The organism is Rhodococcus sp. 15-649-2-2, from assembly GCF_002258645.1.
In the GTDB taxonomy this organism is placed as follows: domain Bacteria; phylum Actinomycetota; class Actinomycetes; order Mycobacteriales; family Mycobacteriaceae; genus Rhodococcoides.
This window is the reverse complement of the sequence record NZ_NPFM01000007.1, coordinates 1-47,752: the sequence shown is the minus strand read 5'-3', so window position 1 is coordinate 47,752 and position 47,752 is coordinate 1. Positions and strand designations below refer to the sequence as shown.

At 64.8% G+C, this 47,752-nt stretch carries 46 protein-coding genes and 1 pseudogene; 31 read left to right on the top strand and 16 right to left on the bottom strand.

Annotation, left to right across the window (positions count from 1 at the left end):
• Positions 1-16 precede the first annotated feature (16 nt).
• The 3 genes from CH305_RS03395 to CH305_RS03385 all read left to right on the top strand — a co-directional run bounded on the left by CH305_RS03395 (position 17) and on the right by CH305_RS03385 (position 1,888).
• Positions 17-163 carry an integrase core domain-containing protein gene (locus CH305_RS03395; protein WP_256983502.1) on the top strand — a complete coding sequence of 49 codons (147 nt, stop codon included), beginning with the start codon at positions 17-19 and terminating at the stop codon, positions 161-163.
• Between the two features lie 92 nt (positions 164-255).
• Positions 256-1,059, top strand: a complete 804-nt coding sequence (gene thiM / locus CH305_RS03390; protein WP_179278170.1) for a hydroxyethylthiazole kinase — start codon at positions 256-258, stop codon at positions 1,057-1,059.
• 181 nt (positions 1,060-1,240) lie between these two features.
• On the top strand, positions 1,241-1,888 hold the full coding sequence (locus tag CH305_RS03385) for an LppP/LprE family lipoprotein (protein WP_094702663.1): 648 nt from the start codon (positions 1,241-1,243) through the stop codon (positions 1,886-1,888).
• On the opposite strand, the gene CH305_RS03380 is transcribed toward CH305_RS03385, so the two are convergent.
• Positions 1,885-2,523 carry an MBL fold metallo-hydrolase gene (locus tag CH305_RS03380; protein WP_094702661.1) on the bottom strand — a complete coding sequence of 213 codons (639 nt, stop codon included), beginning with the start codon at positions 2,521-2,523 and terminating at the stop codon, positions 1,885-1,887. The genes CH305_RS03385 and CH305_RS03380 overlap by 4 nt on opposite strands.
• Before the next feature lie 100 nt (positions 2,524-2,623).
• Between CH305_RS03380 and purS the strand changes: the two genes are divergently transcribed.
• From purS to CH305_RS28915, 4 genes are all read left to right on the top strand, one after another.
• Positions 2,624-2,875 carry a phosphoribosylformylglycinamidine synthase subunit PurS gene (purS, locus tag CH305_RS03375; RefSeq protein ID WP_032376367.1) on the top strand — a complete coding sequence of 84 codons (252 nt, stop codon included), beginning with the start codon at positions 2,624-2,626 and terminating at the stop codon, positions 2,873-2,875.
• Positions 2,872-3,549: a phosphoribosylformylglycinamidine synthase subunit PurQ gene (gene purQ, locus CH305_RS03370; protein ID WP_032376368.1), complete on the top strand. Its 678-nt coding sequence runs from the start codon at positions 2,872-2,874 to the stop codon at positions 3,547-3,549. Before purS ends, purQ begins: the two co-directional genes overlap by 4 nt.
• Positions 3,550-3,585: 36 nt before the next feature.
• Positions 3,586-3,936: a VOC family protein gene (locus tag CH305_RS03365; RefSeq protein ID WP_032405765.1), complete on the top strand. Its 351-nt coding sequence runs from the start codon at positions 3,586-3,588 to the stop codon at positions 3,934-3,936.
• Positions 3,937-4,056: 120 nt separating this feature from the next.
• The gene (locus tag CH305_RS28915; protein WP_155292588.1) at positions 4,057-4,218 is read left to right on the top strand and encodes a hypothetical protein; all 162 of its coding nucleotides are present in this window, start codon (positions 4,057-4,059) and stop codon (positions 4,216-4,218) included.
• A 91-nt stretch (positions 4,219-4,309) separates the two neighbouring features.
• On the opposite strand, the gene CH305_RS03360 is transcribed toward CH305_RS28915, so the two are convergent.
• Complete coding sequence (locus CH305_RS03360) at positions 4,310-5,200, bottom strand: hypothetical protein (RefSeq protein ID WP_032405766.1); 891 nt, start codon at positions 5,198-5,200, stop codon at positions 4,310-4,312.
• 65 nt (positions 5,201-5,265) lie between these two features.
• On the opposite strand from CH305_RS03360, the gene CH305_RS03355 reads away from it, so the two are divergent.
• Positions 5,266-6,567 (top strand): M18 family aminopeptidase, encoded by a 1,302-nt coding sequence (locus CH305_RS03355; protein ID WP_179278169.1) that lies wholly within the window; start codon positions 5,266-5,268, stop codon positions 6,565-6,567.
• 146 nt (positions 6,568-6,713) lie between these two features.
• Here CH305_RS03355 and CH305_RS03350 read toward each other — a convergent pair whose 3' ends face one another.
• A complete protein-coding gene (locus CH305_RS03350) occupies positions 6,714-7,478 on the bottom strand; it encodes a nucleoside phosphorylase (protein ID WP_256983500.1) in 765 nt (254 codons plus the stop codon).
• Positions 7,479-7,581: 103 nt separating this feature from the next.
• Between CH305_RS03350 and purL the strand changes: the two genes are divergently transcribed.
• The 10 genes from purL (at position 7,582) to purM (ending at position 21,064) form a co-directional block, all read left to right on the top strand.
• Positions 7,582-9,873 carry a phosphoribosylformylglycinamidine synthase subunit PurL gene (gene purL, locus CH305_RS03345; protein ID WP_094702657.1) on the top strand — a complete coding sequence of 764 codons (2,292 nt, stop codon included), beginning with the start codon at positions 7,582-7,584 and terminating at the stop codon, positions 9,871-9,873.
• Between the two features lie 110 nt (positions 9,874-9,983).
• A complete protein-coding gene (locus tag CH305_RS03340) occupies positions 9,984-11,702 on the top strand; it encodes an alpha/beta-hydrolase family protein (RefSeq protein WP_230592740.1) in 1,719 nt (572 codons plus the stop codon).
• A complete protein-coding gene (locus CH305_RS03335; RefSeq protein ID WP_094702655.1) occupies positions 11,699-12,307 on the top strand; it encodes a CPBP family intramembrane glutamic endopeptidase in 609 nt (202 codons plus the stop codon). The genes CH305_RS03340 and CH305_RS03335 overlap by 4 nt, the downstream gene beginning before the upstream one ends.
• A gap of 2 nt (positions 12,308-12,309) precedes the next feature.
• Positions 12,310-12,696, top strand: coding sequence for a sterol carrier family protein (locus CH305_RS03330; RefSeq protein ID WP_032376375.1), 387 nt, complete (start codon positions 12,310-12,312; stop codon positions 12,694-12,696).
• 138 nt (positions 12,697-12,834) lie between these two features.
• Positions 12,835-14,397 carry an amidophosphoribosyltransferase gene (gene purF, locus CH305_RS03325; RefSeq protein ID WP_032406013.1) on the top strand — a complete coding sequence of 521 codons (1,563 nt, stop codon included), beginning with the start codon at positions 12,835-12,837 and terminating at the stop codon, positions 14,395-14,397.
• 141 nt (positions 14,398-14,538) lie between these two features.
• Entirely contained in the window at positions 14,539-16,179 is a 1,641-nt protein-coding gene (locus CH305_RS03320; RefSeq protein ID WP_094702669.1) for an ABC transporter substrate-binding protein, read from the top strand.
• Between the two features lie 109 nt (positions 16,180-16,288).
• Entirely contained in the window at positions 16,289-17,275 is a 987-nt protein-coding gene (locus CH305_RS03315; protein ID WP_165712949.1) for an ABC transporter permease, read from the top strand.
• The gene (locus CH305_RS03310) at positions 17,275-18,243 is read left to right on the top strand and encodes an ABC transporter permease (RefSeq protein WP_032376376.1); all 969 of its coding nucleotides are present in this window, start codon (positions 17,275-17,277) and stop codon (positions 18,241-18,243) included. The genes CH305_RS03315 and CH305_RS03310 overlap by 1 nt, the downstream gene beginning before the upstream one ends.
• On the top strand, positions 18,240-19,877 hold the full coding sequence (locus CH305_RS29680; RefSeq protein WP_094702653.1) for an ABC transporter ATP-binding protein: 1,638 nt from the start codon (positions 18,240-18,242) through the stop codon (positions 19,875-19,877). Before CH305_RS03310 ends, CH305_RS29680 begins: the two co-directional genes overlap by 4 nt.
• 86 nt (positions 19,878-19,963) lie before the next feature.
• Entirely contained in the window at positions 19,964-21,064 is a 1,101-nt protein-coding gene (gene purM / locus CH305_RS03300) for a phosphoribosylformylglycinamidine cyclo-ligase (RefSeq protein ID WP_032376541.1), read from the top strand.
• A gap of 73 nt (positions 21,065-21,137) precedes the next feature.
• On the opposite strand, the gene CH305_RS03295 is transcribed toward purM, so the two are convergent.
• The 3 genes from CH305_RS03295 to CH305_RS03285 all read right to left on the bottom strand — a co-directional run bounded on the left by CH305_RS03295 (position 21,138) and on the right by CH305_RS03285 (position 23,336).
• Positions 21,138-21,332, bottom strand: coding sequence for a DUF3073 domain-containing protein (locus CH305_RS03295; RefSeq protein WP_008719426.1), 195 nt, complete (start codon positions 21,330-21,332; stop codon positions 21,138-21,140).
• A gap of 247 nt (positions 21,333-21,579) precedes the next feature.
• Entirely contained in the window at positions 21,580-22,218 is a 639-nt protein-coding gene (locus CH305_RS03290; protein WP_094702651.1) for an MOSC domain-containing protein, read from the bottom strand.
• Positions 22,215-23,336, bottom strand: a complete 1,122-nt coding sequence (locus tag CH305_RS03285) for a folate-binding protein YgfZ (RefSeq protein WP_094702667.1) — start codon at positions 23,334-23,336, stop codon at positions 22,215-22,217. The genes CH305_RS03290 and CH305_RS03285 overlap by 4 nt, the downstream gene beginning before the upstream one ends.
• Positions 23,337-23,430: 94 nt before the next feature.
• Here CH305_RS03285 and CH305_RS03280 point away from each other — a divergent pair, with 94 nt between their 5' ends.
• The 6 genes from CH305_RS03280 to CH305_RS03255 all read left to right on the top strand — a co-directional run bounded on the left by CH305_RS03280 (position 23,431) and on the right by CH305_RS03255 (position 31,613).
• On the top strand, positions 23,431-24,729 hold the full coding sequence (locus tag CH305_RS03280) for a dicarboxylate/amino acid:cation symporter (RefSeq protein WP_094702649.1): 1,299 nt from the start codon (positions 23,431-23,433) through the stop codon (positions 24,727-24,729).
• Between the two features lie 24 nt (positions 24,730-24,753).
• On the top strand, positions 24,754-25,620 hold the full coding sequence (locus CH305_RS03275; RefSeq protein ID WP_032405773.1) for an aminodeoxychorismate lyase: 867 nt from the start codon (positions 24,754-24,756) through the stop codon (positions 25,618-25,620).
• A 131-nt stretch (positions 25,621-25,751) separates the two neighbouring features.
• Positions 25,752-27,287, top strand: a complete 1,536-nt coding sequence (locus CH305_RS03270; RefSeq protein WP_094702665.1) for a cytochrome ubiquinol oxidase subunit I — start codon at positions 25,752-25,754, stop codon at positions 27,285-27,287.
• Positions 27,288-27,296: 9 nt separating this feature from the next.
• Positions 27,297-28,334, top strand: a complete 1,038-nt coding sequence (gene cydB / locus CH305_RS03265; protein ID WP_032405774.1) for a cytochrome d ubiquinol oxidase subunit II — start codon at positions 27,297-27,299, stop codon at positions 28,332-28,334.
• Positions 28,331-30,019 carry a thiol reductant ABC exporter subunit CydD gene (gene cydD, locus CH305_RS03260; RefSeq protein WP_094702647.1) on the top strand — a complete coding sequence of 563 codons (1,689 nt, stop codon included), beginning with the start codon at positions 28,331-28,333 and terminating at the stop codon, positions 30,017-30,019. The genes cydB and cydD overlap by 4 nt, the downstream gene beginning before the upstream one ends.
• Positions 30,012-31,613 carry an ATP-binding cassette domain-containing protein gene (locus CH305_RS03255; RefSeq protein WP_094702645.1) on the top strand — a complete coding sequence of 534 codons (1,602 nt, stop codon included), beginning with the start codon at positions 30,012-30,014 and terminating at the stop codon, positions 31,611-31,613. The genes cydD and CH305_RS03255 overlap by 8 nt, the downstream gene beginning before the upstream one ends.
• A gap of 179 nt (positions 31,614-31,792) precedes the next feature.
• On the opposite strand, the gene CH305_RS03250 is transcribed toward CH305_RS03255, so the two are convergent.
• On the bottom strand, positions 31,793-32,434 hold the full coding sequence (locus CH305_RS03250; protein ID WP_052064779.1) for an FABP family protein: 642 nt from the start codon (positions 32,432-32,434) through the stop codon (positions 31,793-31,795).
• A gap of 384 nt (positions 32,435-32,818) precedes the next feature.
• Here CH305_RS03250 and CH305_RS03245 point away from each other — a divergent pair, with 384 nt between their 5' ends.
• Complete coding sequence (locus CH305_RS03245) at positions 32,819-34,381, top strand: cutinase family protein (protein ID WP_094702643.1); 1,563 nt, start codon at positions 32,819-32,821, stop codon at positions 34,379-34,381.
• A 79-nt stretch (positions 34,382-34,460) separates the two neighbouring features.
• On the opposite strand, the gene CH305_RS03240 is transcribed toward CH305_RS03245, so the two are convergent.
• From CH305_RS03240 to CH305_RS03220, 5 genes are all read right to left on the bottom strand, one after another.
• Positions 34,461-34,766: a DUF1416 domain-containing protein gene (locus CH305_RS03240; protein ID WP_032376387.1), complete on the bottom strand. Its 306-nt coding sequence runs from the start codon at positions 34,764-34,766 to the stop codon at positions 34,461-34,463.
• A gap of 1 nt (position 34,767) precedes the next feature.
• A complete protein-coding gene (locus tag CH305_RS03235) occupies positions 34,768-35,604 on the bottom strand; it encodes a sulfurtransferase (RefSeq protein WP_032405779.1) in 837 nt (278 codons plus the stop codon).
• Between the two features lie 49 nt (positions 35,605-35,653).
• The gene (locus tag CH305_RS03230) at positions 35,654-36,121 is read right to left on the bottom strand and encodes a DUF4395 domain-containing protein (protein WP_032405780.1); all 468 of its coding nucleotides are present in this window, start codon (positions 36,119-36,121) and stop codon (positions 35,654-35,656) included.
• A 251-nt stretch (positions 36,122-36,372) separates the two neighbouring features.
• Entirely contained in the window at positions 36,373-36,792 is a 420-nt protein-coding gene (locus CH305_RS03225) for a thioredoxin family protein (protein WP_094702641.1), read from the bottom strand.
• Positions 36,789-37,568, bottom strand: coding sequence for an LmeA family phospholipid-binding protein (locus CH305_RS03220; RefSeq protein WP_032376391.1), 780 nt, complete (start codon positions 37,566-37,568; stop codon positions 36,789-36,791). The genes CH305_RS03225 and CH305_RS03220 overlap by 4 nt, the downstream gene beginning before the upstream one ends.
• A gap of 130 nt (positions 37,569-37,698) precedes the next feature.
• Between CH305_RS03220 and CH305_RS03215 the strand changes: the two genes are divergently transcribed.
• The 6 genes from CH305_RS03215 to pstB all read left to right on the top strand — a co-directional run bounded on the left by CH305_RS03215 (position 37,699) and on the right by pstB (position 43,518).
• Positions 37,699-38,460, top strand: a complete 762-nt coding sequence (locus CH305_RS03215) for a response regulator transcription factor (protein WP_094702639.1) — start codon at positions 37,699-37,701, stop codon at positions 38,458-38,460.
• Positions 38,461-39,366 (top strand): mycothiol synthase, encoded by a 906-nt coding sequence (gene mshD, locus CH305_RS03210; protein ID WP_094702637.1) that lies wholly within the window; start codon positions 38,461-38,463, stop codon positions 39,364-39,366.
• Positions 39,367-39,566: 200 nt separating this feature from the next.
• The gene (gene pstS / locus CH305_RS03205; RefSeq protein ID WP_032376394.1) at positions 39,567-40,667 is read left to right on the top strand and encodes a phosphate ABC transporter substrate-binding protein PstS; all 1,101 of its coding nucleotides are present in this window, start codon (positions 39,567-39,569) and stop codon (positions 40,665-40,667) included.
• An 87-nt stretch (positions 40,668-40,754) separates the two neighbouring features.
• A complete protein-coding gene (gene pstC, locus CH305_RS03200) occupies positions 40,755-41,792 on the top strand; it encodes a phosphate ABC transporter permease subunit PstC (RefSeq protein ID WP_032376395.1) in 1,038 nt (345 codons plus the stop codon).
• Between the two features lie 3 nt (positions 41,793-41,795).
• Positions 41,796-42,704, top strand: coding sequence for a phosphate ABC transporter permease PstA (gene pstA / locus CH305_RS03195; RefSeq protein ID WP_032376396.1), 909 nt, complete (start codon positions 41,796-41,798; stop codon positions 42,702-42,704).
• A gap of 37 nt (positions 42,705-42,741) precedes the next feature.
• Positions 42,742-43,518, top strand: coding sequence for a phosphate ABC transporter ATP-binding protein PstB (gene pstB / locus CH305_RS03190; RefSeq protein ID WP_032376397.1), 777 nt, complete (start codon positions 42,742-42,744; stop codon positions 43,516-43,518).
• Between the two features lie 123 nt (positions 43,519-43,641).
• On the opposite strand, the gene phoU is transcribed toward pstB, so the two are convergent.
• The 4 genes and pseudogenes from phoU to CH305_RS29375 form a co-directional block, all read right to left on the bottom strand.
• Complete coding sequence (phoU, locus tag CH305_RS03185; RefSeq protein ID WP_032376398.1) at positions 43,642-44,316, bottom strand: phosphate signaling complex protein PhoU; 675 nt, start codon at positions 44,314-44,316, stop codon at positions 43,642-43,644.
• A 66-nt stretch (positions 44,317-44,382) separates the two neighbouring features.
• The gene (locus CH305_RS03180; protein ID WP_032405788.1) at positions 44,383-46,302 is read right to left on the bottom strand and encodes an LCP family protein; all 1,920 of its coding nucleotides are present in this window, start codon (positions 46,300-46,302) and stop codon (positions 44,383-44,385) included.
• A gap of 118 nt (positions 46,303-46,420) precedes the next feature.
• Entirely contained in the window at positions 46,421-47,560 is a 1,140-nt protein-coding gene (gene dusB, locus CH305_RS03175; protein ID WP_032405789.1) for a tRNA dihydrouridine synthase DusB, read from the bottom strand.
• A 92-nt stretch (positions 47,561-47,652) separates the two neighbouring features.
• Positions 47,653-47,752: pseudogene (locus CH305_RS29375) on the bottom strand (acyl-ACP desaturase); the annotation flags it as partial.

The window sequence follows — 47,752 nt, the reverse complement described above, 5'->3', positions numbered from 1 at the left end:
ATACCTCAAAGAAGAGATGTTTCATCACATCCGATATCTCGACCTGGGCACCTTGCAGACCGCGATCGAGGACTACATCGACTGGTTCAACAACGACCGCATCTCGCTACGCCTCGACGGCCTGAGCCCGGTGCGATACCGAGCTCAGGCCCTCGCCGCCTAGGCTTTGCATTGAGCAGTCCAACCCACGGGGTCCAGTGCAATGCAGTGGTCCATTGACGCGAACGGGGTGGGTGCGGTCGTAGACTCGCAACAATGAGTGCCTCGACCGTGAACCTCGACGACATCGTTGCCGCACATCGCCACATGCGTGAACGCAATCCGCTGGTGCAGTGCCTGACCAACACCGTCTCGGTTCAGTTCGTGGCGAATGCACTGTTGGCCGCCGGCGCCGCTCCGGCGATGGTCGACAACCCAGAGGAAGCGGCCGGTTTCGCGGAGATCGCCGACGCGGTCCTGGTCAATCTCGGAACTCCGACGGCGGCGCAGGTGGAGAGTTCTCGGCTGGCGTCGGCTGCTGCGAGGGACGCGGGTAAGCCATGGGTACTCGATCCGGTGGGGGCGGGCGGTCTGCCGTGGCGTACCCAGGTGGCTGTCGAGCTACTTGCCAACCACCCCAGTGTCATTCGCGCGAATGCGTCCGAGGTCATGGGTCTGGCGGGCGCTGACGGCGGATCGAGAGGGGTGGATTCGTCTGCGCGCGTTGCGGATTCCGTCGATGCGGCGCGATCGCTGTTGGACAGGGCCGAGATTGTGGCGGCCTCGGGGGAAGTCGACCACATCGTCGGGCAAGGATCCTTGGTGAAGCTCGGCGGCGGAAGTGTACTGCTGCAACGGGTTACGGCTACCGGGTGTGCGTTGGGTGCGCTGACGGCGGCGTACTGCTCCGTGTTACCGAATTCGCTGATCGGTGCTGTCGCCGCGCATGCGCATGTTGCGGTGGCGTCGGAGATAGCGGCGCAGTCGACCTCGCGTCCGGGATCCTTCGCTGCCGCGTTCCTCGATGGCCTGGATACGGTGGACGAGTCGGCACTGCGGGAACTGGTTCGGCTCGACTGACGGGTGCAACGGTTGCTCCACTGTGCGCCGACATCCGCGGACACACTGCGGAGCGTACGACGAGTGGAGCAAAAATCGCCTGCGCCGTGAAGGTAACGGCCCCTTGATCGAAATGTGATGTAACACAACACGTTTACGCGCGGACATACCTGGCGTCCCGCAAATCGAACCAGGTGGTCTTATGAAACGACTTCTTCTCGTCACCATCACTGCGCTCAGCCTCGTCGCGTGCGGCAACTCGGACGAACCGGTCGCAGCGACGGCCACCGGTGCGCCCACCTCGAACGCCCAGCCCCAGCCCGTACAGCCACAGGACCAGCCCGATGCGACCCAGCCGGTAGCCGTGGGCGAGGATGGGGATCCCAACGGTCCGGTCGACTCGAACACCGAAGAGCTTCCCGAGAACAACTCCATTCCCGACGCCACCGCACCTGTGACCTGCCTCGACGTGTCGTCCAGCTCGGTGACCGAAGCCGTGAACTCGCTGCCGCTGGTCTTCGCCGATTCACCGTGGGTCGCGACGCGGATGGGCGACCCGTGTGCGTCGTTCACCTGGGTCGAAGCCCTGCCGTACGGCGCGACGGTCAGCTCGCCGACACATCTGCTCTTCTTTCACGACGCCGAGTACCTCGGCACCGCGACGCTCGAGCCGTACGGGTTCACGTCGGTGGCGGCCCAGTCCGCCGACACGATCACAGTGAACTACCGCTGGCCACTCGCCGGTGACGCGAATGCGAACCCTACCGGCGGCCCGGTGACGATCGAGTACCAGTGGGACGGGACGCAGGTGACGATGATCGGCACCCTTCCGCCCGAGGTCATCGGCTAGATCGAGACGGACGATTCCTTGGGAAGCTCGCGGAATTCGGCGTCGGACATGTCCTTGAAGCGGCCGTAGTACGCGCCGGTCGCCTGGTCGGCGATCACTGCCTGATGAATGGGGAACGCCATCTTCGGAGCCACCGCACGCAGGAATTCGACCGTCTCGGACAGCTTCGACCACGGTGCGGCCGCGGGGAGCGCGAGTACGTCGACCTGCTGCTCGGGGACGAAGAGCGAGTCGCCGGGATGGAACAGCTGGCCCGGGTTCTCCGGAGTGCCGAGCAGGTAGCCGGTGTTGTCGATCTCCGGCAGTTCGGGATGGATGACGGCGTGGGTTCCGCCGACGCCGGTGACCGTGATGCCTCCGACCGCGAAGGCCTTGCCTGCGGGAGCCGCCGCCCACTGGCCGCCCAATTGGCCCGCAGTCATCGGATCGGCATGCAGTGCCGCTCGCGGATTTGCCTCGACCAGAGTCGGAAGTCGTTGCAGATCGACGTGATCCGGGTGCTGATGGGTGACGAGGATGGCATCGAGTCCGGTGATGCCCTCGAACCCGTGGGAGAACGTGCCGGGATCGAACAGCACGGTGGTGCCGTTGAGTTCGACGAGAACGCAGGAATGTCCGAAGTGTGTCAGCCGCATGGACTCCACAGTAAGCGCGGTTTCGCGCCTCCCGCCAGGGCTGCGTAGACTCCCACCTGCCGGTAACAGTCTTGCTGTACGTATTTCAAGGAGCGCTTTCGTGGCCCGAGTCGTTGTCGATGTCATGCCCAAGGCCGAGATTCTCGATCCGCAGGGTCAAGCGATCGCGGGCGCGCTGGGTCGTCTGGGTATCTCCGGTGTATCCGACGTGCGACAGGGCAAGCGTTTCGAGCTCGAGGTCGACGACTCCGTCGACGACGCCGAGCTGGAGAAGATCGCAGAGTCGCTGCTGGCCAATACGGTCATCGAAGACTGGACGGTCACTCGCGTGTCGGTAGAGCCCGCCGCATGAGCGCCCGTATCGGAGTCATCACCTTCCCCGGGACCCTCGACGACGTCGACGCCTCCCGCGCAGTCACCCTGGCCGGCGGAGAAGCCGTCAGCCTGTGGCATGCCGACGCCGATCTGAAGAACGTCGACGCCATCGTCGTCCCCGGCGGATTCTCCTACGGCGACTACCTGCGGGCCGGCGCAATTGCCAGATTCGCCCCCGTGATGGAGTCCGTCGTGAAAGCAGCCGAGGGCGGTATGCCGGTTCTCGGTATCTGCAACGGCTTTCAGGTGCTCTGCGAGGTGGGACTGCTTCCCGGTGCGTTGACCCGCAACGAAGGGCTGCACTTCGTGTGCCGCGATCAGTGGCTGGCAGTGGAGAACACCGACACCGCGTGGTCGTCGCGCTACGAGCCCGGTGCCGAGATTCTGATCCCGGTCAAGAACGCCGAGGGTCGATTCCAAGCACCGCAGAACGTGCTCGACGAGCTCGAAGGTGAGGGTCGCGTCGTGTTCCGCTACAGCGGTACCAATCCGAACGGATCGCAGCGGGGGATCGCCGGCATTTCCTCCGCCAACGGTCGAGTCGTCGGTCTGATGCCGCATCCCGAACACGCAACCGAGCCACTGACGGGTCCGAGCGACGACGGCTTGGGCATCTTCTATTCGGCTCTGGACACGATCGTCAACGCCTGACCCCAACCTGTCGGTGCTCGCGGTTATTGTGCTGCCATGACGCTGACGTTGGGCATGATCACGTTCGACACCACCGATCCTGGGCCGCTCGCGCGTTGGTGGGCGACGCAGGTCGACGGCACGATCGTGGAGGAGAACGACGGCTGGTTCTACGTCGTCGAACTCGCCGCCGCGCCGTACCGAATGGCCTTTCAGAAGATCGACGATCCGACGCCCGGCAAGAATCGTGTCCACCTCGACATGACCACCGAGAATCTCGACGGTGAGGTTGCGCGTCTGGTCGAGGCGGGTGCACGTGAAGTTGCGCAACACACCATGGGCGACTTTCGCTGGGTGACGCTGAGCGACCCCGACGGCAACGTGTTCTGCGTGTCCGGTTCGCATTGAGAATCGAATGCCGGCCCAGGCATGGGCGACCCTCGTTGCGGGCCGATCTGAACGTCGCGCACTGGCGCAACCGCACAAAACCGAGGACACTGACGGCGAGAGCGAGCAGGAGGACATGCGATGACCACCACGGACGAACGCAAGATGAAGGTCGGACGACCGGAGGTCGCCGCGGCGGCTGCTCGCGCATCGATCGCAATCCGTGAACGCAGCGGACGTGATGTGCCGCAGTGGATCCGCGACGCCGCAGCGGGTCGACCTACCACCCCGCCGCCCGAATAGCGCGTCCTATCAGGACACGAGCGCCCACCATTCCGTCTCTGGAATGCGGGCGTTCGTCATGAATGCCAGGCGTGCGGACCGTCGAACGAAGTCATGCCGCACGCGCTCGCAACTCCGTCAAGGTAGAAGCGAAAACGCCCGTTGGGCCGTGCGATACGTCGCAATACTCACCGTCTCGCCAGAAGAACACCGAGCGCGACAGCGGGCTCGGTGTGTCACGACTGAACATGTCGGCCAGCTCGGCGAGTGCTGCTACTGCCCCGAGTGCACTATCGGCATCGCTCGGCCTGTGAACGGCCAGTTCGTAGGCGCTGGGGACGGCGAACAAAAGGCCGTACAGGCACTCGCCGAGGTGCGTCGATATCAACGTGGGCATGTCTGCGACCTTCGACGCGAGGTAGATCGAATCGCCGCTCAGCACATGGACGTCGATGCCGTCCCTGCTGAGGATCTGGGCGTCCTCGAACTGCATCGCAGCCGTGTTGTGTCGGCCGGCAGCCCAGGCGGCCTGCAGGTCCCGGCCGACGAGATGCCGATCGGCCAGTGTCAGCGCTCGATTGGGAGACGACAGATTCAGCACACGCACCGGGGATCCGGGTGCGTCGACCAGGGGAACCGCGTAATCGTATTCGGCCAGTGTCTCGAGGGCGGTCGGTGCGACGACGCGCTCGCGCAACCTCGCATGGAACTCGTTGTCCGACAACGAGGTGATGAAGGTCGGGTCGGCTTCGCGCATCATCTCGATCATGACGTCGACATGGCTGTCGATGATGCTGTCCCACGCCGATCTGCCTGCCTTCGAGCAGCGGGCGAAAAGGTTCTCCAGCGGAAGGTGCGCGCCTGACCCCGTCGCCAGTGTTGTCGAATCCACGCGGTGAACCACTACCCCGCGCCTGCGGAACACCTCGATGGTCTTCATCCGCACGATTGCGAATGTGGTTGCGTGAACTGCACCGTAGTTCGGCAAAGACTGAAATTTCATGAAGATCCCCCCGGGTCTGGTGTGCTCTTGATGCGTTCGACGCGGCGGCTGCCACAATGGTTCCCATGCCGTCCAACGCTTCTGCAATCGGTCTCTGCAACTTCGTCGACGTCTCGCCGTCGCCGTTCCACGTCTGCAACACGGTGTCGGTGCAGCTCGAGGAGGCCGGTTTCGTTCGGCTCGACGAGATCGACGCCTGGCCGACCGAACCCGGTCGCTACTACTTGATCCGCGGCGGTTCTCTCGTCGCCTGGAGTACCGAGCGCGGTAATTCGAGTCGTTCCGCAGGCTCCACTCCTGATGGCCCGTTCCGCATCGTCGGCGGACACACCGACAGCCCCAACCTTCGCGTGAAGCAGCATCCCGATCTCGAATCGGCAGGCTGGCAGATGGTGGGCCTCGAACCGTACGGCGGTGCCTGGCTCAACTCCTGGCTCGATCGCGATCTGGGTATCTCCGGCCGATTGAGTGTGCGTGACGGCAACGCTGCGCGCGAAGTGCTCGTCAAGGTGGACGAGCCGATCCTGCGAGTTCCGCAGCTGGCGATCCACCTGTCCGAGGACCGAAAGGGCGTCACCCTGGACCCGCAGCGACATGTCAATGCCATTTGGGGCGTGGGAAATTCACCGAAATCCTTCATCGCCTACGTCGCCGAGAGAGAAGGCGTCGACCCGCGTTCGGTACTGGGCTGGGAGCTGATGACACACGACCTCGCGCCCAGTGCCGTCGTGGGCGTGGAGTCGGAACTGGTCAGCGCGCCGCGTCTGGACAATCAGGGCACCTGCTACGCCGGAACTCAGGCTTTGCTTGCTGCAGTGGAGAATCCGACCGATGTGACGCCGGTGCTGGCCCTGTTCGATCACGAGGAAGTCGGCAGCATGTCCGATCGCGGTGCGTTCTCGGATCTGCTGAACACCGTGCTCGAGCGCATCGTGCTCGGACGCGGCGGTGGGCGTGAGGAATTCCTCCGCACGATGGCCGGATCCATCTGTGCCTCAGGCGATATGGCGCACGCGACGCACCCGAACTACCCGGATCGGCACGAGCCCGCGCATCGCATCGAGCTCGGCGGGGGACCGGTGCTGAAGGTCAACCAGAACCTGCGCTACGCAACGGACTCCGCCGGAGCAGGTGCCTTCGCGCTCGCCTGCGATCAGGCCGGAGTTCCCTTGCAGCGCTACGTGCATCGCGCCGATCTACCCTGTGGATCGACTATCGGACCCATCACCGCGTCGCGCACCGGGCTGTCGACAGTGGACGTCGGCGCAGCACAGCTGGCCATGCACTCTTCGCGAGAGTTGATGGGTGCCAACGACGTGAAGGCATACGCCGACGCGTTGGCGGCATTCCTCGCCCCTGCGCAGTAGCCGGCCAGTCGCAAACGCGCGCGCATTCGTCAGGTGCGCGTGGATTCGTGCCCGATTCGGTGGCTGTTCCGCTCGCGTCTGGCAAACGCGCGCGCGTTTGCGAGATCGGGGGGGGTGAGCGAGCGACCCGAACCCCGACGACTCGGCTAGAGCGGATCGAGTTGGAGGCACGCATCCGCCGCGAGCCAGAACAACTGTTCGCGCACTGTTGTCGCCTTGGTCCAGCCGCGGTGATCCCAGTCGGCGGCGAGGGAGTCTCCCGCGTACAGCAGTTGCGCGAATCGCACTCCGCGGAATCGGGCCACCGCGCAGAAGGCCGATGCCTCCATGTCGACGGTTCGGCAGCCCTCCTCGACGCGACGCGACACTCGGCCACGCGTCTCGCGGTAGAGCGCGTCCGTCGTCCAGGAACGCCCGGTGACGAAGTCGATTCCGGCATCGGTGAGCACCGACTGGAGTACGGCCACACCTGCCGGGTCGGCCTCGACCACCCGTCCGGGCGGTAGGTAGTGAAACGAGGTTCCCTCGTCACGCAGGGCGCTGTCGACCACCATCACGTGTCCCATGCCCAGGTCGTCGGACAGGGCTCCGGCACCGCCGACGGCTACGAACTGAGTGCAGCCCATGGCGATGGCCACTTCGAGGAACAGCGCAGCCAGTGGCGCGCCGACTCCGGGATGGAAGACGGCGAGCTTCTGTCCACCTCGTTCGATTTCGTAGACGGGGTGTTCGCCGTGCTCGGAGCGCATGACCGATACCACTCGGGCATCGCCTTTCGCGCAGATGCTCTCGATCACCTCGGCGAAGAAACAGACGACGGCCTTCGGCGGTACGTCGACTCCCTTGGCCACCATCGACGGGTCGATGACGCCCGTTTCGTCCAGATCGTCCTCGGTCAGTGCGATGTCCATCAGGTGATGTTCGCACGAGGCCGATACGTCCGATGCCGTAGATGTCGGTGGCACCTTATAGACTCGCCCTGGCATTTCGCTCCATCGAAGGGACCTATTCCTCGTGTCCGCTAGCTCTGTACCCACAGACACTGTCTCCAACGCCGTCGCCACCCCCGACGTTGCGCAGCCGTACAAGGAACTCGGACTCAAGGACGACGAATACGTCCGCATCAAGGAAATTCTCGGCCGTCGGCCCACCGATGCCGAACTGGCGATGTACTCCGTCATGTGGAGCGAGCACTGCTCGTACAAGTCCTCCAAGGTGCACCTGAAGTACTTCGGCGAGACCACCACCGACGAGATGCGCAAGCCGATGCTCGCCGGCATCGGTGAGAACGCGGGCGTCGTCGACGTCGGCGACGGCTGGGCCGTCACGTTCAAGGTCGAGAGCCACAATCACCCGTCGTACGTCGAGCCCTACCAGGGTGCGGCGACCGGCGTCGGCGGCATCGTCCGCGACATCATGGCCATGGGTGCGCGCCCGATCGCCGTCATGGACCAGCTGCGATTCGGTGCTGCCGATGCACCCGATACGCGCCGCGTTCTGAGTGGCATCGTCGCAGGCGTCGGCGGTTACGGAAACTCCCTCGGCCTGCCGAACATCGGCGGCGAGACGGTGTTCGACGCCTCGTACGCCGGTAACCCTCTGCTCAACGCCCTGTGTGCCGGCGTCATGCGCGTCGAGGACATGCACCTGGCGTTCGCGTCGGGCCTGGGCAACAAGATCATTCTGTTCGGTGCTCGAACGGGTCTCGACGGGATCGGCGGCGTGTCCGTGCTGGCGTCGGAGACGTTCGACGGTGACGAGACCGGTGGGGGCCGCAAGAAGCTCCCCGCGGTGCAGGTGGGCGACCCGTTCACCGAGAAGGTGCTCATCGAAGCCTGCCTCGAGCTGTACTCGAACAAGCTGGTCGTCGGCATCCAGGACCTCGGCGGTGCCGGATTGTCTTGTGCCACTTCGGAACTCGCCTCGGCGGGTAGTGGTGGTATGCACATCGAGCTGGAGAAGGTGCCGATGCGCGCCACCGGCATGACGCCCGCCGAGGTGCTGTCGAGCGAATCCCAGGAGCGCATGTGCGCCGTGGTGACGCCCGACAACGTCGATGCGTTCATGGCCGTCTGCAAGAAGTGGGACGTGCTGGCGACCGTCATCGGTGAGGTCACCGACGGTGAGCATCTGCAGATCACCTGGCACGGCGAGACCGTCGTCGACGTTCCGCCGAAGACCGTTGCGCACGAAGGACCGGTGTACAACCGCCCGGTCCAGCGCCCGGACACCCAGGACGATCTGGTCGCGAACACCACGGTGTCGCTGCAGCGCCCGGAAACCGGGGACGAACTGAGGGCGACGCTGCTGAAAATGATCGGCTCGCCGCAGTTGTGCAGCCGTCGATTCATCACCGAGCAGTACGACCGCTATGTGCGCGGCAACACCGTTCTCGCCGAGAACGCCGATGCCGGCGTGATCCGAATCGACGAGAAGACCGGGCGCGGAATCGCTTTGGCCACCGACGCGTCTGGCCGTTACACCGCACTCGATCCCTACCAGGGTGCCCAGCTCGCACTCGCCGAGGCGTTCCGCAACGTCGCGGTCACCGGCGCGACACCCAAGGCCGTCACCAACTGCCTGAACTTCGGCTCGCCCGAGGATCCCGGTGTCATGTGGCAGTTCCAGCAGGCCGTGCGCGGACTGGCGGACGGCTGTGTGACCCTTGGCATCCCGGTCACCGGCGGCAACGTCAGCTTCTACAACCAGACCGGTGCCGAGCCGATCCTGCCGACGCCCGTCGTCGGTGTGCTCGGCGTGATCGACGACGTGCATCGCCGCATCCCCACCGGCCTCGGACTCGAGCCCGGCGAGACGCTGATCCTGCTGGGCGAGACCTACGACGAGTTCGACGGATCCATCTGGTCGCAGGTCGAGCACGATCACCTCGGCGGCGTTCCACCCAAGGTCGATCTGGCCCGCGAACAGTTGCTGGCCGACATTCTGCTGTCGTCCTCGCGCGACGGCCTGGTCTCGGCGGCACACGACCTGTCCGAGGGTGGTCTTGCGCAGGCAGTGGTGGAAGCGGCCCTGGCCGGTGAAACCGGTTGCCGCATCATCGTTCCCGAGGGTGCCGATCCGTTCGTCACGCTGTTCTCGGAGTCCTCGGGTCGCGTACTGGTCGCGGTGCCGCGCACGGAAGAGACGCGTTTCACCGGTATGTGCACCGCCCGCGGTCTGCCGTGGACGCGCATCGGCGTCGTCGACGAGGGTTCGGATTCCATCGAGGTGCAGGGGCAGTTCTCCGTCCCGATGGCGGAGCTGCGTGAGACGTTCGAGAGCACTCTCCCCAGACTTTTCGGCTGACCGAGGTGGGGGGACAGGCATCGGTCGGGAAACAGGCATCGGAGCGGCACGACAGAGAACTCGATGCCGCACTCGAACCGGATCAGCATCATCGGTACCACCTGCCGACCATGGAATTCTCGGTCCCCTCGCCCGACAAGCATCCGTTCGTCATGTGGGCGTGGGGTCTGCTGCGCCTCGACTTCACCGGGATCGCGTTCAGCGCGTTGTTCTTCTGCTGGTCGCTGACTCCGTCGCTGCTTCCTCGCGGGTGGCTGTTCCAGGGCATCATCGGCGGTATCAACGCGGCCATCGGCTACGCCTTCGGTGTGGCGATCGGGTGGGCGGTGACGCGGTGGTGGTTGTCGTCCCGATCGTGGTGGCCGTTGCCGCGCGCGGTCGATCGCGCCGTCAAGATCGCTGTGCCTGTCGTGGCTGTCGCGGTGTCGATGATCATGCTGGCCATCTCTGCGGAATGGCAGCGTGAGCTCGCCGCACTGATGGACGCGGAGGGCACCACCACAACGGGTTACCTACGAACCGGGGCACTCAGCATCGCCATTGCGGCACTGCTGATTTCGCTGTGGCGGGTGTTGCGCGACGTCGTTCGGCTGCTGGCCCGCCAGATCAACCGCGTGGTGAAGATGCCACGGGAAGTGGCCAATGCGCTCGGGGTCGTCCTCCTCGTCGTGCTCTCCGTCGCACTGGTTCAGGGCGTGCTGCTCCGTGCGGTCTCGGCGGTCACCAACTCGGCATTCAGTCTGCAGAACGACGAAACTCGTGATGGGGCAGAACAACCCGTCGCCGACGAGCGATCCGGCAGCCCGAACTCGTTGGCTCCCTGGGACACCCTGGGGTTCGAGGGTCGTAACTTCGTCTCCAGCGGTCTGCGCGCCGACGAGATGGAGCGGGCCACGGGCCGCCCGAGTCTCGAGCCGATCAGGGCATACGCAGGATTGGAAACCGCGGAGACCCAGGACGAACGACTCGACATCGTGGTCGCCGAACTCGAACGCACCGGGGCCTTCCAGCGGCAGGCCCTGATCGTCGTTCCGACGACGGGCACCGGGTGGGTGAATCCCACCGCCATCGAAGCGGAAGAGCTCATGTTCGACGGCGATGTCGCCACCGTCGCATCTCAGTATTCGTATCTGCCCAGCTGGATCTCGTTCATCGCCGAGGGCGACAAGGCGGCTCAGGCCGGCAAAGCGCTCATCGACAAGGTTCACGATCGCTGGCTGCAGGAGCCGGAGGCCACCCGCCCCAAGTTCTACGTGTACGGCGAGAGCCTCGGTACCCAGGCCGGGGAGGGTGCCTTCGACGGTCTGGCGGACATCAGGGCCGTCACCGACGGAGTCCTGTGGGTGGGACCGCCGAACAACAACCGCATCTGGAGTCAGTTCGTCAGCCGACGCGACCCGGGAAGTCCCGAGGTTCGGCCGGTCTACTCCGAGGGGCTGACGGTTCGCTTCGCCGACAACTCGTCGGGCATCCCGCCGGAGGACCAACCGTGGTACGCACCGCGGATCCTGTACGTCCAGCACGCCTCGGATCCGGTGGTCTGGTGGTCGCCCGATCTGCTGTTCGAGCGTCCCGACTGGTTGTCCGAACCACCGGGGCCGGATCGGCTGCCGAGTATGCGATGGTTCCCGGTCGTCACGTTCTGGCAGGTGGCCGCCGACCTGACCAACGCCGCGGGCGTCCCCGACGGACACGGCCACAACTACGGAACCCTGGTGCTCGACGGTTGGGTTGCCGTCGCCGCACCCGAGGGCTGGACCGACCGCGACACCGAACGAGTCCGCGGAGTCATGGAGCAGTTCGCCGGCCGAGACGGTCCCGAGAAGTGAGCCGGTCCCGTGAGGCGAAGACCGCGTTACTGATCGGCACCGCGACGACGGCGTGGAGCACGGTCGCGCTGCCGTCGACTGGTCTCGATGCCCGTGGACGGGCGGTGGCCAATGCCTCGTTCGCCGTGGCCGTCGCGTCGGTAACGGGCCGCAGCGCCGCGCAACTGGGATTGCGCAACACTGCTGCCGGCGTGAAGTGGGGCGCTGCGGCGTCGGCGATTCCTGTCCTCGGATCTGCCGTCGTCGCCGCAATTCCAGCGCTGCGACGTCGGGTCCGGCCGTCCGAGGACGAGCTGGCCGAGTGGGTGCTGTTTCGCATTCCCGTGGGAACGGTGCTCACCGAGGAGTTGCTGTTCCGTGGTGTGCTCGACGCCGCGTCGCCGGCCCTGTCGCCGATCTTCTTCGGCCTGTGGCACATTCACCCGGCCCGCGCTGCCGGAGACACCGTGATCGGAACGGTGCTGGCGACGACTGTGGCCGGTGTTGTCTTCTCATGGCTCAGGGCCCGCAGTGGGAGCGTGCTCGCCCCGGCGCTGTTGCACTACTTTCTCAACACGAGTGGCGCTGTGCTGGCGCATCTCGCAGCGAACGACAGGAGTCGGTAGCAGTGCCACCGCACAAGGAAGTCAGCCCCGCCGAGGTGCGCGACGCAGTACTGGCGGTGGGGGACTGGATCAAGGGTGAGGCGGACAAGCCGGCTCGCGCACAGATTGCCGCGGCAGTGCGCACCACCGCCAGAACTCTCGGCCAGAATGCGCCCGGATCCTCGGTGGAGGTACGCGTACCGCCGTTCGTTGCGGTGCAGTGCATCGTCGGGCCTCGTCATACTCGTGGAACTCCGCCGAACGTCGTCGAAACCGATGCTCTGACGTGGCTGCAGGTGGTGACCGGAACCCGGGATTTCGCCGAGGCCCTCGCCGACGGTTCCATCGATGCGTCCGGTAGCCGGGCGGCCGAAGTGGGCCGCTGGTTGCCGCTGCTATCCATCAAGTGAGCCTGTCTGATCCGAGGGCGAATCGGACACTCGTTCACCTGTTGGGAATCTCCCGTCCACACGATGCGTTGACTCCGGCCGTGTGCCCGTAGACTTGGGCACGGCCCCCCGCCCCGTACCCCCAAGGGAGCAATGCCCGTGACCAACGCCGATTTGTCGGTCGACAGTCCGAATCTTCTGCTAGGCAAACCCCTCGACGAACCGGAGAACGAGCCGCGCGAAGAGTGCGGAGTGTTCGGAGTGTGGGCACCGGGCGAGGATGTGGCCAAGCTCTCTTATTACGGCCTCTATGCGCTGCAGCACCGTGGTCAAGAGGCTGCCGGCATCGCGGTGTCCGACGGTTCCCAGGTGCTGGTGTTCAAGGATCTCGGCCTCGTCAGCCAGGTGTTCGACGAGCAGACCCTGGGAGCTATGCCCGGGCATGTCGCCATCGGCCACTGCCGCTACTCCACCAGCGGGTCGGTCACGTGGGAGAACGCTCAGCCGATCTTCCGCACCACCACTGCGGGCACCGGGATTGCGCTCGGCCACAACGGAAATCTCGTGAATTTCGCCGAGCTCGCCACCAAGGCTCGTGACGCCGGCCTGATCAGCGATCGGCTGCAAGGAAACGGCACCTCGGATTCCGACGTGGTGACGGCGCTGATGGCCCACAAGGCCGCCGATTGCACCGTCGAGCAGGCGGCAATGGAGCTGTTGCCGCAGCTCAAAGGTGCCTTCTGCTTGACGTTCATGGACGAGCACACGCTCTACGCCGCCCGCGACCCGCACGGTGTTCGTCCGCTGTGCCTCGGCCGCCTCGATCGCGGCTGGGTGGTTGCCAGTGAGACGGCCGCGCTCGACATCGTCGGTGCCGCGTTCGTTCGAGACATCGAGCCCGGCGAGCTGCTCGCGATCGATGCCGACGGCGTTCGGTCGTCGCGTTTTGCCGCTCCCGAGCCCAAGGGATGCGTGTTCGAGTACGTCTACCTCGCACGACCCGACAGCGTGATCGGCGGCCGTTCGGTGCACTCGACCCGCGTCGAGATCGGACGACGGCTCGCCAAGGAGCATCCGGCCGAGGGCGATCTGGTGATTCCGGTGCCCGAGAGCGGAACTCCCGCTGCGGTCGGTTTCGCTCAGGGCTCCGGCATTCCCTACGGCCAGGGGCTGATGAAGAACGCCTACGTGGGCCGCACGTTCATTCAGCCGTCGCAGACCATTCGTCAGCTCGGAATCCGGCTCAAACTCAATCCACTCAAAGAGGTCATTCGGGGCAAAAGGCTGGTGGTGGTGGACGATTCGATCGTCCGCGGCAATACCCAGCGTGCGCTGATCAGGATGCTACGAGAAGCCGGTGCGCTCGAGATTCACGTCCGCATCGCGTCCCCACCGGTGCGTTGGCCCTGCTTCTACGGCATCGACTTCGCTTCTCCCGCAGAGCTGATCGCCAACGGCGTCGACTCCGAGGACGGGATTCTCGAAGGCGTGCGTCAGGCCATCGGTGCCGATTCGCTGGGTTACATCTCCATCGACGGCATGATCGCGGCGTCGGAGCAGCCCGAATCGCGGTTGTGTGCAGCATGTTTCACCGGTAAGTACCCGATCGATCTGCCCGCCGACAATGCGCTCGGCAAGCACGTTCTCGAGGGTCTACTGGCGTCGGCGGCCGGGCAGCCGGTGGCCAACGACGCAAATGTGAGCGCTCTCAGTCGCCCTTGACCTGCTCGTTTCCTCCAGGGAACAGCAGGGTTTTCTCAATGCCACATATTGGAAACAGTCCATCGGTACTGTCCCGAGTTACATAGGACACACCGATTTGGATAGAGGCATCAGATGACCCTGTCGCCCGACGACGGACGCATGCTGCGCTACAGCGCAGCATCCAAGACCGCTGTGCGTAAGCACGGCAAGAAGACCGCTGCAGTGGCAGCACTGTCGGTGCTTGCACTGACGGCCGCTGCGTGCGGCTCGGGACGCACCGACGCAGGCGGATCCGGTGACGGCGGCGGAGACACCATCACCGTCGGCACCACCGACCAGGTGACCTCGCTCGACCCGGCCGGCTCGTACGACAACGGCTCGTTCATGGTGATGAACCAGACGTACCCCTTCCTGATGAACTTCGCGCCCGGCAGCTCCGAGCTCGAGCCCGATGTCGCCGAAAGCTGCGATTTCGCCGAGCCGACCGTCTACAAGTGCACGCTCAAGGACGACCTGACGTTCGCGAACGGCAACCCGCTGACGAGCGAGAGCGTGAAGTTCTCGTTCGACCGGATCGTCGCGATCAACGATCCCAACGGGCCTGCGTCGCTGTTGACCAACCTCGACAGCATCGCGACGCCGGACGAGAAGACCGTCGAGTTCACGCTGAAGGCAGCGAACGATCAGACGTTCCCGCAGATCTTGGCGACACCGGCAGGTCCGATCGTCGACCAGACGGTGTTCCCGGCCGACAAGATCCTCGACGACGACGCCATCGTGGCGGCTACCCCGTTCGCCGGTCCGTACTCGATCTCGAGCTACGCCAAGAACTCCCTCGTCAGCTTTACCTCGAACGGTGATTACAAGGGCATCCTCGGCACGCCGAAGACGTCGTCGATCAACACGAAGTACTACACCAGCTCCGACAACCTCAAGCTCGACGTGCAGAACAAGGCCATCGATGTCGCGTGGCGCTCGTTGACGCCGACGGACGTCGAATCTCTCGGCGGGGTGGACGGTCTCACCGTGCACGAGGGACCCGGCGGCGAATCGCGCTACATGGTCTTCAACATGAACACGATGCCCGGCGACACCCCCGACCAGAAGCTGGCCGTACGCAAGGCAATTGCGGCCTCGGTCGATCGTCAGGCGCTGTCCGACGGCGTCTACAAGGGCACCTACACCCCGCTGTACTCCGTCGTCCCCACCGGTTTGGCCGGTGCGAACACCGCGTACGGCGATGTCTACGGCACCACGCCCAACCGCGACGAGGCAGCCGGATTCCTTTCTGCCGCAGGCGTTGCCACCCCGGTGCAGCTCAACCTGCAGTACAACCCGGACCACTACGGTTCGTCCTCGAGCGAGGAATACGCCGCGATCAAGAGTCAGCTCGACGCGACCGGCCTGTTCAACGTGAACCTGCAGTCCACCGAGTGGAGCACGTACACCAAGGAACGCGTCGCCGACGCGTACCCGGTGTATCAGCTGGGTTGGTTCCCGGACTACCCCGACGCAGACAACTATCTGACGCCGTTCTTCGCGCCGGACAACTTCCTGCAGTCGCACTTCGAGAGCCCGGCCATCACGTCACTGCTCGATCTCGAGCGCACGACGGCCGACGAGAATGCTCGGATGCAGATCATCGGCCAGATCCAGACCGAGCTCGCGACGAACTACCTGCCGACGCTTCCGCTGTTGGAGGGCAAGCAGATTGCCGTCGCAACCAACGAGATCAGCGGCGTGGACGAGACGCTCGACGCCTCGTTCAAGTTCCGGTTCGTCACGCTCGCCAAGAGCTGACGGCGTGCCCACTACCGACAGCACGACGGTAGAGGGCGAGAAGCAAGCACAGCAGGCGAGCGCGCCGTCACGGTACGGCGCGCTCGCCCGTTATCTCGGGGTCAGATTTCTGCTGATCATTCCGACTGCCTGGATTCTCGTCACCGTTGTCTTCTTTCTGATGCGGGTGATCGGTGATCCGATCACGGCGGCCCTCGGTGGCCGCCTTCCTGCCGAACAGATCGCCCAGCGCAAGGCCGAGGCCGGCTACGACCGGCCGATTCTGACGCAGTACTGGGAGTACCTGACCGGCTTGCTGCGTGGCGATTTCGGCCGTTCCGCGACCGACAACCGCGCGATCAGCGATGTTCTGCTCGTCAACGGCGCGGCCACTCTGGAGCTGGCCTTCTGGGCTCTGCTGGTGGCCTTCGCCGTCGGTATCCCGCTCGGGTTCTTCGCCGCTACCCATCGCGACCGGTTCGGCGACGCCTCGTTGCGGATCTTCGCCATCCTCGCGTACGCGGCACCGGTGTTCTTCGTCGGAATGCTGCTCAAGCTGCTGTTCGCAGTCAAGCTCGGTTGGCTCCCGGTGGCCGGACGAGCCAGCACCAATGTGGAACTGGCACTGCAGAACGTCTCGCCCAAGACCAACATCCTGATCGTCGATTCGTTCCTGTACGGCGAGTCGAGCTACACCATCGACGTGCTCGAGCACGCTGTGCTGCCTGCTCTCGCTCTCGGCCTGTTGACGGCCGGCGTATTCCTGCGGCTGGTGCGCGTCAACCTGATTCAGACGCTGCAGGCACCGTTCGTCGATGCCGCTCGCGCTCGCGGGTTGAGCGAGGGGACGGTGACGAGAAGACACGCGTTTCGCAACGCGATGATCCCCATCGTCACCGTCATCGGCCTGCAGATCGCCGTGCTGCTCGGCGGCGCTGTGCTCACCGAAACCACCTTCGAGTGGCAGGGCCTGGGATACGAACTCGCCCGGTACCTGCAGGCGCGCGATTTTGTTGCGGTGCAAGGCATCGTGACGTTCCTGGCCGTGGTGGTCGCCGTCGTCAGCTTCGTCACCGACGCGATCGTTGCACTCATCGACCCGAGAGTGAGGTTCTGATGAGCACCGAAGTCGTGCTGTCCGACGTACCTCCCACCCGTCCACACCGTCGAGGATTTCCCGGCGTCGCGTTCGTCAAGTCCACCTCGGGATTGCAACGCGTCACGTTGATCGTCGGCTTGGCCCTGATGGTGGGGTTCGTCATCGCGGCGGTGTTCGCGCCGCTTCTCGCGCCGTACGGGTTCTCGCAGACCAGCGATGCCGGGCAGGATTTTGCTCGCCAAGCGGCTCCGTCCGCCGAGCACTGGTTCGGTACCTCGGTCCGCGGCGAGGATGTGTTCTCGCGGGTGATCTACGGTGCCAGAACAGCATTGATGGTGATTGCCTCGTCGTTGATTCTCTCGCTGATCATCGGCGTTCCTCTCGGGCTCGCCTCGGGATACATCGGACGCTGGTTCGACCGCGTGCTCGTTCTGTTCATGGACGCGATGTACGCATTCCCGTCTCTGCTTCTCGCGGTGGTCATCTCGATCGTCGTGGCAGGTGGTCAGTCGTCGAGCTTCGGAGGCATCGCGTCCGCGGCCATCGCCATCACGGCCATCTTCGTCCCGCAGTATTTCCGTGTGGTCCGCAACGCCACGGTAGCGGTCAAGACCGAACCGTACGTCGATGCCGCACGGGTCACCGGCGCAGGCACACCGCGAATCCTGTTCCGCCACATCCTCGCCAACGTGGTGCAGACGCTGCCGGTCATCATCACCCTCAACGGGGCCGAGGCCATCCTGACCCTGGCCGGACTCGGGTTCCTCGGATTCGGCATCGAACCCACCTCCGCCTCGGAATGGGGATACGACATCAACAAGGCCCTGCCCGATATCTCCAACGGCATCTGGTGGACGTCGGTGTTCCCGGGCCTCGGCATCGTGCTGGTGGTTCTCGGTCTGACCATGGTGGGCGAAAGTGCAAGCGAGACACTCAATCCGCTGCTACGCACCCGCAAGAAATTCAAGAAGGCGGTGAAGGTATGACATCGAGCGTTGCGACTCCACGCGAGTCCGCACTGTCGGTGAAGTCGTTGTCCGTCACGTTCCTCACCGATGCCGGCGAGGTCGATGCCGTCACCGAGGTCTCCTTCGAGGTGTATCCCGGTGAGGTATTGGCCGTGGTGGGGGAGTCCGGCTCGGGCAAGTCCGTCAGCGTCCGTTCCGCCATCGGACTGTTGCCCGACACCGCACGCGTCGAGGGACACGTGGTGCTCGGTGGCCAGGACGTGACGAGGCTGAGCAACAAGGCGTGGGCGCAGTTGCGCGGCAACAAGATTTCGATGGTGTTCCAGGAACCGGGCAGTGCTCTGGATCCGCTGTTCACCATCGGATATCAGATCGTCGAGGCACTGCGTGCGCACACCCGCGCGGACGGTAAGCGGATGTCGGCGAAGGATGCCAAGACACGGGCCATCGAATTGTTGACGATGGTGGGCTTGCCCAACCCCGAGCAGCGCTTCTCGTACTACCCGCACGAGCTCTCCGGTGGGCAGAAGCAACGCGTGATGATCGCGATTGCCATCTCGTGTGAGGCGAAGGTCATCATCGCCGACGAGCCGACCACCGCCCTCGACGTCACGGTGCAGGCCGAAATCCTCGAACTGCTACGTGATCTCAAGGATCGGCTCGGCTGCGCCATCGTGCTCATCACCCACAGCATGGGCGTCGTGTCCGATCTGGCGGACCGCGTCGTCGTCATGCAGAACGGTCGCGTCGTCGAGGAAGCGCCGGTGGCGCAGTTGTTCGCCGCCCCTGCGGACGATTACACCAAGAAGCTGCTGGCCGCGGTGCCGACTCTCGCTGCGGTGGAGTCGGACAAGACCGTCGACACCTCGGGTGAACCGGTACTGGAGGTGTCGCGGCTGGTGGTGCAGTTCTCCGGTGGTGTCGGCTCCCCGGCGTTCCGGGCGGTCGACGACGTCTCACTCACCATTCACCGCGGCGAGACCCTCGGCTTGGTGGGTGAATCCGGCTCGGGTAAATCGACCATAGGCAGATGTGTTGCGGCACTGCAGAAGCCGACAAGCGGCAGCGTGACGGTGATGGGTCGAAACATTGCCGGCGTCAGTGAACGCAAGCTCAAGCCCCTTCGCAAACGCTTCGGCTTCGTCTTCCAGGACCCGTCGGCGTCACTGAATCCGCGACTGACCGTCGGACAATGTATCGCCGAGCCGATGATCGTGCACAAGTACGGCTCCAAGGATGCGATCGCGGCGAGGACGACCGAACTGCTCGACGCCGTGCAATTGCCGTCGGGCACCGACAAGCGGTACCCGCACGAGCTGTCCGGTGGGCAGCGGCAGCGCGTCAGCCTGGCGCGCGCACTGGTGCTGGGTCCGGATCTGGTGGTGGCGGACGAGCCGACCAGTGCACTCGACGTCTCGGTGCAGGCAGCAGTGCTGGACTTGTTCGAGGCGCTACAGCAGGAATTCGGTTTCGCGTGCCTGTTCATCAGCCACGACCTCGCCGTGGTGGACCGCGTCGCGCATCGTGTGGTGGTGCTGCGCAACGGGGGAATCGTCGAAGAGGGAACGCCGTGGAAGATTCTGCGATCCCCGGAGGCGGACTACACCAAGAAGCTGTTGGCCGCGATTCCCGGCAAGCGCCTGCACACGTGAGTTCTTCTCCTGACCGGGCACTCCGGTACCGTTGGGGCCGCGCCGCACCGGGCGCTGACATGAACTAGTACACAGGCTGGAGCCGAATGACCGAGGAATCCCAACCCACGAGCGCAACTCACTCGGGCGGTGCCTCCTACGCGGCGGCCGGGGTCGACATCGCCGCAGGAGACCGAGCAGTGCAGCTGTTCGCGCCGCTCGCCAAGAAGGCCAGCAGGCCCGAGGTCATGGGCGGTCTCGGCGGTTTCGCCGGTCTCTTCGCACTCAAGGGCGACTACCGTGAGCCGGTCCTGGCGGCCTCGACCGACGGCGTCGGCACCAAGGTCGCCGTGGCGCAGGCCCTCGGAAAGCACGACACACTGGGCCTCGACCTGGTGGCCATGGTCGTCGACGATCTTGTCGTCTGCGGAGCCGAGCCGCTCTTCCTGCAGGACTACATCGCCGTGGGCCGTGTCGTTCCCGAGCAGGTCGCAGAGCTGGTCAAGGGCATCGCCGAGGGCTGCATCATCGCCGGCTGCGCACTGCTCGGCGGCGAGACGGCCGAACACCCGGGGCTGATGGCCGACGGTGATTACGACCTCTCGGCCACGGGCATCGGCGTCGTCGAGGCGGATTCGATCCTCGGCCCCGAGCGGGTGCGTCCCGGTGACGTCGTCATCGGCATGGGATCGTCCGGCCTGCACTCCAACGGATATTCTTTGGCTCGCAAGGTGCTGCTCGAGATCAACCACATGGACCTCGGCGGACACGTCGAGGAGTTCGGCCGCACTCTCGGTGAGGAGCTGCTCGAACCCACCAAGATCTACGCCAAGGACTGCCTCGCGCTCGCAGCCGAGACCGACGTGCGTACGTTCTGCCACGTCACCGGCGGCGGACTGGCCAACAACCTCTCCCGCGTGATGCCCGAGGGCCTGGTGGCCGAACTGGACCGCACCACGTGGAGCCCGGCTCCGATCTTCTCGCTGATCGCGCAGCGCGGACGCGTCGAGCGGGCCGAGATGGAGCAGACGTTCAACATGGGTGTCGGCATGGTCGCGATCGTCGCTCCCGAGGACGTCGACCGCGCACTGGCCGTGCTCACCGCACGTCACATCGATTGCTGGACACTGGGCACGGTGAAGAAGGCAACCGGCAAGGACGTTGCCGACGAGCGCGCGCTGTTGCTTGGTAACCACCCGAGGTTCTGATCGGGGCGTTACCGCACGAACAAATGAGGGGGAGCCGCTAAGCGGCTCCCCCTCAGTCGTTCAGTGCACAGTACTAGCGTCGCCAGTCCTCGTACTCGTCTTCCTCGACTCGGGAATGCACATCCGAGTCAGAGTGGATGCCACGATGGGAGTTGGACGAACCACCGGAGAGTTCTTTCTGCAGACTCTCCAAGTCCGTTGTCGGCGAGCTGTACTTGAGCTCACGAGCGACCTTTGTCTGCTTTGCCTTAGCCCTGCCTCGGCCCATGGCGGTGCCCCCTCGCGGACTTGCGGGGCGGCCTGGGGAAATTTGGCGGCCCCGTTAGAGTTGGTATTTCTTCCTGGCACACACTCTAGCGCGCGAATCGCCGCGATGCGCATACGGCACCACGTGTCGGCGGCGGGCGCACCGGCGCGACACGCCCGGGGCAGGGGCCCGCGCTGCCTGTACCTGCGCATATCCGTGCACAGGCAAACTATCTTCGTGATGCGACACGAGAACTACGTGCTGCGCGTCATGGTTTGCGCGAGGATTTCAGTGCAGCTGCTGCATCGCGATACACCCTCGGTGCCAGTCCCGGCTCATCGAGCAGTGTCTGCAGTGCGGCTGCATCCTTCCCCTCGAAGAGCATTCGTACCGTCACCCCGTGGTCGGGGATCGACTCCACGGTCACCGCGTCGCCGGCGGCGAAGACACCCGGTTCGAGAACTCGGAAGTACGCACCCACATCGCCGCGTGCAGTGAACCGGCGAACCCATCCCGACTCGCCCATCCACCGCGCGAACGTGCCGCAGGGCCTGCGAGCGATGGTCGCCTCCAGCGTCACCGTGCCGACTCGCCACCGTGAACCGATCACCACGTCGGTCACCGGCACCCCGCTGGTGCGCAGGTTCTCCCCGAATCGACCCGGCGGAACCGGTGCCCCCAGCTCGTCGGCCCAGTAGCGCGCCTCGTCCTCGTCGTAGACGTACACGGCCTGATCGAGACCGCCGTGGAACTTCGTGTCTCGGCAGTGATCGCCGCCGATGCCCAGCTCGTGGACGTCCACCGGTCCGTCGACGGGTCTCTTGTCGATGCCGCTGTCGACCACCGCTCGGCGTCCCAACGGAACGTCGGCGTGCACGACGCAGACCGCGAGAACGGTCCCGGTCACCGGCCGCGCAGGCGGTCGACGGCAGCGCGACCAGCTTGGACGTCGTCGTAGGACGGGATGGAATCAGGATCGATCGACGCGGCACACGGGCCCGCTTCGAGGGCGGTGTCCACCGGAATCGTTCTCTTGAGAAGAGCGAGAGCGATCGGGCCGAGCTCGAAGTGATCGATGACGGTACCCAGATGCCCCACCGACCGTCCGCCTGCGGTGACCGCATCGCCCGTGCTGGGCCGACCGTCGGCGGAGCCGTCGAGATGCAGCAACACCAGGTGCCGCGGCGGTCGACCGAGGTTGTGGACGCGCGAGACGGTCTCCTGGCCGCGGTAGCAGCCCTTCTCCAGGTGCACGGCACCGAACTCGGCGGCACTGCCGATCCAGCGAACCTCGTGCGGAATGGTCTTCTCGTCGGTGTCCACGCCCACGCGCGGACGCAACGATTCCACCCGCAACGCGTCGAACGCCCAGGTTCCGGCCGGGGCGGCACCGGCATCGCGCAGGCGGAGGAACCACTCGGTGAGGTGTGCGCGGGGGATCACCACGTCGTACGAGTTCTGGCCGGGCCACGGCATCCGCCGAACGAATCCGCCGCCGTCGATCGCCGACGCACCGTAGATCTCGTTCGAAGCCGGCACACCGGCTTTGTCGAGGACCGACGCCGCGTCGGATCCCAGGACGGTGAGAACGGCCACATCGTCGGCCTCGCGGGGTTCGGCTTTCGCCCAGAACACCATCTTCTTCAGAAACGACAGCAGATCGGGGCCCGCGGCTCGCTCGGTATCGATGTACGTGACGCCGTCCAGGTCGGTCTGGACGAAGTGGTGCTCGATGCGGCCGTTGACGTCCAGGCTCAGGTTCTCGGCCGAGCTACCGTCGGGCAGGTTCGAGACGAGTTGGCTCGAGATCGTGTTCAACCAGCTCAGGCGTTCGTCTCCGCTGATGGCGAGGACGAAGCGATGGGATCGATCGATGACGGCGGCTCCACTGACGGCGTCGCGCTGTTCGCCGAACGGATTGCCGTAGTGCCAGGCCACCCCGGCGTCGACGCTGTCGTCCGGGGATGGAACGGCACCGGGAAGAGTGAGAAGAGGACTTGGACTGATCGTCACGGAATCGGACACCACTCCATAGTAGGAGCCTGGGGAGTCCGACGTTTTACCTACGTGCAACGCGTGCGATATCCGTGGGCGATTTCCCCTGTCTAGGTTTCGAGCCGTGAAAGCTCTGAGACACCCGGCAGCACAAATAGGTCTGGCAGCGATCGGCGGAATCGTGTTCGGTCTGATCGTCGGTGACCGGGCCGCGAACCTGAAGTTCGTCGGCGATCTGTTCATCCGCCTGATCCAGATGTCGATCGTGCCGCTGGTCATGGCATCGGTGATCGTGGCGACGGGATCCATGTCCGGAACAGGTACCGGCAAGATCGCGGTGCGAACGTTCAAGTGGATGATCGGCTTCTCGTTCGTGGCAGCTGTGCTGGCATGGCTACTGAGCGTTCTCATCCGGCCGGGTGCAGGCATGGAGTTCACTGCGCAACTCGACCCGAGCCTGGAAGAGAGCGCGAGCGAGGCGCTCGGCTGGCAGGACACTTTGCTCAACTTCGTCTCGACCAATGTCTTCAGCGCGATGTCCACCGCGACGATGGTTCCGATCATCGTGTTCTCGTTGCTCTTCGGAATTGCGCTGCGCAGCCACATCACCAAGACGGGCGACACCGGCGTACTGACGTTCATGGATCAGATTCAGCAGATCGTCCTGACGATGATTCGCCTGGTCATGACCATCGCTCCGGTCGGTGTCTTCTGTCTCCTCGCCGCTCTCGCAGGAGATGTCGGATTCTCCGTCGTCTCGACTGCGTTGAGCTACCTGGGGACCACCCTGCTCGGAGTACTGATTCTCTTCGCACTGTTCGTGATCGTGGTGACTGTACGAACCCGGTTGGATCCGAGAAGCTTGCCGAGCAAGCTCACCGAGCAGACGGCCATTGCTGTTACCACCACGAGTTCTGCAGTCACCTTCCCGACCGTTCTGAAGAACACCGTGGAGAAGGTGGGCGTCAGTCAGAAGGTCGCGAACTTCACGCTGTCGATCGGACTCACCATGGGTTCGTACGGCGCGGTCCTCAACTACATGATCGTCGTGATGTTTCTCGCGCAGGCAGGCGACGTCGATCTCAGTGTCGGCCAGATTGCCCTCGGTATGGGTCTGGCGATCCTGCTGAACATGGGCACGATCACGGTGCCGGGTGGATTCCCGGTGATCGCGATGTTCCTGGCAACGTCGTTGGACCTGCCGTTCGAAGCGGTCGGCCTGTTGATCGCCGTGGACTGGTTCGCCGGAATCTTCCGCACCTTCCTCAACGTCAACGGCGACACGTTCGTCGCGATGTTGGTGGCCAACGCCGACGACGAGATCGACCGCGACGTCTACAACGGAACCAAGACGGTCGTCGCCGAGGACATCGACCTCGACGAGTACCGCGACGTGATGGCGCAGGCAGATCGAGCCGACTGACCGTCTAGCTCTACAGTGACGGCCATGGCCGATTCGGTAGTGGTGACGTTGGACGGCCGAGTGCACGACGCCGGACAGCCGTTGTTGTTCGCCGACGACCTGGCTGCCGTACGCGGCGACGGGGTGTTCGAGACGTTGCTCGTGCGGGGCGGCGCTGCCTGCGCCGTGGAGTTGCACCTGGCCCGTCTGGCGGCGTCGGCGACGGCACTGGAACTGCCTGCTCCCGATCTGGACGAGTGGCGAACCGTGATCGACAAGTCCGTCGGTATCTGGACCGAGGGCTCGGTGGACGAGGCCGTGCTCCGGTTGGTACTCAGTCGGGGACGCGAAAGCGGCGGAGAGCCGACGGCGTTCGTGACGGTGGGGCCCCTTCCCGAGCGGGTGCGGACAGCGCGTGCGAACGGGGTGTCGGTGATCACGCTCGATCGAGGCTATTCGGTCGAGTTCTCGGCGACTGCGCCGTGGCAGCTCGCCGGCGCAAAAACACTGTCGTACGCGACGAACATGGCAGCACTGCGGCACGCGTCCGCCCAGGGGGTCGACGACGTCATCTACCTGAGCAGCGAGGGGCGGGTGCTGGAAGGTCCACGGTCCACGGTGGTGCTCGCGCGCGGTAAGACACTCGTCACACCGTCGGTGGAGCAGGGCATCCTGGCCGGAACCACCGTCGCCGGGTTGTTCCAGGTTGCCGAGGCGGCCGGCTGGACCTGCGAGCACGGGCATGTCTACCCAGCGGATCTCATTGCGGCAGATAGTGTTTGGTTGGTCTCGAGTGTCACCCTCGCGGCGCGGGTGACGGCGATGAACGGCGTTGTTCTCGGTCGTCCCGGGAGCGGCGAAGAGGTGGCCGAGATGGTCGATCGAGCCGTGGAAGTCGCCGCCACGCGATAGGTGCCCAACGACCCTGCCGAAAGACTCTTCCCTACTACTACTCGTAGTAGTACATTCGAATCAGTCGCGGGCCAATGCCCTGACCTGCGGTGTTGCCCGTCACAGCTCGGGTGGAAGAGTTCGGAGTATCGATGGACGCGTTGGATGTCTCGCGGTGGCAGTTCGGTATCACCACGGTTTACCACTTCATTCTCGTACCTCTCACGATCGGCCTCGCGCCGATGGTGGCCGCCATGCAGACCATGTGGGTGATCACCGGCAAGGACTCCTGGTATCGGCTCACCAAGTTCTTCGGCAAGCTGTTCCTCATCAACTTCGCGCTCGGCGTCGCGACCGGAATCGTCCAGGAATTCCAATTCGGGATGAACTGGAGCGAATACTCGCGCTTCGTCGGTGACGTGTTCGGCGCGCCCCTCGCGCTCGAGGGGCTGGTGGCATTCTTCCTCGAGTCCACGTTCCTCGGGCTGTGGATCTTCGGCTGGAGCAGACTTCCCAAACTTGTTCACCTGGCGACGATCTGGCTCGTTGCCATCGGCGTGAACGCCTCTGCCTTCTTCATCATCGCAGCCAACTCCTGGATGCAGCATCCCGTCGGCGCGATCTACAACGAGGAGACCGGCCGCGCCGAGCTCACCGATATCTGGGCGTTGCTCACCAACAACACTGCGCTGGCGGCCTTTCCGCACGCCGTTGCGGGTGCATTCCTCACCGCCGCAACCTTCGTCGCCGGCATCTCCGGTTGGTGGATGGTGCGCGAGGCGCGCAAGAAGAAGCTGGACAGCCCGGCCACTGGGGTCACTCCGCAGGCTCCGCTCTCCGATAAAGGGGTCACTCCGCAGGCTCCGCTCCCGGCAACCGACTCGCGCACGATGTTCCGATCTGCAGCGCGCATGTCCTTCATCGTCATGATCGTCGCAGGCGGCGCACTCGCCATCACCGGAGACGTTCAGGGCAAGCTCATGTTCGAGCAGCAGCCGATGAAGATGGCATCCGCAGAATCGTTGTGCGACACAGAAACCGGAGCCAGTTTCTCGCTCTTGACCGTGGGTACCCACAACAACTGCGAATCCGTGGTGCACCTCATCTCGATTCCCGGCCTCACCTCGTTCCTGGCTGAGAACGATTTCGGTGCCACCGTGCAGGGCGTCAACCAACTACAGGACCAGTACGAGCAGCAATTCGGCCCGGGCAACTACAAGCCCAACCTGTTCGTCACGTACTGGGCATTCCGGATGATGATCGGACTGGCCGCAGGCTCGGCCCTGCTCGCCGTCGCGGGATTGTGGGTCACCAGAGGTGGTCGGATTCCCGACCAGAAGTGGTTCTCGTGGTTGTCGCTGCTGGCCATTCCGACCCCGTTCCTGGCCAACAGTGCCGGCTGGATCTTCACCGAAATGGGCCGTCAGCCATGGGTTGTCGCGCCGAATCTTTCGGGAGTCGACCAGATCCGGCTCACCGTCGATCAAGGCGTCTCCGACCATCCCGTCGGCCTCGTCTTCGCATCGCTTGTAACGTTCACACTGCTCTACGCCGCTCTCGGGGGCGTCTGGTTCTACCTGCTTCGACGCTACGTCGTCGAAGGACCTCTCGACCACGACGCGCACCCGCACGTCGATCCACCGGATTCGGAAGACGAAGAGCCCAAACAGCTCTCGTTCGCGTACTAGGGGATAGTCATGTCACTGCCCGAATTCTGGTTCCTCATCATCGCTTTCTTCTTCGTCGGCTACTTCGTGCTCGAAGGCTTCGACTTCGGCGTCGGCATGCTCATGCCCATTCTGGGCAGGCACCCGGACGCCGCGACGGGTGAGAAGCGCAGGCGCGCCGTCCTGAACACGATCGGTCCGGTCTGGGACGGCAACGAAGTCTGGCTCATCACCGCAGGCGGTGCCCTCTTCGCAGCGTTCCCCGAGTGGTACGCCACGTTGTTCTCGGGCTTCTACCTGCCGCTGTTGTTGATCCTGGTGGCGCTGATCCTGCGCATCTGCGCCATCGAATGGCGCGGAAAGATCGACGACCCGGTGTGGCGTCGACGCTGCGACATCGGAATCGGCATCGGCTCGTGGGTTCCGGCGGTGCTGTGGGGCGTCGCGTTCGCCAACATCGTGCGCGGAGTCGCGATCGACGAGAACAAGAAGGTCACCGCAGGGTTCTTCGACCTGCTCAACCCGTACGCATTGCTCGGCGGAGTAACGATGGCCGTGGTGTTCGCACTGCACGGTGCCGTGTTCATCGCGCTCAAGACCTCCGGGGATGTACACGAGGACTCGGTGAAAATGGCAGCGTGGCTGTCGGTTCCGGCAGTGCTCGTCGGTGGAGCCTTCGCACTGTGGACACAACTCGCGTACGGGAAGACCTGGACCTGGGCACTCGTCGCGGTGGCAGCGGTGGCGCTGCTGCTCGTCGTCGCGCTGACGGCGAAAGTACGCGAAGGCTGGGCCTTCGTCTTCACCAGCATCGCCATCGTCGCCGTCGTCGTGCTGCTGTTCGCCTCCCTGTTCCCCAACGTCATGCCGTCCAGCACGGACGCCGCCTTCGATCTCACCATCGCGAACGCGTCGTCCAGCCCGTACACGCTGAAGGTGATGACGTGGGCCGCGGCCTTCGCTGCCCCCGTCGTCATCGGTTACCAGGCCTGGACGTACTGGGTCTTCCGGCAACGCATTTCGAGCGCACAGATACCGGACTCGATCGGACTGACGGTGAAGTCGTGAGCGCACCCGCTCGCTCACGGGCACCGGTCGATCCCAGACTGTGGAAGTACTCTCGCTCCGCACGCGGCTACCTCGTCGCGACGGTCGGACTGTCGACCGTCGTCACCCTGTGCATCATCGTGAGCGCGCTTGCCATCGGCCGCGTTCTGGCGGGCGTCATCACCGACCCGACGGCCAGATCGTTGTCCGACTGGACCACGGAACTGGTGGTCCTGGGATGTGCGATGGCAGTTCGCGTGCTTGCGACCGGAGCCCAGTCTCGATACGCGCACCGGTCGGCATCGCGAGTGGTGGCCGAGCTGGAGCTCGAAGTGCTGACGACCGCAACTCGTTTCGAGCCTAGGGAACTCGACTCCGAACGTGAAGAGCTGGCGGTCGTCGTGACTCGCGCCATCGGCGGATTGCGGGCGTACCTGATCGGCTACGTACCGGCGCTGGTGCTGGCCGTCATCGTCACCCCGTTGGTCCTGGTCGTCATCCTGACCCAGGACGTGACGTCGGCGGTGATCATTGCGGTGACCCTGCCGCTCATCCCGATCTTCATGATCCTGATCGGACTGCTGACCAAGGGGCGAGCGGCTGCGACGCTCACCACGATGACCCGGCTGTCGGCACAGTTGCTCGATCTGTTGGCCGGTCTGCCCACATTGCGCGCACTGGGGCGCGAACACGGGCCTGCCGCCCGCATCAGGGCACTGGGCGATGCACATCGGCGAACGACGATGCGCGCGTTGAAGGTTGCCTTCCTCTCGTCGATGGTTCTCGAACTGCTCGCGACCCTGTGTGTCGCGCTGGTGGCCGTCGGTATCGGACTGCGGCTGGTGTTCGGGGAGATGACACTCGAGGCAGGCATCGTCGCGTTGATCCTCGCGCCCGAGGTGTACTTTCCACTCCGGTCCGTGGGCACTCAATTCCACGCGGCCGAGGACGGCGTCGAGGCCGCCAGCCGAGCATTCCGCGTGTTGGACCGCCGGACGGTTCGGCCGAGTGGTGGTCGAACGGTCGACGCCTCGGCCGCGAACATCGAACTCGACGGACTCACTGTCACGAGTCGAGACGGCGAGGCTCCGGCAGAGCTCAGTGCAGTGTGCCGAGCGGGCACCGTCACGGTACTGACCGGACCGAACGGCGCAGGCAAATCAACTGCACTACAAGCAATCCTGGGACTGACAACGCCTTCGAGCGGCGCGGTGAGAATAGGGGGAGTGCCGGTGGGCGAACTCGACCTCGACCAGTGGTGGGCGCAGGTTGCCTGGCTTCCGCAGCGGCCGGTGTTGTTGCCCGGCACGCTGTACGAGAACGTCACCCTGCACGGAGTGCCCAATTCGGATGCTTTGGATGCGGCGTGCCGTTCGGCCGGCTTCGACGAGGTTCTCCGAGATCATCCGGCCGGCTGGGACACCTGCGTCGGTCAGGGCGGAGTGGGACTGTCGCTCGGCGAACTGCAGCGCCTCGCCCTCACCCGGACCTTCGTCTCGAATGCTTCGGTGATGGTGCTGGACGAGCCGACCGCACACCTCGACTCGGCGCGGGAAAAGACTGTGCTGCAGGCTGTTCGGGCCGCGGCCGACCGAGGAGTCACCGTGGTGATGGTGGGTCACCGGCGGTCGGTGTTGCATGCCGCCGACCGAGTCGTCGAGGTGCGCAGTGACGCGACTCTGCAGCCGAAGGTCGATCATGTCTGATCTGCGTCGGGCGTTGGCGTTGTTGGAGCTCTCCCCGCGGCGGGTAGCGGTGGCCGTGGCCGCCGGGGTGGCGACCCTCGGGAGTGCGCTGGCTCTGGCCGCGCTCTCGGCATGGTTGATCACCCGAGCCTGGCAGATGCCACCCGTGCTCGATCTGTCCGTGGCCGTGGTAGCCGTTCGGGCGCTGGGCATTTCGCGGGGTGTGTTCCGATATCTGGAACGACTGTCCACACACGATGCGGCACTGCGCGGTACGACGGCAGCTCGCACCGGAATCTACGAGAGGTTGGCGAACGGAAACGGAGCGATCCACCTGCGGCGCGGTGACGTTCTCGCGCGCACCGGAGCAGACGTGGACGTGCTCGGTGACGTCGTCGTGCGGGCCGTGGTGCCCATCTGTGTCAGCGTCGTGATGATGTTCGCGGCGGTGGGCCTGCTCGCCGGCATCGCGCCTGCTGCCGCGTCGATCATGGCAGTGGCGTTGCTGATCGCCGGAGTGGGCGCACCGATGCTGGCGGCGCGGTCGGCGAGGATCGCCGAGGAGGCCGGTGCCGACGCCGACGCGCGGTTCGCGGAGTCGGCCGTCCGCGCCCTCGACCATGCTGCGGAACTACGGGTCGCCGGGCGACTGGACGCAACACTGGCCGAAGCTCGAAGCGCAGCACAGGATTCGGTGGTTGCCCGGGACCGCGCCGCCCGTCCGTCGGCCATGGCCGACGCCGCTGGGCCGCTGTCGATCGGAGCGTCGGTGATCGGGTCCTTGCTCGTCGGAATCGGTCTGTACGGACCGGACGGAGGCACCGCCGGCGGTATGACGCCGATGGCACTGGCGATCATCGTGCTGGTTCCGCTGGCTGCGTTCGAGGCGACTGCCGCGCTCCCCGGGGCGGCTGTCGCGCTGATGCGCGGCCGAATCGCAGCCACCCGAATCATGGCGATGCTCGATGCGGCTCCGCCGCATGTGAGCAGAACTTCGACCCCTGCTACGAACTTCCGCGCACATGCGCGAAGCGCTCTCATCGGGCCCAGTGGATCCGGGAAGACGACGATGTTGCGCGCACTTGCCGAGGAATACGGCTCGGACGCAGCGCTGTTCGCCGAGGATGCGCATCTGTTCGACACCTCGATTCTGGAGAATCTGCGGGTGGTACGCGGCGACGTGAACGAGGAGGAAGCAGCGAAGGCGCTGCGAAAAGTCGGCCTCGGCTCGTGGCTCGACGCGATGCCCCTCGGTGTCAACACAACTCTGGTGGGCGGCGCACAGGCGGTGTCCGGAGGAGAGCGGCGCAGGCTGCTGCTCGCGCGCGGGTTGCTCAGCACCGCACCGATCGTGCTGCTGGACGAGCCGACGGAACACCTCGACAGAGTCTCCGGGATGCGAATACTGCGCGAGCTGCTCACCACCGACGGCGGCCTGTTCGGTGCCGACCGAACCGTAGTGGTCGTCACCCATCAATTGCCGGAGAACACCGATGCCGACCAGGTGATCGATCTCGGAGCAGACCCGAAGAAAAAACCCTTTGCCGACTCGGAATCTCCGGCGTACGTTGGGAGTACACGAGAGAGGAGGTGGTCTGAAGTTGATGAACTCTAGGACGCGTGAGGTGGCTGTCAGCTAGCCGCTATCGCTGACGGATTCACTGCGAAGACCGCGCGAGCGGCAAGCGAATCCCAGGCAGCTACCCGGCCCCCGAGCCCCCGACCTGTCCGGTCGGGACCTGAAAGCAGGTATGGCTCGGGGGCCGTTCGCGTGCAACGAGCAGGAAGAAAGATTCAGCCGATGTAGCGAGAGAGCCGCGCGGACAACCGCGGTGCGAGTGGGCCGTCGGCGACGACACGTTCCTCGACGTACGCCAGATCTCCACCCTCGACGATGCCGTAGAGCCGCTTCGCCCCGCCGACCAGCGCACCCGAGGTGCTGCGGATGACGACGTCGGTGGCGAGTTCCCAGGAGGACTTGGTGAGTGCGTGTCCGTAATACAGTTCGACCACACCGGTGCTGTGGGTCAGCAGGAGCTCGATGACCTCTTCGTTCTCGGAACCCTTGACGCCGTGGCCGCCGCTGACGCGCCAGAATCCGGTCTCGCGGAGGTCGGGGTGAGCGTAGTTGCCGTCGGAGTCCAGCCGCCAGGAGCGCGATTCCCAGCTCAGGTAGCTGCCGCCGTCGTGGGTGATGACGATCTGCTGTCCGAAGAGGTAGTCGGTTCCCAGTTCGGGGTCGTGCCCCTCGCCCTCACCGCGCCAGACACCGACGAGTGGCAACAGGGCCAGCATCGACGGGTTCAGATCGGGACCGAGCCGCAGGTTGGCAGTGTCGTCGGGATGGGGGATATCGGGCAGTACCGGGACGTTGCGCAACGATGCCTCGGCGAACTTCTGTTCGGCCGCCGCTATCGCTTCGTCGCCACTGGTGATGGGGGCGTTTCGTCCCTCGTCAGTACTGCCGGGTTGCCCCGCAACCGGATCCGTCACGACTCGTCGTTGACCAGTCGGTAGACGACGTAGAGCGAGAACGCGATGATGGCAATTGCCGCAAGCGCAAGCAATACCTCGAAGAAGATGACCACGGGATCGAGTTTAACCCGCGTAGTTTCCCACCGAGAACAGCGGCCCGAATCCGACGTGTGTCCTTGGTGACATCTACCCAACTTCGGGGTCGTCAGTGCGCTGGATCACTCGTATTGGTGGAGAAATCCCGGCAAGCAGGTACCTTCTTCGGGGGACGTCGGGCGCTCGCGGGCGAATTTCCGACGTGTTTCACTGTGTTCTGTCACGAAGGCTGGGGAGGTCTCCGCAACAATGCTGCGTCGTAAACGCGCTCTGACATCGTCGTTCGGATCCGTGTTGTTCAGGTCTGCTGTGGTGACCCTGGCGCTGGCGCTCGCAGCACCCGCTGCTGCGCTCGCCGCACCCGACTCCGGATCGGCGGACTCCGGATCGGCGGACTCCGGATCGGCGGACTCAGGATCGGCGGACTCAGGATCGGCGGACTCGGGTTCCGCAGACTTCGGGTCCTCGCAGGGGCCGAACATCGATCCCAACAACTACGCGCAGGACTGCCCGGACGTGCTGCTGTTGGCCGTGTCCGGAGCCACCGACTCGGCCGCAGATCGCAATCCGCTCAACGAAGAGGCACAGACGATCGCGTCGAACTGGGTCGGCAACGTCACCGTTCCGGTCGGTGAGGCGAACGCGGACAGCCCGGGTACCGTCGGCTGGCTCTACGTCCCGTACACCTCCACGTACGGCTTCGACGTCATCGACAACGTGGCCACCTACCAGGAATCGATCGCCGACGGCCTCGCGTCGACCAATCGGTTGATGGACGAGTACAAGACCAAGTGCGGCGAGAAGACCAAGTTCGTCCTGCTCGGGTACAGCGTCGGCGGTGAGGTTCTCGATCGACTCGCGATCGAACTCGGACACCGCGATCCCAACGCGCTCGTCACAGCCGACGACGTCGTCGGCGTCATGATGGTCGGGTCGCCCTACCGCCCGGCCGGCGTGCCGAACTTCGGTGACGAGGTAGGCGAGTCACGCGGCGGATTCATGGACCAGTCGCCCCGGGACTACGGATCGATGACCGACAAGGTCACGTGGTCTTGTCGTCCCTACGACCTCGCCTGCGACTCGCCGGACAAGATCGAACTGCTGCAGCTGGCGCTCGGCGTGCTCGGTCAGATGCGGTTGACCCTGCTCAATCCGGTGCAGACCGTCTCCGATTTCGCTCGGACGGTAGCCAGCATCGCCACCCGCGCGATCGTCGACATCGCCACGAACAAGTCCTGGCTCGAGTCGGACGAGACGCTTCTGCAGGTTCTGGTCAAGGTCTCCGACCGGCAATATCAGGTGGATGACGCGCAGGCTGCAGCAGCGCTGTCTCCCGACCAGCTTCTCGCCGATCTCAACTGGGCTCTCGGGCCCGGTGCCGAGACCGTGAAGGCGAAATTGCGTGCTGAAGGCGAGGGCCTGGTGGAGAACAACAAGGGCATCGTCGACGTCGTACTCGGCCCCTATTTGGCAATCGGCTTTCTGCAGCACCTGTCCTACTGGTACAACGACCCCAACGACGGTTACGACTGGGAGAGCGAGAAGATGGTCGCCTGGGTGACCGATCTCGCTCGCACCGAACGCGAGAAGAACAACGCACCCCCGGCCATGGATCCGGCCACGCCGTCCGTTCCCGAGACTCCCCAGCCTGCCGCCGAGCCCCGACTGCTCCCGGAGCCGGGCACGCAGACTCGCGTCAGTGACCTCGGTGCCTTCCTCGAGTCCCAGGGCATCCCGGTTCCGGAGGGGATGTTCCCGCCGCAGTACTCCACGGTTCCGGAGCGCACCACCGCAGCGCCCCTGCCCAACTGAACAATCTCCGGCTGGACATAAAAGAACCCCGCACCTGCTCGCAGGTGCGGGGTTCTTCGTTTCGATCGGTGGTGAGAAATCAGACTCCGACGGTGACGTCGGCAGAGTGCACGCCAGCGCCCTCGGGAGCGATGACGGTGTCGCCGTTGCCCGATGCCGACAGTGCGCGCAGCGTCCACTGGCCGGGAGCGGCGAAGAAGCGGAAGTCTCCGGTGCCCGACGCGACGACCTCGGCGGTGAACTCGCCGGTGCCGTCGAGCAGACGCACGAACGCTCCTGCTACCGGCTCACCGTCGCCGGCGAGGACGCGGCCGGTGATGACCGTTTCCTTCTCGACGTCGACGCCTGCCGGGATGGTCTGGCCCTGTACGGGTGCTCCACACATATCAGTGAACCTCCAACTCGATGGGTGCTCCGACGAGGGAGCCGTACTCGACCCAGCTACCGTCGTAGTTCTTGACGTCTTCCTTGCCCAGCAGCTCCTTGAGGACGAACCAGGTGTGGCTCGAACGCTCACCGATGCGGCAGTAGGCGATGGTGGCCTTGTCGTCGTCGTAGCCCTTGGTCTTGTACAGCTCTTCGAGCGCGTCGTCGGACTTGAACGTGCCGTCCTCGTTGGCGGTGGTGCTCCACGGGATGTTGATCGCCGACGGCACATGGCCGCGCTGCTGAGCCTGTTCCTGCGGCAGGTGAGCCGGGGCGAGGATCTTGCCCGAGAACTCGTCGGGGGAGCGTACGTCGATCAGGTTCTTGTTGCCGATCGCGTCGATGACCTCGTCGCGGAATGCGCGGATCGACAGGTCGGGAGCCTCGGCACGGTACTGCGTGGTCTCGCGGCTGACGACGTCCTTCGACAGTGCGCGTCCGTCGAGTTCCCACTTCTTGCGTCCACCGTCGATGAGCTTGACGTCCTTGTGGCCGTAGAGCTTGAAGTACCAGTAGGCGTAGGCGGCGAACCAGTTGTTGTTTCCGCCGTACAGGACGACGGTGTCGTCGTTGCTGATGCCCTTCGCCGACAGCAGGTCGGAGAACTGCTCCTGGCCCAGGAAGTCGCGGCGAACCGGGTCCTGCAGGTCCTTGCGCCAGTCGAGCTTGACTGCACCTTCGATGTGTCCGCCGTCGTAGGCGCTGGCGTCTTCGTCGACCTCGACGAAGACGGTCTTCGGTGCGTTGAGGTTCTGCTCGGCCCAGTCGGCAGAGACCAGGACGTCGGAGCGAGCCATGGTGTTCCTTTCGGTCTTTCTTGTACGGATCGGAAGAAGGGTGTGAGTGCTAGGTGCTGCGCAGTCGCGCCGCGAGGGGGTAGATCATGCACCCGAGGCAGACCGCGAACGCGGCGTTGAGAAACGCCGCGAACAAGGCGAAGCCTGCTGCCACGGTGCCGACGACGGGAGCGCCGAGCGCGAAGCCGAGAACTCCGACGGCGGCGAACGCGAATCCCACCAGCTGAGCGAACTTCAACGGAGCCACCGGCTCGCGTTCGCTGGTCGGGGAGAGTCGCGGAGCGACGAACGTCGCGTAGATCGTGCCGTACGGACTGTGCTTGGGTCCGCGTACGGCTCCGATTCCGAACACGATCGCCTGTAGCCCGAGCAGGATTGCCGCTGCGGGGACCGAGAACGTGGTCAGGAGAAGTACGACGACCAGGACGGCGGTGGTGATCCACGCTGCGAAGCGCGGGCCGCGGACGTCGACCTGGTCGATCGTGGGGGTGTCGGTGTGGGTGTCGTGTGTCGACATCGAGAAGTACTCCTGTGCGAGGCCGGGGCACGCCGCAAAGGCAGTGCTCGGACGTGGATTCCTGTCTTGGGCCGACATCACGCATGGGCGTGGCGGCAGAAGGAAATCAGCAGCAGCGACAGCAACATCCGCCCAGTCGGCACAGATCAACCGTGCGTCGACTGGTGAGCATCAGCTCGTGGCGGGAGAACACGAAGAGCATCCTACCTGCTACCAGCGGCGCGTCGAACCGCCGGCCCGAGCGGGTGCGGTCACAGGGCGTCGAGCGCGGACCTCAGAGCCGCCGCGGAGGGAACCCCCGCGATTCTGGAGCGCCGACGCAACTCGGTGTCGAGCACGAACGTGGTGGGCAACGACAGCACTCCCAGCTCACGAGCGAGGACCGGATGGGCATCGATGTCGAGCTCTACTTCGCGGGCCCCGCTGCGGTCGTTCAGCACTTGGCCTACGACGCGACGGACGGCCGCGCACGGTCCGCACCAGTCCGCCGAGAAGTGCAGCACCGTCGCGGTGTCGGTCGTGATGCCCGCCTCGAGCAGGAGTGGGCGTAGAGCGTCGGTGTCGGAGCCGGTGTCTCGTACAGCGCGCACGGTGCCGGACCGGCTCCGGAGGTAGAGCCCGGTGGCTATGGCGAGGACCGCCACGGCCAACAGAACTGTGATCCCTGTCACGGCTTTTCGATCTCGTTGAGGTCGATCGTCACGTTGTCGCCCGAACCCTCGATGACGATCTGCGACCCTTCCGCGTACACGTCGGTCGGCAGAAGTCCGAAGGGCAGGTTCTGGCGCTCGATGGTCTTGGTGAACAACCCGAGCACGGTCGGCTTGGCGAAGTCGGGAATCGTGAAATCCGCCCGACCCTCGGGTCCGAAGTAGAAGTCGGATGCCACGATGGCGACACTGTCTCCCTCGAGCAGAAGGTCGGCTTCCACGCTCACTGTGGTCTGCAGTGGGCCGACCGGCACCGTTCCGGTCAGCACGACGCCTCCGGTAGTCGTTTTCCCCGAGCCACCCGAGCCGCCCGTGCCGTCGGACTTGTCGGCCGGGGGCGCAGAAACCTGCAGGTCGACGATGCCGAGGAACCGGCCGAGGTCGGTCGCTTCGATACGGACGCGGCCGTCGAGTTCGTCGACCGGAATGGCCCGGACGTTGTTGTCGATCAAGTCGGACAGGGCGATGTGCACGCCGCGCAGATTGGCCTCGATCGTCGTCGAGCCGACGTATTCGGTGGGAACGTCCTGAGCCCTGATCTCGATGTTCTGGTAGCGGCCGTCCGCTGCCTGGGTCAGGAACGGGAATCCGTGCACGATCACCTGGGGGTCCGAATTGAGTTCGCCACCGGCGCGAATCGCGCGTGAGACTCGGTATTCGGAATACGCCGCCGCGCCGAAATCCACGACGAGCGCGAGGGCCAGCAGGCTGACGAGTCCGATGAGAAGTGTGCGCACGCGTCCATTGTGACCGACGGGTCGCGTACTGCCCGCTTCGGCCAGTTGTACGGACAAGCTAGTCTGTGTCCTTGACGAATACTCCAATCCAGCTCGGGCTGGACCGGCCAGCAGTAAGAATGGAGACGCAGTGGAGCTCCTACTACTGACCTCCGACCCCAATCCGGAGGGCGTTCTTCCGTCCCTTGCTCTTCTGGCGCATCACGTGCGACCGGTGCCCACCGAGGTCTCCTCGCTACTCGAAGCGGGTTCGGCCGATATCGCGCTCGTGGACGCCCGCACCGATTTGGCTGCGGCACGCGGGTTGTGTCGCCTGCTGGGCAGTACCGGGTCGGCCATCCCCGTCGTCGCGGTTCTCACCGAGGGCGGGCTCGTGGCGGTCAACTCCGATTGGGGCCTGGACGACATCCTGCTTCCGGGTACCGGCCCGGCGGAGCTGGACGCGCGTTTGCGGCTGCTGGTGGGGCGCAGCGGCGGCGTCGCGAGCCCGGAAACCTCGGGCAAGATCACGCTCGGCGAGCTGATCATCGACGAGGGCACCTACACCGCACGACTGCGCGGTCGTCCGCTCGATCTGACCTACAAGGAATTCGAGCTGCTGAAGTATCTGGCTCAGCACGCGGGCCGCGTGTTCACTCGCGCCCAACTGCTGCAGGAAGTGTGGGGTTACGACTTCTTCGGTGGCACGCGCACCGTCGACGTCCATGTTCGACGCCTGCGCGCCAAGCTCGGCACCGAGTACGAATCGCTGATCGGTACCGTGCGCAACGTGGGATACAAGGCGGTTCGGCCTGCACGCAACACCAAGGGCGGCCCAGTTTCATCGGAGGGCGCGGGCGGGGATACCGGCGATGCGGATTTCGAGTTCGAGCAGGAGAGTACTCTCTCCTAGATGAGTTCGGATACTGCGTTCGGCGTCCATCCCATCGACGGCGACGCACCGTCTTCTCGAGTTTCCGGCGAGGTTCACCGGATCCTTTCTCGCGCAACGGAAGTCGACGGTACCGCGCCGCTCTCGGAGCAGGCGGTGAAGGCGGTCGACGCCGGCGAGAACGTCGTTCGTCTCGTCGCCACCGAAGGTGATCGCGTCGTGGGCTACGCCGGAATCGCCGACGGGATGGCCGAGGCGGTGGTCGATCCTTCTTCTCGCGGTCGCGGCATCGGTCGCGAATTGGTTTCTCGCGCACTCGATATCGGCTCGGATGCGCGAATCTGGGCGCATGGCAACATCGCCGCGGCGCAGTCCGTTGCAGCTCGTCTGGAGCTGAAGGTGGTTCGGGAATTGCTGCAGATGCGTCGGGCATCGGCCAGTCCTGATCTCCCCGATGTTGTTGTGCCGGAGGGTATTACGCTGCGGACCTACCGTGGCCATCAGGATGACGCAGAGCTGCTGCGGGTGAACAATGCGGCATTCTCGTGGCACCCCGAGCAGGGTGGCTGGACCGACCGCGACATTGCCTCGCGACGAGACGAGCCCTGGTTCGATCCGGCCGGCCTCTTCCTGGCGTTCGAGGAAGGCAGCGACCACCTGCTGGGATTTCACTGGACAAAAGTTCATCCGGCCGAGGGTGCCGAGCCGGCCATCGGTGAGGTGTACGTCGTCGGCATCGATCCGCAGTCCCAGGGCCGTGGTCTCGGTCGAGTGCTGACGCTGGCGGGCCTGCACTACCTGCGTAGCCGCGAACTGGGTCAGATCATGCTGTACGTCGAGGCCGACAACACTGCCGCGGTACACACCTACACCAAGCTCGGGTTCACGAATTACCACGTGGACGCCGCGTACGCGCGCACCGTCTAAACGGACATTTCCAGCGCGGTGTTCATCTTCCGTTCACCCACGCGGGGGTAAACGTCTACCACCTGCCCTTACCTTTCTCTCTGGGCGGCAACCAACGCCGCCTGGTGCGAGGTTTCTTTCGAGCCGGCACCCACACAGTCACTGCTCGGCCGATCAGGCCCGAGGCGTGAACACGGCCCAAGATTCCTCGGAGGAAACAGGTGAACCTCAAGCGCAACGGTGCTCTCATGAGTGCAGTGGCAGTCAGTGCCATGTTGCTGGCCGCATGCGGTAGCGACGCGAACGTCGCCACCACGGACGGCGCATCACAGTCCTCGGCTACCTGCGAAGGCAAGTCCCCGCTGACCGGTGAAGGCTCGTCCGCTCAGCAGAACGCCATGTCCAACTTCACCTCGATCTACTCCGGCGTCTGCGCCGGCAAGGCCGTCGAGTACACCACCAGCGGCTCGGGCAACGGCCGCACTCAGTTCGTCGCCGGTCTCGTCGACTTCGCCGGATCCGACTCGTCGATCAAGGATGATCAGGCCGCCCAGGCTGCCGTTCGTTGCGCAAACAACCCGGCCTGGAACCTGCCCCTGGTCTTCGGCCCGGTTGCAGTGGCCTACAACGTCGACGGTGTCGACAATCTGGTGCTGAACCCCGACGTCATCGCCCAGATCTTCACCGGCAAGATCACCACCTGGAACGACCCGGCCATCGCCGCACTCAACGAGGGCGCAACGCTCCCGTCGACCGCGATCACCCCGGTCTACCGCTCCGACTCCTCGGGCACCAGCGACAACTTCCAGCGCTTCCTGGCCGCATCCGCTCCCGAGGCCTGGACCCTGAACCACAGCTCCGACTGGGCCGGCGGCGTCGGTGAAGGTGCCAACGGATCCTCGGGCGTCGCCCAGGCCGTGGCCGCAACCCCCGGTGCGATCACCTACGTCGAGAAGGGCTTCGCCGACCAGGAGAGCCTGGGCAAGGCAGCCGTCGACTTCGGCAACGGACCGGTCGAGCTGAGCAGCGAGACCGCAGGCAAGGCCATCGACGCCGCGAAGTTCAAGGGTGAGGGCAACGACCTCGTCATCGACATCGACGGCCTGTACGCCAGCAACGCAGCCGACACGTACCCGCTGGTCCTCGCGACCTACGAAATCGTGTGCTCGAAGGGCTACGACGCCGACACCACGGCAGCCGTCAAGTCCTTCCTGCTCAGTGCAGCCAACGAGGGCCAGGAGGGCCTCGAGGCAGCCGGCTACGTCCCGCTGCCCGACGCATTCAAGGAACGCCTGGTCACCGCTATCGAAGCGATCGCCTGATTCAATGAGACGTAATCTTGCTTCGGCTCGCGATATCGCGGGCCGAAGCAAGACCGTCCTCGACCCCCACACGAGACAGTGAGCGGTATGAGCGACACCCACTCGATGACCGGCGTCCCCTCCGCGGCTACCGTGCCCTCCACGGGTGCCGCGCACAAACCGGAAGAACCACAATTGTCAGACAAGAAAACGTCGGGAACCGTCACACGTCCCGGTGACCGGATCTTCCGAGGCCTGGCCACGGGCTCGGGCATCTTCATCATCGCCCTGATCGCCGCAGTGGGAATCTTCCTGCTCTGGCGCGCAATCCCCTCACTGTCGAACAACACGGTCAACTTCCTGACCTACAACGGCGCATGGGACACATCCGACACCTCCGCAATGGTGTTCGGTGTACTCGACCTCTTCCTGGTCACCGTCACCGTGTCTCTGTTCGCGCTGATTCTCGCGATGCCGGTCGCTCTCGGCATCGCCATCTACCTGACGAACTACGCACCCAAGCGAGTCGCAGGACCGCTCGGCTACATCATCGATCTGCTGGCCGCGGTCCCGTCGATCGTCTTCGGTCTGTGGGGCCTCTACGTCCTCGCGCCCGCCATCAGCCCGTTCGCCGAATGGCTGAACTCGTCGCTGAGCTGGTTCCCACTCTTCAGCACCGGATCGGTGTCGATCGCCGGCGGCGGCACCATCTTCACCGGTGGCATCGTGCTCGCCGTGATGATCCTGCCCATCATCGCCGCCGTCACCCGTGAGGTGTTCATTCAGACGCCGAAGGGCCAGGTCGAAGCCGCCCTCGCGCTCGGAGCCACTCGCTGGGAGGTCGTGCGCACCACGGTCATTCCGTTCGGTAAGTCCGGGTTCGTCTCCGGCTCGATGCTCGGTCTCGGCCGTGCGCTCGGTGAGACCATCGCGCTGTACATCATCATCCGCAGCACCCAGGCGACCTTCGGCGGAACGTTGTTCGACGGCGGTTCCACATTCGCCACCAAGATCGCGCTGGCCGCAGGCGAGTTCAACAACCCGCTGCAGGCAGGTGCCTACATCGCCGCCGGTCTGGTGCTCTTCGTCCTGACCTTCGTCGTCAACGCCGGTGCTCGCGCCGCCATCGCCGGAAAGAAGGACTGACCCATGACTGCAACCATGGACAAGCCCGTCAAGGAACCCACGTTCCAGGGCGTCAGCGCCAGGCGCAAAGCGTCCAACCTGGCGGCGACGATTCTCGTCAGCCTCTCGGTGCTGGTCGCTCTCGTACCCCTGATCTGGGTGCTCTACACGGTGATCTCCCGCGGTCTCTCTGCCGTGGTTTCACCTACCTGGTGGCAGAACTCGCAGGCCGGCGTCACCCAGTTCATCGCAGGCGGCGGCGCGTATCACGCCATCGTCGGAACTCTCCTGCAAGGACTGTTCTGCGCCGTCATCTCCATCCCGATCGGCATCTTCGTCGCCATCTACCTCGTCGAATACGGCGTAGGTACTCGGCTGGCCCGAGTGACGACGTTCATGGTCGACATCCTCACCGGTGTGCCGTCCATCGTCGCGGCCTTGTTCATCTACGCGCTCTGGATCGCTACCTTCGGCTTCCAGCGCTCCGGTGTGGCCGTCGCATTCGCTCTGGTACTGCTGATGATCCCGGTGATCGTGCGCTCGGCGGAGGAAATGCTGCGCATCGTTCCGCAGGACCTGCGCGAGGCGTCCTACGCACTCGGTGTTCCGAAGTGGAAGACCATCGCGAAGATCGTCATCCCCACCGCGCTGTCCGGAATCGTCACCGGAATCATGTTGGCCCTGGCCCGCGTGATGGGCGAGACGGCACCGGTGCTGATCCTGGTGGGATCTGCCACCGCCATCAACTTCAACATCTTCGAAGGGCCGCAGACGTCTCTGCCGCTCATGATGGTCGACCTGCAGAAGGCAGGAACCGGCGTGCTCACCGCTGAGCGCATGTGGGGAGCAGCCCTGACGCTGATCCTGATCGTCGCAATACTCAACATCGGCGCGAAGTTGGTCTCGAAGTTCTTCTCGCCCAAGAACTTCTGACCCACCCGACTCCAGCGAACCGTAAGGAACGAAGAACATGGCAAAGCGTCTCGATCTCAAGGACGTCAACATCTACTACGGCAAGTTCCACGCCGTCTCCGACGTCACCCTGGCCGTACCGCCGCGCAGCGTCACCGCGTTCATCGGACCGTCGGGCTGCGGTAAGTCGACCGTCCTGCGTTCGCTCAACCGCATGCACGAGGTAACTCCTGGTGCCCGGGTCGAGGGCTCGGTGCTGCTCGACGGCGAGGACATCTACGGCAACGGCGTCGATCCCGTGGGTGTGCGCCGCACCATCGGCATGGTCTTCCAGCGCCCCAACCCGTTCCCGACGATGTCCATCAAGGACAACGTCGTGGCGGGCCTCAAGCTGCAGGGCGGCCGCGGCAAGAAGGAACTCGACGAGATCGCCGAGCGCTCACTCAAGGGTGCCAACCTCTGGAACGAGGTCAAGGACCGCCTCGACAAGCCCGGTGGCGGCCTCTCCGGTGGTCAGCAGCAGCGTCTGTGCATCGCTCGTGCCATCGCCGTCTCGCCCGACGTGCTGCTGATGGACGAGCCGTGCTCGGCTCTGGACCCCATCTCGACACTGGCCATCGAGGACCTGATCCAGGAACTCAAGCAGGACTTCACGATCGTCATCGTCACGCACAACATGCAGCAGGCTGCGCGCGTGAGCGATCAGACCGGCTTCTTCAACCTCGAGGCGACCGGTAAGCCGGGCAAGCTCATCGAGATCGACGACACCGAGAAGATCTTCTCCAACCCGACGCAGAAGGCCACCGAGGACTACATCTCCGGCCGCTTCGGATAGCCACATACCGCGAAGAGAACCCCCGCCGAGCGACAGCTCGACGGGGGTTCTTCTCGTTGTGCGCCTGCCCTGATACGGACATCGAGTAGCGCTGCCGGGCAGCGCTACTCGACGTGAGCGGTACTACGAGGTGGGAATGTTGTTCTGGTGCAGGTCGACCGGAAGCTGGCCGGTGACGAGGAAGATCACTCGGCGACCGACCTCGACAGCATGATCGGCGAAGCGTTCGTAGAAGCGACCCAGCAGGGTCACGTCCACCGCAGCTGCGACGCCATGGCTCCACTCACGGTCCATCAGAACGGTGAAGAGGTGACGGTGCAGATCGTCCATCGCCTCGTCTTCCTCCTGCAACTTCGCAGCGCGCTCGGGGTCGCGTGTCTCGAGGACCTCGCGTGCGGACGCGCCGATCTGAACGGCGAGGCGTCCCATCTCGGCGAAGTACCCGTTGACGACCTCGGGGAGGGCATGGTTCGGGTGTCTGCGGCGAGTGATCTTCGCGACGTGCAGGGCGAGTGCGCCCATCCGGTCGATGTCGGCGACGATCTGAATGCCGGCCACCACCGAACGAAGATCGCCTGCGACGGGCGCTTGCAGGGCGAGGAGCGTGAAAGCCTTCTCCTCGCACACCGCACTGAGCTCGGTGATCTTGTCGTGCTCGGAAATGACCTGCTCGGCGAGCACCAGGTCTGCTTGGAGGAGTGACTGGGTGGCCTTCTCCATGGCCGTACCAGCCAGGCTCGCCATCTCTCCGAGGAGATCGGCAAGCTCGTTCATCTGTTCGTTGTAGGCGACGCGCATGAGCGAAGTTTAGTAGGTCACACTGACCTGTTCCCTGTCCCGAGGGTTAACGGAGCATGAATGAACTCAGGCACACGTGTCGTCGGCGGCATTGGTGAACGAAAGATCTTCCGGGAGCGGCGCACTCTCGGTTGTGCCCTCCACCTGTGTGGCATCGATTGCGGTGCCGAACGCCGTCGGGGATTGCGTGTATCCGGGGTAATTGGAGCCGAGCACCACCTCGACGACGTTGTTCAGGCTCGGAGCCAGCTCGATGGCTGCGCCGGGGATCGCCGATGCGACGGTCGCTGCGGCCGCTTCCTGGTCCTGGGAGTAGCGCACGACGGTCTGGGCGGCGGAGCCCGAGAAGTTGCCGACCGTCAGGATCTGGAATCCGTAGGTCGCGAGCTCGTCGGATGCTGTTTGGGCCATCCCGGCGATATCGGACGCGTTGGATACCTGGAGCGACACCGTGCCTGGTTCGACGGCCAGTAGCGGGGCGTCGGGGGCGGCGGGGGGAGCCGAGGATTCGGGGGTCACCGGCTCTGCGCGTTCCTCGCCGGGCAGCGGATCGTCGTCGATGATCGCCTGGAAGATGGCGCCGATCGCCTCGTCGTTGGGGATCTCGTTGCCGTAGTCGTTGGTGCCGGTGGTCGGGATGGTGAGGAAGGTGACCGCGCCGGCGTCCACGTTCTGCAGCGATCGGCCCAGCGTCACCAGGTCCTGGGTCTTGACGTTCTCCACGAACGTGTCCGAGGTGAACGCGTTGACGAATCCGTTCAGCTTGCCCGGGTCGAGCAGCACCTTGTTCGAGAGCGCGGACCTGAGCAAGGACGACAGAAAGCGTTGTTGCCGCTTGATGCGGCCGTAGTCGCCGTTGCCCTCGGACTCGACGTTGCGGGCCCGAACGTAGTTCAGCGCGGTGCGCCCGTCGATGCGTTGCGTACCGGGGTTGGGCAGCACGTCTCCGAGCTCGTAGTCGATCAACGGTTGCGCGGTGCAGACCTCGACGCCGCCGACCTCGTCGACCATGGACTCGAACCCGGCGAAATCCATTCCCACGAAGTGCCCGATGCGGAGACCGGAAATCTTCTGGATCGTCTTGACCAAGCATTTGGGGCCGCCGAGGGCGTAGGTGGCATTGAGCTTGTCGCCGTACGCCTCGGGGAACATCTCACCGGTGTAGGTATTGGTGTCGTTGTCGAACTGCTCGCACTCGGGGCGCGTCACATCGAGATCTCGCGGGAAAGACACGGCGACGACGCGACTGCGATCGGCCGGAATGTTGACGAGCATGACCGTGTCCGAGCGGGCTCCCTCGGCGTCGGCGACGGTTCCGGCACCCACCTCGCCGCTGGCCCCGGTGCGGGTGTCGGTACCGACGATCAGGTACGTCTCGTCGCCGTACTGGCCTGCGGCGTCGACGACGTCCGTCGAGTCGGGATCGAGCGCAGCGACCTGAAGAAATCCTTGGTCGGTGTTGCGGAGATATCCCCACACCACTCCGGTCAGTGCCACCGAAAGAATCGCGATGAGAGACACCAGACTCCGGCCGACCATCCGCAGTCGCCTGCGTCGTCGCACCCGGCTCATCGCCAACCGCGTCAGTGCCGGGCGGTCCGAGGCAGGCGCGCCCACCGGTTCCGGTACCGCATGCGGCGGCGTAGGTGGTACTGCCCGGGAGGGTGGGGGCGTGGAATCGGTGATCGGGGCGATGATCTCGGTGGGTTCTTCGGTCTCGGGCCGTTCGGTGGGTACCCGACGACTCGATCCCGACCGCGACATCTTGTCCACCAACTCGGCCACCGAGACGGTGTCGGCATTACGCGGCGATCGTTTACCGAGCCTGCCGCTGTCGCCCGGCTGCGGTGGTGAATCCTGGTCCGGTGTGGACGGGCGTTCGGAGCGAGGCCGATGCTCTCCGTTTTGTCTGATTGAGGAAAGCGGGCGCTCCCATGGGGCGCGACCCTCGGGCACAGACGGGCCCGACTCTCGATCGTCTCCCACGAATTCGAACCTGGCCTTCCATCACACGCACGCGTTGCCTACTCGGCAATCCAAGCCATAGTACTGACTCGAGCGACATGGTCCACTTCGTGCGAGGTGAGGGCCGGTCAGCTGGGGATCAGCCGCCCGAGTGCATCAGGTCGGCGCCGGCCGGGACGCAGATGTCCTCCGGATCGTCGAGCCAGCCGTCGGGCAGAGCAACCGCGCCCGGTGAGCCCTGTCGTCCGCGGGGCCCCTCTGCGTCCTTGGGAAACGGAACGGTCGGATCGAGTTGCGCCAGAAGATCGTCGAGCTCGGCGAGAGTGGACACCAAGGCCATCGAGACTCGAAGATCCGATCCTGCAGGGAAGCCGCGCAGGTACCAGGAGACGTGCTTGCGCAGCTCGCGTAGGCCCTTCTTCTCACCGTGGTGCTCGGCCAGCAACTCGGCGTGGCGGGCGATGATCGTGGCCACCTCGCCGAGGGTGGGTGGAACGGGCTCGGGTCGGCCGTTCAGGCGGGCGCTGAGTTCGGCGAACAGCCACGGCCTGCCCAGGCAACCTCGCCCGACGACGACGCCGTCGCAGCCGGTCTCGGCCATCATCCGGACCGCGTCGGAGGCGGAGAAGATGTCTCCGTTGCCCAGCACCGGGATACCCGTGACGTGTTCCTTGAGTCGAGCGATCTCGTTCCAGTCCGCGGTACCGGAGTAGCGCTGCGACGCGGTTCGCGCGTGCAACGCCACCGCGGCGGCACCCTCGTCGGCGGCGATTCGGCCTGCGTCCAGGTGCGTGTGGTGGTTCTCGTCGATGCCGACGCGGAACTTGACGGTGACCGGAATGTCGGTGCCCTCGGTCGCCTTGACGGCCGCGGCGACGATGCGACCGAACAGGTTGCGTTTGTACGGCAGAGCGGCACCGCCGCCCTTGCGAGTGACCTTTGGAACCGGGCAGCCGAAGTTCATGTCGATGTGGTCGGCCAGATTGTCGTCGACGATCATTTTCGCCGCGGCGTACGTGGTGTCCGGATCGACGGTGTAGAGCTGCAGAGACCGCGGAGTTTCGGTGGGGCCGAAGGTCGTCATATGCATCGTGGCGGGCTGTCTTTCGACCAGCGCACGGGCAGTCACCATCTCGCAGACGTACAGGCCCGACGTGCTACCTGCCCGCTCGAGTTCCTGTTCCCGGCACAGCGTCCGGAAAGCCACGTTGGTGACGCCTGCCATCGGTGCCAGGACGACGGGGCTGCGTAACTCCAGTGAGCCGATCTGCAATGTCATGGAAGAGCCTTTGAAACGGAGGGAGAACTGTCAGGAGAAAAAAGCGGTGCCCGGCACCGAAATCGGTACCGGGCACACCAGTCGAGCGAAACTTACGACGCGCGTGCTTCGGCTTTGGCGCGTTCGCGGGCGAGGGAGCGGTCTCGCATTTCCTCGAACTTGGTGGCTTGGCGTTCGAGGTCTTCGAGGAAC

Excerpts from the sequence above, each read along its gene's own strand:
- CH305_RS03395 (WP_256983502.1), top strand. The coding sequence starts at position 17 with ATGTTTCATCACATCCGATATCTCGACCTGGGCACCTTGCAGACCGCG.
- thiM (WP_179278170.1), top strand. The coding sequence starts at position 256 with ATGAGTGCCTCGACCGTGAACCTCGACGACATCGTTGCCGCACATCGC.
- CH305_RS03385 (WP_094702663.1), top strand. The coding sequence starts at position 1,241 with ATGAAACGACTTCTTCTCGTCACCATCACTGCGCTCAGCCTCGTCGCG.
- CH305_RS03380 (WP_094702661.1), bottom strand. The coding sequence starts at position 2,523 with ATGCGGCTGACACACTTCGGACATTCCTGCGTTCTCGTCGAACTCAAC.
- purQ (WP_032376368.1), top strand. The coding sequence starts at position 2,872 with ATGAGCGCCCGTATCGGAGTCATCACCTTCCCCGGGACCCTCGACGAC.
- CH305_RS03365 (WP_032405765.1), top strand. The coding sequence starts at position 3,586 with ATGACGCTGACGTTGGGCATGATCACGTTCGACACCACCGATCCTGGG.
- CH305_RS28915 (WP_155292588.1), top strand. The coding sequence starts at position 4,057 with ATGACCACCACGGACGAACGCAAGATGAAGGTCGGACGACCGGAGGTC.
- CH305_RS03360 (WP_032405766.1), bottom strand. The coding sequence starts at position 5,200 with ATGAAATTTCAGTCTTTGCCGAACTACGGTGCAGTTCACGCAACCACA.
- CH305_RS03355 (WP_179278169.1), top strand. The coding sequence starts at position 5,266 with ATGCCGTCCAACGCTTCTGCAATCGGTCTCTGCAACTTCGTCGACGTC.
- CH305_RS03350 (WP_256983500.1), bottom strand. The coding sequence starts at position 7,478 with ATGGACATCGCACTGACCGAGGACGATCTGGACGAAACGGGCGTCATC.
- CH305_RS03340 (WP_230592740.1), top strand. The coding sequence starts at position 9,984 with ATGGAATTCTCGGTCCCCTCGCCCGACAAGCATCCGTTCGTCATGTGG.
- CH305_RS03320 (WP_094702669.1), top strand. The coding sequence starts at position 14,539 with ATGCTGCGCTACAGCGCAGCATCCAAGACCGCTGTGCGTAAGCACGGC.
- CH305_RS03310 (WP_032376376.1), top strand. The coding sequence starts at position 17,275 with ATGAGCACCGAAGTCGTGCTGTCCGACGTACCTCCCACCCGTCCACAC.
- CH305_RS29680 (WP_094702653.1), top strand. The coding sequence starts at position 18,240 with ATGACATCGAGCGTTGCGACTCCACGCGAGTCCGCACTGTCGGTGAAG.
- purM (WP_032376541.1), top strand. The coding sequence starts at position 19,964 with ATGACCGAGGAATCCCAACCCACGAGCGCAACTCACTCGGGCGGTGCC.
- CH305_RS03295 (WP_008719426.1), bottom strand. The coding sequence starts at position 21,332 with ATGGGCCGAGGCAGGGCTAAGGCAAAGCAGACAAAGGTCGCTCGTGAG.
- CH305_RS03275 (WP_032405773.1), top strand. The coding sequence starts at position 24,754 with ATGGCCGATTCGGTAGTGGTGACGTTGGACGGCCGAGTGCACGACGCC.
- CH305_RS03270 (WP_094702665.1), top strand. The coding sequence starts at position 25,752 with ATGGACGCGTTGGATGTCTCGCGGTGGCAGTTCGGTATCACCACGGTT.
- cydB (WP_032405774.1), top strand. The coding sequence starts at position 27,297 with ATGTCACTGCCCGAATTCTGGTTCCTCATCATCGCTTTCTTCTTCGTC.
- CH305_RS03255 (WP_094702645.1), top strand. The coding sequence starts at position 30,012 with ATGTCTGATCTGCGTCGGGCGTTGGCGTTGTTGGAGCTCTCCCCGCGG.
- CH305_RS03245 (WP_094702643.1), top strand. The coding sequence starts at position 32,819 with ATGCTGCGTCGTAAACGCGCTCTGACATCGTCGTTCGGATCCGTGTTG.
- CH305_RS03240 (WP_032376387.1), bottom strand. The coding sequence starts at position 34,766 with ATGTGTGGAGCACCCGTACAGGGCCAGACCATCCCGGCAGGCGTCGAC.
- CH305_RS03235 (WP_032405779.1), bottom strand. The coding sequence starts at position 35,604 with ATGGCTCGCTCCGACGTCCTGGTCTCTGCCGACTGGGCCGAGCAGAAC.
- CH305_RS03230 (WP_032405780.1), bottom strand. The coding sequence starts at position 36,121 with ATGTCGACACACGACACCCACACCGACACCCCCACGATCGACCAGGTC.
- mshD (WP_094702637.1), top strand. The coding sequence starts at position 38,461 with ATGAGTTCGGATACTGCGTTCGGCGTCCATCCCATCGACGGCGACGCA.
- pstC (WP_032376395.1), top strand. The coding sequence starts at position 40,755 with ATGAGCGACACCCACTCGATGACCGGCGTCCCCTCCGCGGCTACCGTG.
- pstA (WP_032376396.1), top strand. The coding sequence starts at position 41,796 with ATGACTGCAACCATGGACAAGCCCGTCAAGGAACCCACGTTCCAGGGC.
- pstB (WP_032376397.1), top strand. The coding sequence starts at position 42,742 with ATGGCAAAGCGTCTCGATCTCAAGGACGTCAACATCTACTACGGCAAG.
- phoU (WP_032376398.1), bottom strand. The coding sequence starts at position 44,316 with ATGCGCGTCGCCTACAACGAACAGATGAACGAGCTTGCCGATCTCCTC.
- dusB (WP_032405789.1), bottom strand. The coding sequence starts at position 47,560 with ATGACATTGCAGATCGGCTCACTGGAGTTACGCAGCCCCGTCGTCCTG.